Source organism: Streptosporangium sp. NPDC023963 (assembly GCF_040639135.1).
Classification (GTDB): domain Bacteria; phylum Actinomycetota; class Actinomycetes; order Streptosporangiales; family Streptosporangiaceae; genus Streptosporangium.
Genome location: NZ_JBEZZK010000031.1, coordinates 1 through 49,634, shown reverse-complemented (window position 1 = coordinate 49,634; position 49,634 = coordinate 1). Strand labels below are relative to the sequence as shown.

The window sequence follows — 49,634 nt, the reverse complement described above, 5'->3', positions numbered from 1 at the left end:
CTGGTGCTGGCGGCCGAGGGCGGCGTGCGGGTGCAGGTGCTGGTCGGTGCGCCGCAGGAGTCGGGGACGCGGTCGGTGGCGATCCACTCGCGCGCCCATGACGTCGAGGACTGGACGCTGCACGCGCAAGGCGAGCTGGCCGAGCAGACGGGCGAGCCGGGCTTCGATGTGACGGTGTGGCCGCCGGCCGACGCGGTGACGGTGGCGGTGGAGGATCTGTATGAGCGTCTGGCCGAGATCGGTCTGGAGTACGGGCCCGTCTTCCAGGGGCTGGCGCGGGCGTGGGTGCGTCCGGGTGAGGTGCTCGCCGAGATCGTTTTGCCTGAGCAGGCGCATGCCGAGGCGGCGCGGTTCGGGGTGCATCCGGCGTTGCTGGACGCGGCGTTGCACGCCAGCGCGTTGGGTGATCTGTTGCCCGCTCCGGAGCCGGGCCGGCCGTATCTGCCGTTCGCCTGGAACGGGGTGTCGGTCCACGCGGTCGGCGCCACCACCCTGCGCGTCAGAGCGACCAGGAATGCCACCGCCAACGTCGGGAGCGTCGGCATCACGCTGAACATCGCCGACGGCAGCGGCGCACCCGTGGCCGACATCGAGGCACTCACGCTTCGGGCCCTGTCCACGGCCGGCCTGGGCAACACCGCGGGCCAGAACCTGTACCGGCTCGAGTGGAGTGCGGCTCCTGCCGGTTCCGCCTCCGCTTCCGCGGAGGTGCCCGGGTGGGTGGTGGCCGATTCGCTCGACGGTTCACTCGACGGTTCGCCGGCCGGCGAGGTCGCGGAGTGCGTGCTGGTCGAGGTGCCGGCCGGGGTGCACCAGGCGCTGGGCCTGGTGCGGGAATGGCTGGCCGAGGAGCGGTTCGCCTCCTCGCGGCTGGTGCTGGTGACCCGGGGCGCGGTGGCGGTGGCCGAGGTCGAGGACGTGGACCCGGCGCAGGCCGCGGTGTGGGGCCTGGTGCGGGCGGCGCAGGCGGAACAGCCGGGCCGGTTCGTGCTGCTGGACGTGGAGGCCGGGCCGCTGGACCCGAGAACGATCGGCCGGGCGCTCGCCTCGGGCGAGGCGCAGGTCGCGATCCGGTCGGGCGCGCTGTGGTCGCCGCGCCTGGCACGCGCGGCCGTGCCGCAGTACGAGCGGCTGGAGTTCGGGCCGGAGTCCACGGTGCTGGTCACCGGAGGCACCGGCGGCCTGGGCGCGCTGGTGGCCAAACACCTGGCCACCACCTACCAGGTCAAGCACCTGCTGCTGGCCAGCCGGCGCGGTGAGCAGGCCCCGGGTGCGGCCGAGCTGGCGGCCGAGCTGACCGAGCTCGGCGCCACGGTCACGGTCGCGGCCTGCGACGTCGGCGACCGGGACGCGCTGGCCGGGCTGATCGCGGCCATTCCCGTCCAGCACCCGCTGAGCGGCGTGGTGCACACGGCCGGCGTCCTGGACGACGGTGTGATCACCGCGCTCACCCCCGAGCGGCTGGACCGGGTCATGCGGCCCAAGGCCGACGCGGCCTGGCACCTGCACGAGCTCACCCGGCATCTCGACCTGTCCGCGTTCGTCCTCTTCTCCTCCCTCTCCGGGGTGCTCGGCGGCGCCGGCCAGAGCAACTACGCCGCGGCCAACGCCTTCCTCGACGCCCTGGCCGAGCACCGCAGATCACAGGGCATGGCGGGCACCTCGCTGGCCTGGGGCCTGTGGGAGAGCGGGGGCATGGCGGAGGAACTGACCGAGGCCGACCTGCGCCGCATGGAGCGCATGGGCCTGAAGCCGCTGTCGGCCGCCGACGGGCTGGCCCTGTTCGACGCCGGCCTGAACCACGACCTTCCGGCGCTGGTCGCCGCCCGGTTCGTGCAGGCCAGAACCACGGCCCGTACGGCGATGCCCCGGGCGGGCGCCCTGCACGGGCTCACCGAACGGCTGGCCGCGATGGAGCCCGCGGAGCGCCAGGCGGCACTGTCGGACCTGGTCCGCGGCCAGGCGGCCATGGTTCTCGGCTTCGCCGACCCCTCGGCGATCGAGCCCCAGCGCCAGTTCCAGGACCTGGGCTTCGACTCCCTCACCGCGGTCGAGTTCAGGAACAGGCTCAGCGCCGTCACCGGGCTCCGGCTGCCGGCCACGCTGGTCTTCGACTACCCCACCTCGATCGAGCTGATCGAGTATCTGGTGGACCACTTCGACGGGGCGGAGGACGAGGAGGCGCAGACCCTGCGGCTCTTCGCCGAGATCGACAAGATCGAGAGCACCGTGACCGGGCTGGCGGAGGAGAGCGTCGCCCGCAACCGGCTGGTCTCCCGCCTCAAGGACCTCCTGACGGGCCTCAACGGCCTCGGCGCGGCCGACCACTTCGAGACGGCCACCGACGACGAGATGTTCGCCTTCATCGACAACGAGCTTGAAGTCTCCTGACCTGTGCGCTTCTGCTGAGAAGGAATACCCGAGATGGCAAACGAAGACAAGCTCAGGGACTACCTGAAGCGGGTTACAGCCGACCTCCAGCAAACTCGTCGGCAGCTGCACGAGATCGAGGGCCGCGACCGCGAGCCCATCGCGATCGTCGGCATGAGCTGCCGCTACCCGGGCGGGGCCACCTCGCCGGAGGAGTTGTGGCGGCTGGTCGCCGAGGGCGGTGACGGGATCTCCGAGTTCCCCGCCGACCGCGGCTGGCGAGAGGACCTTTACCACCCCGACCCGGACAACCCTGGCACGACCACCGCCAGGCACGGCGGCTTCCTCTACGACGCCGCCGAGTTCGACGCGGGATTCTTCGCCATCTCCCCGCGCGAGGCCCTGGGGACCGATCCGCAGCAGCGGCTGTTCCTGGAGACGTGCTGGGAGACCTTCGAGCACGCCGGCATCGACCCGGTGTCGGTGCGCGGCAGCCGCACCGGGGTCTACGCCGGGGTCATGTATCACGACTACTTCCGAGCGGAGGCGCTCGGCAGCGTCACCTCGGGCCGGGTCGCCTACGCCCTGGACCTGGAGGGCCCGGCCGTCTCCGTCGACACGGCGTGCTCCTCGTCGCTGGTGGCGCTGCACCTGGCGGTGCACGCCCTGCGCAGGGGCGAGTGCTCGCTGGCACTGGCCGGCGGCGTCACGGTGATGGCGACCCCGAACACGTTCATCGAGTTCTCCCAGCAGCGGGGCCTGTCCGGCGACGGCAGGTGCAAGTCGTTCGCCGACGCGGCCAACGGCACCGGCTGGAGCGAGGGCGTGGGCGTGCTGCTGCTCGAACGCCTCTCGGACGCCACGGCGAACGGGCACAACGTGCTCGCGGTCATCCGCGGCAGCGCGGTCAACCAGGACGGCGCCAGCAACGGGCTGTCGGCGCCGAACGGCCCCTCCCAGGTCCGGGTGATCAGGGAGGCGCTGGCCGACGCCGGCCTGTCGCCCTCGCAGGTCGACGCGGTGGAGGGGCACGGGACCGGCACCGTGCTGGGCGACCCGATCGAGGCGCAGGCGCTCATCACCGCCTACGGCCAGGACCGGAAGGCCGGCGATCCGCTCTGGCTGGGCTCCCTGAAGTCGAACATCGGCCACACCCAGGCCGCCGCCGGCGTCGGCGGCGTCATCAAGATGGTGATGGCCCTGCGGAACGGCGTGCTGCCTCAGACGCTGCACGTGGACGAGCCGACCGAGCACGTGGACTGGTCGGCCGGCGCCGTGGAACTGCTGACCGAGGCCCGCGCCTGGGAGCGTCGCGACGCGCCGCGCCGGGCGGCCGTCTCGGCCTTCGGGTTCAGCGGCACCAACGCCCACGTGATCATCGAGGAGACTCCCGTCCGGCCCGACGAGGCCGAGCCGGAGAGGCTGCCGCTCCCGCTGGTGCCCTGGGTGGTCTCCGCCAAGGACGCGCAGGCGCTCGCGGCGCAGGCCGGCCGGCTCCACACGTGGGCGGCCTCGCACGAGGATCTGCCGGTGGCGGACGTGGGCTGGTCCCTGGCGACCGGCCGGGCCGTACTGGACCGGCGCGCGGTGATCGTCGGAGCGGACCGGGCCGAGCTCCTGGCGGGCCTCCAGGCCCTCGCGGAGAAAGCGACCCTGCCGGGAACCGTCACGGGAACCGGGACGGGCGGGCAGCTCGCCTTCCTGTTCGCCGGCCAGGGCAGCCAGCGGGTGGGCATGGGGGCGTCCCTCGCGGCGGCGTTCCCGGTGTTCGCCGACGCGCTGGAGGAGGTCTGCAAGGTCCTGGACCCGATGCTTCCGCACCCCGTACGCGAGGCGATGTTCTCCGGTCCCGAAGAGGTGCTGGCCGAGACCGGGATGACCCAGCCGGCGCTGTTCGCCTTCGAGGTCGCCCTCTACCGGCTGCTCACCTCGCTCGGCATCACCCCGGACGTGCTGGTCGGCCACTCGGTCGGAGAGATCGCCGCCGCCCACGTGGCCGGGGTGCTCTCCCTGCCCGACGCCTGCACGCTGGTCTCCGAGCGGGCCCGGCTGATGCAGGCCCTGCCGCAGGGAGGGGCGATGCTGGCCGTCGCCGCCTCCGAGGCCGAGGTGCTTCCGCTGCTGGAGGGGCGTGACGTCGGCATCGCCGCGGTCAACGGCCCTCAGGCCGTGGTGATCTCCGGTGGCGAGGCCGCGGTGGAGGAGATCGCCGCCCTGGTGAGCGCCCGCACCCGCAGGCTGCGCGTCTCGCACGCCTTCCACTCGCCGCTGATCGAGCCGATGCTCGCCGAGTTCCGCCAGGTCGCCCGGTCGCTGACCTACCACGAGCCGACGGTGCCGATCGTCTCCGACGTCACCGGCAGGCGAGCCCCGGCGGGACAGCTGACCGACCCCGGCTACTGGGTGGACCACGTACGGCAGGCGGTCCGCTTCTCCGACGCCGTCACCACCGCCCGCACCGGCGGCGCCACGGTGTTCGTCGAGATCGGCCCCGACGCCGTCCTGACCAGCCTGGCCAGGCAGATCCTCGACGGCGACGACGCCGTCGCCTTCGTGCCGACCGCCCGCAAGGACCGCGACGAGGCGCGAGCCTTCGTCGAGGCCCTCGGCCACCTGCACGGCAGGGGCGTCGTCGTCGACTGGGACGCCTACTTCGCCGACGCCTGCCCCCGGCGCGTCGACCTGCCCACCTACGCCTTCCAGCGCAAGCGCTTCTGGTTCATGCCGGGAAGCGCCGCCCCCGAGCAGGTCGCCGACGCCGTCGACCCCGAGTTCTGGTCGGCGGTGGAGCGCGAGGACGTGGCCGCGCTCGCCGCGACGCTGAACATCGAGGACGGCTCCCCGCTGGCCGCCGTGCTGCCCGCGCTGTCGTCGTGGCGGCGCAGCAGGCGCGAGCAGGGCGTGCTGGACTCCTGGCGCTACCACGTGACGTGGGAACCCGTCACCCTGCCGGACGCCAGGCCGTCCGCGCTGTCCGGCACTTGGCTGATCGCGGTCCCGGCGGCGCGCGCCGCCGACGAATCGGTGATCTCCGTTGCCGAGGCCCTCGAGCGGCACGGAGCCAGGACCGAGGTGGTCGGGCTGGGCGACGACTTCGGCGGCGAGGCGCTGCCGTACGGCGACACCCCGCCCGCGGGCGTGCTCTCCCTGCACTGCGACCTGGCACAGACCCTCTCGCTGATCCAGGCCACGGACGGCGTGAACGCGCCGCTGTGGATCGGCACCGACGGCGGCGAGAGCGTGAGCCGCGTCGACTTCGTCCGTGACCCCGAGCAGGGCGCGGTGGCCGGGCTGGGCCGCGTCCTCACCCTGGAACACCCCGACCGCCCGGGCGGGACCGTCGACCTGCCGGAGACCCTCGACACACGCGTCCTCAACCGCCTGGTGAGCGTGCTCGCCGGAGCGGGGGAGGAGGACCAGCTGGCCGTCCGCGCCTCCGGGATCTTCGCCAGGAGGCTGACCAGGGCACCCCGGCGGCGGACGGGCCCGGCCGGACACTGGCAGGCGCGCGGCACCGCCCTGATCACCGGCGGCACCGGCGGCCTGGGCGCGCACGTGGCGCGCCGGCTCGCCCGCGGCGGCGTCGAGCACCTGCTCCTCACCAGCAGGCGAGGCGCGGACGCCCCCGGCGTCACGGAACTCGTGGCCGAGCTCGAGGAGATGGGCGCGCGGGTCACGGTCGCCGGGTGCGACGTGTCCGACCGCGCCGCGCTCGCCGCGCTGATCGGCGAGGTCGAGGCGGGCGGCGACACCATCAGGTCGGTCTTCCACACGGCGGGCGTCCCGCACATCCAGCCGCTGCTCGACCTCGGCCGCGACGAGCTGGCCGAGGCCACCCGGGCCAAGACCACCGGCGCCGCCCACCTGGACGAGCTCTTCACCGGCCCGCTCGACGCCTTCGTGCTGTTCTCCTCCGGCGCCGGCGTCTGGGGCGGCTCCCACAACGGCGCCTACGCCGCGGGCAACGCGTACCTCGACGCGCTCGCCGCCCACCGCCGCGCCCGCGGCCTTCCCGGTACGGCGATCGCCTGGGGCTTCTGGGACGCCGCGGGCGGCGGGATGACCACGCTGCTCGGCGAGGACGACGCCCGCAGGAGCGGCATCCGCTACATGGATCCGCTCACGGCCGTCGAGGGACTCTGGCAGGCGCTGGACGACGACGAGACCAACCTGGTGATCGCGGACATCGACTGGCCGCGTTTCGCCCCGCTCCTCGCCGTCGCCCGCCGGCGCCCCCTGCTGGAGGGCGTGCCCGAGGCCGTCGCGGTGCTCGAAACCGGCGGCGGAACCGGCGGAGCGGCCGGCGCGGAGGTGTCCGAGCTGGGCGCCCAGCTGGCCCGGCTCGACCCGCAGGACCAGACCCGCCTCCTGGTGACGCAGGTCCGCAAGGAGGTGGCCGACGTGCTCGGATACGCGGACCCGGCCGAGGTCGGCGTCGACCGGGCCTTCCGCGACCTCGGCTTCGACTCCGTCACGGCCGTCGAGCTGCGCGGCAAGCTCAACCTCGCCTTCGGCATCCGCCTGCCGGCCACCGTGGTCTTCGACTACCCGAACGTGAAGGCGCTCGCGGAGCTGGCCAGGACCGAGATCCTGGGCGTGCGGGAGGAGACCGCGATCGTCGGGGCGGTCCGCGGCGACGTGGCCGACGACCCGATCGTGATCGTCGGGATGAGCTGCCGCACCCCGGGCGGGGTGAACGGCCCCGACGACCTCTGGCGGCTGGTCGCCGAGGGCGGGGACGCCATCTCCCGGCTGCCCGACAACCGGGGGTGGGACGTCGAGGGGATCTACGACCCGAGCCCGGAGGCGGTCTTCGCCTCGTACACGCAAGACGGCGGTTTCGTGCTCGGCGCGGGCGAGTTCGACCCCGAGTTCTTCGGGATCAGCCCGCGCGAGGCCCTCGCGATGGACCCGCAGCAGCGGCTGCTGCTCGAGGCCTCCTGGGAGGCGATCGAGCACGGCCGCATCGACCCCGGCTCGCTGCGCGGCAGCCGTACCGGCGTGTTCGTGGGCGCGGCCTACGAGGAGTACGGCCGCAACTCCGACCAGGTGCCGCTGGAGTCCATCGGGCACCTGGTCACCGGCACGCTGAGCAGCGTCGCCTCCGGCCGCGTCGCGTACGCGATGGGGTTCGAGGGGCCCGCGGTCACGGTCGACACGGCGTGCTCGTCGTCGCTGGTGGCGCTGCACCTGGCGGTGCAGGCGCTGCGCAACGGCGACTGCGACCTGGCCCTGGCGGGCGGTGTCACGGTGATGTGCACCCCGCTCGGCTTCATCGGCTTCAGCCTGCAGGGCGCGCTCGCCAGGGACGGCAGGTGCAAGGCCTTCGCCGGCGCGGCGGACGGCTTCGGCCTGTCGGAGGGCGTCGGCATGCTCCTGGTCGAGCGGCTGTCGGACGCGCGCCGCAACGGTCACCCGGTCCTGGCGGTGGTACGCGGGTCGGCGGTCAACCAGGACGGCGCGAGCAACGGGCTGACCGCGCCGAACGGTCCCTCGCAGCAGCGGGTGATCCGCCAGGCGCTGGCCAACGCGGGCCTGTCGCCCGCGGACGTGGACGCGGTCGAGGCCCACGGCACCGGCACCACCCTCGGCGACCCGATCGAGGCGCAGGCACTGCTGGCCACCTACGGCCAGGACCGGCCCGAGGACCGGCCGCTGTGGCTCGGCTCGGTGAAGTCGAACATCGGCCACACCCAGTCGGCGGCCGGCGTGGCCGGGGTCATCAAGATGGTGATGGCGATGCGGCACGGCGTGCTGCCGCAGACGCTGCACGTGGACGAGCCGAGCCCGCACGTGGACTGGTCGGCGGGCGCCGTGGAACTGCTGACCGAGGCCATCGCCTGGCCGGACAGCGGACGCGAGCGCCGCGCCGCCGTCTCGTCGTTCGGCATCAGCGGCACGAACGCGCACGTGGTGCTGGAGGAGGCCCCCGCCCAGGACACCCAGGACGACGAGGTGGCGCCTTCCGAGCTTCCGGCGCTGCCCGCGGTGCCGTGGGTGCTGTCCGGGCGGAACGCCCAGGCCCTGCGCGACCAGGCCGGACGGCTGGCGCGGGCGGTCGCCGCGTCCGAGGCACGCCCGGAGGACGTGGCCCACTCGCTGGCCGTCTCCAGGTCCGCGTTCGACCACCGCGCGGTGGTCGTGGGCGCGGATCGCGACGGGCTGCTGGCCGGGCTGCACGGCCTGGCGGACGGCGCCGCCGTCACCGGAGTGATCGAGGGCGCGCCCGGCTCGGGCGGTAAGACGGTGTTCGTCTTCCCCGGCCAGGGGTCGCAGTGGCTGGGCATGGGTGTCGAGCTGCTGGAGTCGTCCGCGGTGTTCGCGGCGCGGATGGCCGAATGCGAGGCGGCGCTGGCGGAGTTCGTGGACTGGTCGCTGACCGGGGTGCTGCGGGCCGAGGAAGGCCAGCCGGGCTTCGACCGGGTGGACGTGGTCCAGCCGGTGCTGTGGGCGATGATGGTCTCGCTCGCCCAGCTGTGGCAGTCACTCGGGGTCGCACCGGCGGCGGTGGTGGGCCACTCCCAGGGAGAGATCGCGGCCGCGGTGGTGGCCGGTGCGCTGTCCCTGGAGGACGGTGCGCGGGTGGTGGCGTTGCGCAGCCGGGCGATCGTGGCACTGGCCGGCCGGGGCGGGATGGCCTCCGTCGCGCTGCCGTCGGCCGAGGTGGCCGAGCGGCTGGACCGCTGGGACGGGCGGGTGTCGATCGCCGCGATCAACGGCCCGGCCTCCACGGTCGTCTCCGGTGACGTGGACGCGCTGGAGGAACTGCTCGCCGGCTGCGAGGCGGCCGGGGTGCGGGCCAAGCGGATCGAGGTCGACTACGCCTCGCACTCCGCGCATGTCACCGCGATCGAGGACGAGCTCGCCACGCTGCTGGCGCCGGTCGCGCCGCGTACCGGCCACACCCCGTTCTTCTCCACCGTGACCGCCGGCTGGTTCGAAGGCGCCGAGCTCGACGCCGGGTACTGGTACACCAACCTGCGCCGGCCGGTCCAGCTGGAGCCGTCGGTGCGCGCGCTGATGGAGCAGGGGCACGGCGTGTTCGTGGAGTGCAGCGCCCACCCCGTGCTGACCATGGCCGTCCAGGAGACGGCCGACGCGGCCGACCACGACGTCACGGCCATCGGCACCCTGCGGCGCAACGAGGGCGGCCAGCGCCGGATGTGGTCCAGCGCGGCAGAGCTGTGGGTGCGCGGCGGCGACGTCGACTGGGAGCGGGCCATCGCCCCCGCCCGGCCGAGCGTCGTCGACCTGCCCACCTACGCCTTCCAGCACCAGCACTTCTGGCTCGAGGAGCGCACCGCCACCGCCGGTGACGTCGGCGCCGCCGGCCTGGGCGCGGCCGGGCACCCCCTGCTCGGCGCGGCCGTGTCGCTGGCCGGCGCGGAGGGCGTCCTGCTGACCGGCAGGCTGTCGCTGAGGACGCACCCGTGGCTGGCCGACCACGCGGTCAACGGGCAGGCGATCCTGCCGGGAACCTCCTTCGTCGAGCTCGCGCTGCGCGCCGGCGACGAGGTCGGCTGCGACCTCGTCGACGAGCTCACCATCCAGGCGCCGCTCACCCTGCCGGAGCGGGGAGGGGTCCAGCTCCAGCTGGCCGTCGGCGCGCCCGACGACGAGGGGCGGTGCTCGCTCGCCGTCCACGCGCGGCCCGACGGCGGGCTGTCCGACGACCCGTGGACCTGCCACGCCGTCGGCGTCCTCGCGACCGGCGCCGCGCAGCGGCCGGTGCGGGACACGGCCGCCTGGCCGCCCGAGGGCGCCCAGGCCGTGGACGTGTCCGGCATGTACGGCTGGCTGGCCGAAGCCGGTCTCGGCTACGGCCCGACCTTCCAGGGACTGCAGGCCGTCTGGCAGCGCGGCGAGGAGGTCTTCGCCGAGGTCGCCCTGCCGGAGGGCACGGACACCGGCGGGTTCGGCCTCCACCCCGCGCTCCTCGACGCGGCGCTGCACTCCGTCGCGCTGCACGCGACCGGCGCGCAGGCCGGGCCGCAGATGCCGTTCGCCTGGACCGGCGTGCGGCTGCACGCCACCGGAGCCACCTCGATCCGGGCGCGGCTGTCGATCCCGGAGGCCGGCCGCGTGGCGCTCACCGTCACCGACCAGGCGGGCGCCCCGGTCGCCGACGTGGCGGCCCTGCTGCTGCGCCCGCTGCCCGCCCCGAGCGCCGCCCCGGCCGCCGGTACGGCCCGCGACTCGCTCTACGCCCTCGACTGGGCGCCCGTCCCGGCCGGAGAGGTGCCGGCCGGGCAGCGGTGGGCCGCCGTCGGCGACGCGACCGGCCTGTCCCGCGCCGGGATCGACGCCGTACGGCACGACAGCCTGGCCGCGCTCCTCGCGACGGAGCAGGTGCCCGACCTGGTGTGCGTGTCGCTGGACGGCGGACCGGCGGGCCCGCTCGCCGAGGCCGTCGCCGACCGGACCTGCGAGGTCCTCGACCTGCTGCGGACCTGGCTGGCCGAGGAGCGCTTCCCGTCCTCGCGGCTCGTCCTCATCACCCACGGCGCCGTCGCCGCGACCGGCCACGACGAGGTCGCGGACCTGCGCAACGCCGCCGTCTGGGGGCTGGCCAGGTCGGCGCAGTCGGAGAACCCGGACCGGCTGATCCTGCTCGACCTGGACGGCCACCCGGACTCCTACCGGGCGCTGCCGGCCGTGCTGGCCGGCGGGGAGACCCAGCTCGCGCTCCGCGAGGGGACGGCGTACGTGCCCAGGCTGGCCCGCGCCGGATCCGGGCGCGGCACCGCGCTGGTCCCGCCCTCCGGGACCGGGAACTGGCGGCTGGACGTGACCGGCCGCGGCACGGTCGACAACCTGGCGCTGCTGCCCGCGGACAACCCGCCGCTCGCCCCCGGCCAGGTCAGGATCGCCACCAGGGCGATGGGGCTGAACTTCCGCGACGTGCTGATCGCCCTGGACATGTACCCCGGCGACGCCCCCATGGGCGGGGAGGGCGCGGGCGTCGTCACCGAGGTCGCCGACGACGTCACCACGCTCGCGGTCGGCGACCGGGTGATGGGCATCGTCGACGGCTTCGCCCGGCTCGCCGTCGCCGACCACCGGCTGCTCGCCCGGATCCCCGACGAGTGGACGTTCACCGAGGCGGCGTCCGTGCCGATCGCCTTCGTCACCGCCTACCACGCGCTCGTGGACCTGGCCGGCCTCCGCGCCGGCGAGTCGCTGCTGGTGCACGCCGCCGCCGGTGGCGTCGGGACGGCCGCCGTGCAGCTCGCCCACCACCTGGGGGCCGAGGTCTACGGCACCGCGAGCGAGGGCAAGTGGGACGCGGTGCACGCGCTGGGCGTCCCCCGCGAGCGGATCGCCTCCTCTCGGACGCTGGAGTTCGCGCGGACCTTCGGCGCCGGGGTGGACGTGGTGCTCAACTCCCTCGCCGGCGAGTTCGTCGACGCCTCGCTCGGGCTGCTGCGTCCCGGTGGGCGGTTCATCGAGATGGGCAAGACCGACGTGCGGGATCCGGCCGCGGTGCTCCCCGCGCGCTACCAGGACTTCGACCTCACCCGGCTCGACCCGGCGCGCACCGGCGAGATCCTCGCCACGGTCGTCGCGCTGTTCGCGGAGGGCGCGCTCCGGCTGCCGCCGATCCGCGACTGGGACGTCCGCCGGGCCGGCGACGCGTTCCGGCATGTCGCCCAGGCCCGCCACATCGGCAAGGTCGTGCTGACCATGCCGGCCGAGCTCGACGGCGAGGGCACCGTGCTCGTCGTCGGCGGCACCGGCGCGCTCGGCGCGCTGGCGGCCAGGCGGCTGGTCACCGAGCACGGGGTGCGGCACCTGGTCCTGGCCGGCCGCCGCGGCCCCGAGGCCGCCGGTGCCGCAGAGCTGGAGGAGGAGCTGACCGGGCTGGGGGCCACCGTACGGATCGTCGCGTGCGACGCGGCCGACCGGGACGCCCTGGCGGCGCTGCTCGCGACGATCCCCGCCGAGCACCCGCTGACCGGCGTCCTCAGCACGGCGGGCGTGCTGGACGACGGCATGATCTCCTCGCTCACCCCCGAACGCGTCGAGGCCGTGCTGCGGCCGAAGGTAACCGCGGCCGTCAACCTGCACGAGCTCACCGCCGGGCTCGACCTGGCCCGGTTCGTGCTGTACTCGGGCGCGGCCGGCGTGTTCGGCAGCCCGGGGCAGGGCAACTACGCGGCGGCCAACGCCTTCCTGGACGCGCTCGCCCAGCACCGCCGGGCACGCGGGCAGGCGGCGACGTCGCTGGCCTGGGGCCTGTGGTCGCCGCGGAGCGGCAGCGGGATGACCGGCCACCTGGACGAGGCCGACATCGGCAGGCTGAACAGGTCCGGGATGGGCGCGCTCGACCTGGACCAGGGACTCGACCTGTTCGACCTGGCACTGGGCGCGGACCAGGCGGCCCTCGTGCCCATGCGGCTCGACCTCGCCACGCTGCGCGCGGGCGCCGCGGCCGGCTTCGGGCATCCGCTGCTGCGCGGCCTGGTGCGGACCACCGCCCGTCGCGTCGTGGCGGCGGAGTCGCAGGAGGCCGAGTCCCTCACCGACCGGCTGGCGGACCTTCCCGAAGCCGACCGGACGCCGATGCTGCTGGACCTGGTGCGGAGCCACGTGGCCGCGGTGCTCGGCTTCGCCGGGTCCGAGGTGGTGGAACCCGGCCGGGCGTTCAAGGAGATCGGCTTCGACTCGCTGACCGCGGTGGAGCTGCGCAACCGCCTCAAGGCCGCCACCGGGCTGCGGCTGCCCGCCTCCCTGGTCTTCGACTACCCCAACCCCGCCGCGCTGGCCGGGCACCTGCTGGAGGAGATCGCGCCACCGGCGCACAGCGCGGAACAGCAGGTCCTGGCCGAGCTCGACCGGATCGAGGCCAGGCTGGCCGTCGTCGCGGCCGAGAGCGCGACCTCCGAGGACATCACGGCCCGGCTGGAGCAGCTGCTCTTCTCCTGGAAGGAGAGGCGGCCGGACTCCGGACCGGCGGAGGAGGACGTGGCCGGCCGGCTGGCCGCCGCGACGGCGGACGAGATTCTCAACTTCATCGACAACGAGCTCGGCATTTCCTGAGCAGGCGTAGTAGAGCGGGAGAGGAAGGCAGATGGCAACAGAAGCACAGCTCGTCGAGTACCTGAAGCGAGTGACGACCGAGCTTCACGACAGCAAGAAGCGCCTGCACGCGGCCGAGGAGAAGGACCACGAGCCCATCGCCATCGTCGGCATCGGATGCCGCTACCCGGGAGAGGTCGAGAGCCCGGAGGACCTGTGGCGGGTCGTGGCCGACAGGACCGACGCCATCTCGAACTTCCCCGAGGGACGCGGCTGGGACCTGGAGGCGCTCTACAACCCCGACCCCGACGCGTTCGGCACCTCGTACGTCGCCGAGGGCGGGTTCGTACACGACATCACCGAGTTCGATCCCGGCTTCTTCGGGATCAGCCCGCGCGAGGCCGTCGCGATGGACCCGCAGCAGCGGCTGCTGCTGGAGACCTCGTGGGAGGCGATCGAGCGGGCCGGCATCGACCCGGCCACCCTGCACGGCAGCAGGACCGGCGTGTTCGTGGGCGCCAACAGCCCCGAGTTCCTCACGATGATGACGCATGCGCCGGCGGAGCTGCAGGGCTACATGATGACCGGTGTCGCCACCAGCGTGGTGTCCGGCCGCATCTCCTACACCCTGGGACTGGAGGGGCCGGCCGTCACCATCGACACCGCCTGCTCGTCGTCCCTGGTCGCGCTCCACCTCGCGGTGCGCGCGCTGCGCAACGGCGACTGCACGATGGCGCTGGCCGGAGCGGTGACCGTGCTGGCGACCCCCGGTACCTTCCTCGGCTTCAGCCGGGTGCGCGCGCTGGCCAAGGACGGGCGTTCCAAGGCGTTCTCCAACGCCGCCGACGGCATGGCGCTCGCCGAGGGCGCCGGCGTGCTCCTGGTCGAGCGGCTGTCGGACGCGCGCCGCAACGGCCACCCGGTTCTCGCGGTGATCCGCGGGTCGGCGATCAACCAGGACGGCGCGAGCAACGGCCTCACCGCCCCGAACGGCCCCTCGCAGCAGCGGGTGATCCGCCAGGCGCTGGCCGACGCCAGGCTCGCCCCCGTCCAGGTTGACGTCGTCGAGGCGCACGGCACGGGCACCGCGCTCGGCGACCCGATCGAGGCCCAGGCCATCCTGGCCACGTACGGCCAGGACCGCCCCGAGGACCGGCCGCTGTGGCTCGGCTCGGTGAAGTCGAACATCGGCCACGCCCAGGCCGCCGCGGGCGCCGCCGGGGTCATCAAGATGGTGATGGCCCTGCGCAACGGCGTCATGCCCGCCACCCTGCACGCCGAGGAGCCCTCCGAGCAGATCGACTGGACGGCGGGCGACGTGGAACTCCTGACGGAGGCCCGTCCCTGGCCGGCCGGCGCGGAACCGCGCCGGGCCGGCGTGTCCTCGTTCGGCATGAGCGGCACCAACGCGCACGTGATCATCGAGGAGGCTCCCGCCCAGGAGACGGCCGAGGCCGAGGCGCCCGTCGAGCCGCCGGTGGTGCCGTGGGTGCTGTCGGCGAAGACGGGCGACGCGCTCCGGGCGCAGGCCGGGCGGCTGGCGTCGTGGACGGCCGAGCGCGCCGAGCTGGGCCTGGCCGACGTGGCGCACTCGCTGGCGGTGTCGCGGTCGGCCTTCGACCGCCGGGCCGTGGTGGTGGGGAACCGGGCCGAGCTGACGGCGACCCTGGAACGGCTCGCCTCCGGCACGGTGTCGGGCGCCGTGGAAGGAGCGGTGGGGACCGCGGGCAAGACGGTGTTCGTCTTCCCCGGTCAGGGGTCGCAGTGGCTGGGGATGGGTGTCGAGCTGCTGGAGACCTCGGAGGTGTTCGCGGCGCGGATGGCGGAGTGTGAGGCGGCGCTGGCGGGGTTCGTGGACTGGTCGTTGACCGGGGTGTTGCGGGCCGAGGAGGGCCAGCCGGGCTTCGACCGGGTGGATGTGGTGCAGCCGGTGTTGTGGGCGATGATGGTCTCGCTCGCGCAGGTGTGGCGTTCGCTCGGGGTGGAGCCCGCGGCGGTGATCGGTCACTCGCAGGGTGAGATCGCGGCCGCGGTGGTGGCCGGTGCGCTGTCCCTGGAGGACGGTGCGCGGGTGGTGGCGTTGCGCAGCCGGGCGATCGTGGCGCTGGCGGGTCAGGGCGGGATGGTGTCGGTTCCGCTGCCCTCGGCCGAGGTGGCCGGGCGGTTGGAGGGGTTGGACGGCCGGGTGTCGATCGCCGCGATCAACGGTCCTGCCTCGACGGTGATCTCCGGTGATGTGGACGCGCTGGACGGGCTGCTCGCGGAGTACGAGCTCGCGGGGGTGCGAGCCAAGCGCATCGAGGTGGACTACGCCTCGCACTCGGCGTACGTCACCGCGATCCAGGACGAACTGACGAGGCTGTTGGCTCCGGTGACCCCCAGAAGCGGCGAGGTCCCGTGGTATTCGACGGTGCGGGGGTGCTGGCTGGAGGGTGTGGAGGCCGGTGGCGCGTACTGGTATGAGAATCTGCGCGAGACGGTGGGGTTCGGTCCGGCGGTGGAGGCGCTGGCGGGTGAGGGGTTCCGGTTCTTCGTGGAGTGCAGCGCGCATCCGGTGTTGCGGATCGGGGTGCTGGAGAGTGTGGAGGCGGCCGGACTCGCGGACGCCTGCGTGGTGGTGGGCACGCTGCGGCGTGATGACGGCGGGCCGCGCCGGTTGTGGACGAGCGCGGCCGAGCTGTGGGTACGCGGCGGGGATGTCGACTGGGAGAGAGCCATCGCCCCGGCCGGTCCTCGCCGGGTGGATCTGCCCACCTACGCCTTCCAGCACCAGCACTACTGGCCGGGCAGCATCCAGACCAGCGGCGATCTCGCGCAGCTCGGCCTGGGGACCACCGGGCACCCGCTGCTCGCCGCCGCCGTGTCGCTCGCCGACGCGGAGGGCGTCCTGCTGACCGGCAGGCTGTCGCTGAAGACACACCCGTGGCTCGCCGACCACGAGGTCAACGGGCAGGTGCTGCTGCCCGGCACCGCCTTCGTGGAGCTGGCCGTACGGGCGGGCGACGAGGTCGGCTGCGACCTGCTGGAGGAGCTGACGCTGCAGGCGCCGCTGATCCTGCCCTCCACCGGCGGCGTGCACGTGCAGATCGCCGTCGGCGCGCCCGACCAGGACGGCAGGCGCCCGCTGACCATCCACTCCCGCGCCGAGGAGGAACCGTGGACCAGGCACGCGAGCGGCTTCCTCACCGAGGACACCGCCGCGGCCACCTTCGCCGAGCAGTCCTGGCCGCCGCCGGGCGCGACGGCCCTGCAGGCGGGCGACGTGTACGAGCTGATGGCCGGGATCGGCGTCGACTACGGCCCGGCCTTCCGCGGGCTGACCGCGCTGTGGCGCAGGGACCGGGAGATCTTCGCCGAGGTCGCGCTGCCGGAGGGCACCGCCGCCGGCGAGTTCTGCCTGCACCCCGCCCTCCTCGACGCGGCGATCCAGCCGCTCGCCGTGGGCGGCTTCTTCGACACCGGGACCTCCGGGGCCTCCGGTGGCCCGATGCTGCCGTTCGCCTGGACCAACGTGCGGCTGGCGGCCACCGGCGCCGCCGCCCTGCGCGTACGGCTCTCGCCCGCCGGGACGAACAGCGTGCGCATCGAGGTCGCCGACACCGCGGGCGCGCCCGTCGCCTGCGTGGACTCGCTGGTCGTACGGGCGCTGGCCGCCGAGGACCTCAAGGCGGGCACCGACCCGCTGCGCGACGCGCTCTTCGCGCTCGACTGGGTCGCGGCGCAGCCCCTGGCGGCTGTCGAGCCCGGCGAGCCCGGCGAGGCGCACTACGTCATCGCCGGCGGCGACGGCTCCCGGCTCGGAGCCGTCCTGGAGGCGGCCGGAGCCCGGGTCGGCGCGCCGGACCCCGACGGGCCGATGCCGAGGCTCGCGTTCCTGCCGTGCAGCCCGGTCGCCGACGCCGACGCGGCGGACGGGGCGCGGGCGGCGACCACCGAGGTGCTCGCGGTCGCGCAGTCCTGGCTCGACCAGGACAGGTACGCCGACGTCCCCCTGGTCGTCGTCACCCAGGGGGTGGTGGCGGGCGACAACCTGCCCGGCGCCGCCGTGTGGGGGCTGATCCGCTCCGCGCAGTCGGAGAACCCCGGCCGCTTCGTCCTGCTGGACGTCGACGGCACGGACGCGTCGTGGCGGGCCGTCCCGGCCGCCGCGACCTCCGGAGAGCCCCAGGCCGCCCTGGTCGAGGGCGAGGTCCTCGTCCCGAGGCTCGCCCGCCACCCGGTCGCCGAGACCGGTACCGAACCTGACGCTGTCGAGACCACCACCGGCTGGGAGGCCGGCGGGACCGTACTGATCACCGGAGGCACCGGCACCCTGGGCGGCCTCGTCGGGCGCCACCTGGTGACCGGGCACGGCGTGCGGCGGCTGCTGCTGACCAGCCGGCGCGGCCCCGACGCGGAGGGCGCCGCCGGGCTCGTGGCCGAGCTCGCCGAACTCGGCGCCGACGTGACCGTCGCCGCCTGCGACGCCGCCGACCGCCAGGCCCTCGCCGCCGTCCTGGCCACCGTCCCGGCGGAGCACCCGCTCACCGGGGTGGTCCACGCGGCGGGCACGCTCGACGACGGCGTGCTGGCCACCCTGACGCCCGAGCGGATCGACGCCGTGCTGCGTCCCAAGGCCGACGCCGTGCTGAACCTGCACGAGCTCACCAAGGACCTGCCGATCTCGGCGTTCGTGCTGTTCTCCTCGGCCGCGGGCGTCTTCGGCGGCCCCGGCCAGGGCAACTACGCGGCGGCCAACGCGTTCGTCGACGCCCTGGCCGTGCGGCGGCGCAGGCTGGGCCTGCCCGCCCTCTCCCTGGCCTGGGGCCTGTGGGAGCAGGACAGCGGACTGACCGGCACCCTCAGCGACGCCGACCGGGCCAGGCTGGCCCGCACCGGAGTCGTCCCGCTGACCACCGAGGACGGCCTCGCCCTGCTCGACGCGGCCTGCGCCGCCGACCGGGCGACGCTGGTCCCCATCCGGCTGGAGCTGCGCAACCTGCGGATGGCGGCGCAGTTCGGCGCGCTGCCCGCGATCCTGCAGGGTCTGGTCCCCGTCTCCAAGCGGCGCGTGGTCGGCTCCGACCCGGCCGCCGCGTCGCAGCTGCGCGAGCGCCTGGCCCGCCTGCCGGAGAGCGAGCACCACAAGGTCGTGATGGACCTGGTGCTCGACCAGGTGGCGACCGTGCTCGGCTACCCCGACCCGAGCGCCGTGGAGCAGGACCGGCCCCTCAACGAGGCCGGCTTCGACTCGCTGACGGCGGTGGAGTTCCGCAACCGGATGAACGCGGCCACCGGGCTGCGGCTGCCCGCCACGCTGATCTTCGACTATCCGACGCCCGCCGCCCTCGTCCAGTACCTGTGCGGCAGGCTCCTCGACGGCCCCAGGGCGGCCGTGTCCACCCACAGCGCGATCGACGCGGAGGAGCCGATCGCCATCGTCGGCATGAGCTGCCGGCTGCCCGGCGGCGTCACCGGCCCGGACGACCTGTGGAACCTGGTGGCCGGGGGAGGCGACGCGATGTCGATGTTCCCCCCCGACCGCAACTGGAACCTGGACGAGCTCTACCACCCCGACCCGGAGCACCCCGGCACGACCTACGCGCGGGAGGCCGGGTTCGTCTACGACGCCACCGCGTTCGACCCGTCGTTCTTCAGCATCTCCCCGAGGGAGGCCGTCGCCATGGATCCCCAGCAGCGGCTGCTGCTGGAGGGTTCGTGGGAGGCGCTGGAGCACGCGGGCATCGACCCGGCCGCCGTGCGCGGCAGCAGCACGGGCGTGTTCGTCGGGCTGATGTACCACGACTACGGGGTGCACCTGCAGAACGTGCCGAGCGACCTGGACGGCTTCGTCGGCACCGGAGTCTCGGCCGGTGTCGCCTCCGGCCGGGTGTCCTACGCCTTCGGCTTCGAGGGGCCTTCGGTCACCCTGGACACGGCGTGCTCCTCCTCGCTGGTCGCGCTGCACATGGCGATGCAGGCGCTGCGCAGGGGCGAGTGCTCGCTCGCGCTCGCCGGCGGCGTCACCGTGCTGTCCACCCCCGCGGTCTTCGTCGACTTCAGCCGCCAGCGCGGCCTGGCCGCCGACGGCCGCTGCAAGTCCTTCGCCGACGCGGCGGACGGCACCGGCTGGGGCGAGGGCGTGGGCATGCTCCTGGTGGAGCGGCTCTCCGACGCCCGCCGCAACGGCCACAAGGTCCTCGCGGTGGTGCGCGGCAGCGCGATCAACCAGGACGGCGCCAGCTACGGGCTCACCGCCCCCAACGGCCCCTCCCAGCAGCGCCTGATCGAGCAGGCCCTGGCCGACGCCCGGCTGACCAACGCCGACGTCGACGCCGTCGAGGGACACGGCACCGGCACCACCCTCGGCGACCCGATCGAGGCGCAGGCCATCGTGGCCACCTACGGCCAGGACCGGCCGGAGGACCGGCCGCTGTGGCTGGGGTCCGTCAAGTCGAACATCGGCCACACCCAGGCCGCCGCCGGCGTCGCGGGCATCATCAAGATGGTGATGGCGATGCGGCACGGCGTGCTGCCGCGGACACTGCACGTGGACGAGCCGACCACGCACGTGGACTGGTCGGCGGGCGCGGTCCGCCTGCTCACCGAGGCCACGCCGTGGCCCGAGACCGCGCGGCCGCGCCGCGCGGGCGTCTCGTCCTTCGGGATCAGCGGTACCAACGCCCACGTCATCCTGGAGCAGGCGCCGGAGGAGCCCGCGGAGACGCGGGACGCGCCCGAGCGCCCGCTGATCCCGTGGGTGCTGTCGGCCAAGACGCAGGACGCGCTGAAGGCCCAGGCGCGCAGGCTGCGCGGCCACCTGGAGTCGTGGACGGAGCACTCGGCGGCCGACGTCGCCCGGTCCCTGGCCACGACGCGCTCCTCGTTCAAACGCCGGATGGTCGTGCTCGGCGCCACCCGCGAGGAGCTCACCGCCGGGCTGGACGCCGCGCTGGCGCAGCGGCAGGCGGACAACGTGATCACCGGTTCGGCCGCCCGAGGCAGGGTCGCCTACCTGTTCACCGGCCAGGGCAGCCAGCGGCGGGGGATGGGGGAGGAGCTGTACGCGGCCTACCCGGAGTACGCGGCGGCGTTCGACGCGGTGTGCGCCCGGTTCGACCGCCACCTCGACCGTCCGCTGCGCGAGGTCATCACCGGTGACCCCGAGCTCCTCCAGCAGACCCGCTACACCCAGGCCGCCCTGTTCGCCGTCGAGGTCGCGCTGTTCCGCTGCCTGGAGGCATGGGGGGTGCGCCCGGACTTCCTCGCCGGCCACTCCGTCGGCGAAATCGTCGCCGCGCACGTCGCGGGCGTGCTGTCACTGGACGACGCGGTCACGCTCGTGGCCGCGCGCGGCGGCCTGATGCAGGCGCTGCCGCCCGGCGGGGCGATGATCTCGGTGCGCGCCGCGGAGGCCGACGTGCTGCCGCTGCTGGCCGGGTACGAGGACCGCGCCGGCATCGCCTCGGTCAACGGCCCGGCCTCCGTGGTCCTGTCCGGCACCGAGGAGAGCGTGCTCGAGCTGGCGGAACTGCTGGCCGGGCGCGGGCACAAGACCAAGCGGCTGGCCGTCAGCCACGCCTTCCACTCGCCCCTGATGGAGCCGGTGCTGGAGGACTTCCTGAACGTCGCGAGGCAGCTGACCTTCCACCCGCCCGCGATCCCCGTCATCTCCAACGTCACCGGGGAGCCGGCCACCACAGAGGAGCTGACCTCGCCGGAGTACTGGGCCCGGCACCTGCGGCAGGCCGTGCGCTTCTGCGACGGGATCAGGACGCTGCGGAGCCGCGGCGTCACCACCTTCCTGGAGCTCGGCCCCGACGCCGTGCTGTCGGCCATGGTCGGCGACTGCGCGGAGGGCTGGACCGGGGTGGCCGTCCCGGCGCTGCGCCGCGACCGGCCGGAGGCGTCCGCGCTGCTCGACGCGCTGGCGCGGGTCTCCGCGCACGGGACCGACGTCGACTGGGGCGCCGTCGTCGGCACGGGCGCGACCGTGCAACTGCCCACCTACCCCTTCCAGCGGCAGCGCTACTGGCCCGACCCGCCCCCGGCGGAGACGGCTGTGGCGGCCGTACAGCCCGACCACGAGCTGTGGGACGCCGTCGCGCGCCAGGACCTGGACGGGCTGCTCGCCACGCTCGGCCTCGGAGCGGGGGCCACGCTGGACGACCTCCTGCCCGCGCTGGCCAGGGTGCACGGCGGCGGGAGCGGCGGCGCCGAGCACGGGCACCCGCGCTACCAGCTCGGCTGGCGGCCGCTCACCGACCTGCCCGCGCCGGTCCTGTCGGGAACCTGGCCGGTGGTCGCGCCGGACGGCTCCGCCGGAGTGGACCGGGCGCTGGCGGCCGGGCTGGCCGCGCACGGCGCCGACACCGTCGTGCTCCCGGAGATGCCCGCCTCCGACGCGGGAGTGGCGGGCATCGTCTACCTGCTGCCGGAGGGCGCGCCCCTTCCCGAGGTCGCGCCCGGTTCGGCACCGGTCTGGGTGCTCACGCGGGGCGCGGTCCGGGTGTCGCCGTCCGACGGGGACGCCGTGCCGGTGACCGTACGGGCATGGGGAGCGCTCAGGACCGCGGCCCGCGACGGGCTGCTGCGGAACGGCGGGCTGGTCGACCTCCCGGCCAGGCTGGACGAGCACGTGCTGCGGCAGCTGTGCGTGGTGCTCTCCGGCGTGACCGGAGAGGAGGAGCTGGCCGTACGGCTCGGCGGGGTGTTCGCGCGCAGGCTGCGACCGGCACCGTGCCGGGGGGCGGCGCTGGGGGCGGAATGGCGGCCCAGCGGCACGGTCATGCTGGCCGGGCCGCTCGACGAGACCGCCGCCGAGCTGGGCAGGTGGGCCGCGCGCAACGGCGCGGAGCAGGTCGTCCTCACCGAGCCGGACGCCAGGCTCGCGGGCGAGCCCGGCGTGGTCGTGCGGGCGATCGGCGACGATCTCTCGTCTCTCCCGGCTCTGTCGGCCCTCCTGGATCTCCCGGTGACCGCCGTCGTCTGCACGACGCCGGAGGCGGCCCGGTTGTTCGACGAGCGGACCCGCCCGGCGGACCTGTCCGCCTTCGTCATGCTGGCGCCGGCGGGGGCGGCCTGGGGCGAGGACGGCGCGTCGGACCACGAGTACTTCAACGCGCTGGCCGCCGCGCGGCGCGAGGCGGGGCTGCCGGCGCTGTCCGGCGCGGTCGGCCTGAAGGAACCGGCCGACGCGGTCGCGGCCGTCCGCCACGCGCTGCGCCAGGGGGACACGACGCTCGTCGTCGCCGACCCCGACTGGATCGCGCTGGCCGCCGCGACGCGCTCCCGGCTCCTGGACGACATCCCCGAGGCGGTGCTCGTCCAGGACGAGCCGGAGGATCTGGTCGACGGCGTCGCCGCCTTCCGCCGCCTGCTGGACGACAGCCCGGCGGAGGAGCACCACGGCATCCTGCTCGACGTGGTGCGCCGCCAGGCCGCCGCGATCCTGCAGTTCCCGCTGCATGACGCGGTCGAGCCCGACGCGGAGTTCTTCGAGCTCGGCTTCTCCTCGATGGCCGCGGTGGAACTGCGCAACCGGCTCAGCGAGCTGACCGGCATCGAGCTGGCCGCCGACGCGGTCTACGACTACCCGACACCGGCCGAGCTGGCGGAACACCTGCTCGCCGAGGCCACGGCCCCGGCCGCGGGCTGAGAAAGGACGACCCCGTGCTCGATGGATTCACCCCCTGGCCCGAGGAGTTCGCGGAACGCTACCGGGCGGCGGGCCACTGGACCGATGAGAACCTCGGCGAGTTCCTGCGCCGACTGGCCCGCTCCCACCCGGGCAGGACCGCCCTCGTGGCGGGCCCGCACCGGTGGACCTACGCCGAGCTGGACTCGCGCGCCGACCGGATGGCGGCCGGGCTGCACGAGCTCGGCATCGGCGCCGGCGACCGCGTCGTCGTGCAGCTGCCGAACGTGCCGGAGCTGGTGACGCTGTTCTTCGCGCTGTTCAGGATCGGCGCCCAGCCGGTCCTGGCGCTGCCCGCGCACCGCAGCAGCGAGATCACCTACTTCTGCGAGTTCACCGAGGCGGTCGCCTACGTCGTCGCGGACACGCATCTCGGGTTCGACTACCGGGAGCTGGCCGCCGAGGTCGTCGCCCGCGTGCCCACCGTCAAGCACGTCCTCGTCGCGGGAGATCCGGGTGGCGCGGGTGCCCCGGGTGACTCGACCGGCTTCGTGGCGCTGGGCGACGTCCGGGGCGAGTCCCTGCCCGACCTGCCCCGCCCCGACCCGGCGGGGGTGGCGCTCTTCCTGCTGTCCGGCGGTACGACCGGGGTGCCCAAGCTCGTGCCGCGCGCCCACCAGGAATGGAGCTACAGCGGGCGCGCGGTCGGCGAGGCCTGCGGCTACGACGCGAACACCGTCCACCTGGTGAACCTGCCGCTGAGCCACAACTGGCCGCTGACCCACGGGCTGCTGGCCACCTTCCACGCGGGCGGGACGCTCGTGCTGGCACCGGGCCCGAGCCCTGACCAGTCCTTCCCCCTCATCGAGCGCGAGCGGGTGACCGAGACCGGCCTCATCCCCGGCGCTGCCCTGCTCTGGATGGAGGCCGCCGAGTGGGGCGAGCACGACATCTCCAGCCTGCGCCGGGTGACCATCGGCGGCACGAAGCTGCAGCCCGAGCTGGCCCGCCGGGTGGAGCCCGCCCTCGGCTGCCGGCTCCAGCAGGCCTTCGGCATGGCGGAGGGCCTGTGCGGCTTCCACCGGCCGGACGATCCGGCGGACGTGGTCCTCGTCAGCCAGGGGTTGCCCGTCTCCCCCGACGACGAGGTGCGGGTGGTGGACGAGGACGACAACGACGTCGCCCCCGGAGAGGTGGGCCAGCTGCTGGCCCGCGGGCCGTACACCACCCGCGGCTACTACCGGGCGCCGGAGCACAACGCCCGGTCGTTCACCGCGGACGGGTTCTACCGGAGCGGCGACCTGGTGCGGCTGCTGCCCACCGGGCACGTGATCTTCGAGGGCAGGGTGAAGGACCAGATCAACCGGGGCGGCGACAAGATCGCGGCAGAGGAGATGGAGAACCACCTCCTCGCCCATCCGAACGTCCGCGAGGTCGCCTTCGTGGGCCTGCCCGACGAGGTTCTCGGCGAGCGGAGCTGCGCCTGCGTCGTCCCCCGGGGTACGCCTCCGACGCTGGTGGAGCTCACCGCGTTCCTGCGCGGGCGCGGCGTCGCGGCCTTCAAGTTCCCCGACCGCCTGGAGATCGTCGAGGCCCTCCCCGTCACGCCACTGGGCAAGGTCAGCAAGAAGCAGCTCGCGGGCATGTTCGGTTAACAGAGGACGATTCCCCATGCACCTGCCAAACATCGACCCGCACCTGCCGAACATCGACCCCCACCTTCCGGACACCGACTCACGCCCGCCGGGCATCGACTCACGCCCGCCGGGCACCGCCCCGCGCCTGCCGGGCGTCGACCCGTACCCGCTGGACATCGACCTGCCCGGATTCCTGGAAGTGCACGCGAAGGCCACCGCCGAGTCGCGCAACAGCGCGAGCCGGACCCTGGCGACCTGGCGCCAGGAGATCGACCCCGTCGACCCGGCCTGGCTTCTCGCGCCGGTGTTCGCGCGGACGAGGCGGGCGTTCGTCTGGGTGTCGCCCGAGTCGAGCGTGATCGCCATGGGCAGCGCGGCCGACTTCGTCGAACGCGGCTCCGGCCGCTTCGCCGGCATCCGGGCGAGCTGGGAGAGAGCCGCCCAGAACGCGGTGGCCGGCGGGCCGGGCCGGCGCGGTACGCCGTCGCTGGTCGGCGGCTTCGCCTTCGCCCCGCGGCCCGGGCCGCTCCCGGAGGCGCTGATGTGGGTGCCCCGGGTCCTGGTCGCCCGGGATCGGGACGGGCGGACCACGCTCGCGCTCAGCGTGAGCGTCGACCCCGGCAACCCCGTGCAGGACGACGTGGCGGGGGTGATCGCCCAGGCCTGCGGCCTGCTCTCCGCCGCGGGCGGGCGCCCGTGCCCCAGCCCCTACCTCGCCGGGACGACCGTCACCGAATTCCCCTCCGCCGCCGAGTGGAAGGCGCTGGTCGCGCGGGCGGCGGACCAGATCGGCCGCGGCAGGTTCGACAAGGCGGTCCTGGCCCGCCAGTTGCGCGTGACCTCGCCCTGTCCCTACGACGTGCCGTCCGTGCTGGGGTCCCTGCTCGCCGCGCAGTCCGGGACCACCGTCTTCGCCGTCGCGGCCGGCGGGCACGCCTTCGTCGGCGCCACCCCGGAAAGGCTGGTCAGCCTGCACGCCGGACGGGCCCGGTCGATGAGCCTTGCCGCGTCCATGCCGCGCGGCGCCACACCGGCCGAGGACGCCCGGCTGCGCGCGGCCCTGCTGGAGGACGACAAGAGCCGGCGCGAACAGCAGGTCGTCACCGCGATGCTCCGCCGCGCCTTCGACCAGGTGTGCCGCGAGGTCTCCGTGCCCGCCGAGCCGCAGGTGCTCGACCTGCCGAACCTGCGCCACCTGCACAGCCGCATCGACGGCGAGATCGCCGACCCGGAGAACACCGGCGTGCTCGACCTCGTCGAGCGGCTGCACCCCACACCGGCCGTCGGCGGCCACCCCCGGGAGGGGACACTCGACTGGATCTCCGCCGCCGAGCCCTTCGACCGCGGCTGGTACGCCGGTCCGGTCGGCTGGATGAACACCGACCAGGAGGGGGACTTCGCCGTCGCCCTACGCTCCGCCCACCTGCACGAGGGGACCGCCACCCTCTACGCGGGGTGCGGGATCGTGGCGGGCTCCGACCCGGATGTGGAGCTCCAGGAGACCAGGCTCAAGTTCCGTCCTATGCTCAATGCTCTTGCCGTGCCCGCGTACGGGCCGGACGGGGCGGGAACCTCTTGATCGGGAAACACGCACGAGAGGCACGTGAACGTGATCCAGATAGACGGACTGACGAAACGCTTCGGCGACAGGACGGCCGTGGACGACCTGACGTTCACCGTCGAGCCCGGCCGGGTCACCGGCTTCCTCGGCCCGAACGGGGCGGGCAAGTCGACGACCATGCGAATGATCCTCGGCCTCGACGCGCCGAACGCCGGGAGCGTGACGGTCAACGGCCACGGCTACGTGGGCGTGGCCAGGCCCATGCGTGAGGTGGGCGCCCTGCTGGACGCCCGCGCGCTGCACAAGGGCCGTACGGCGCGCAACCACCTGCTCTGCCTCGCCCAGACCAACGGCATCCCGGGTGACCGGGTGGACGAGGTGCTGGAGCTGGTCGGGCTGGAATCGGTGGCGCGCAAACGGGCCGGATCCTTCTCCCTGGGCATGGGCCAGCGGCTCGGGATCGCGGCGGCGCTCCTCGGCGACCCGAAGGTGCTGCTGTTCGACGAACCGGTCAACGGCCTGGACCCCGAGGGCATCAAGTGGATCCGCGAGCTGATGCGCGGGCTGGCCGGCGAGGGGCGCACCGTCCTGGTCTCCAGCCATCTGATGAGCGAGATGGCGCAGACCGCCGACCATCTCCTCGTCATCGGCAGGGGAAGGCTGATCGCGGACATCGGGATCGGTGAGTTCGTCCGGCAGGGCTCCAACGTCCTGGTGCGGACGGACGACAAGGACCGGCTCGTCCCTCACCTGGTCGAGGCGGGCGGGTCCGTCCAGGAAGGGACCGACGGCTCCTTCATCGTCACCGGGCTGGAGGCGAGGCGCATCGGCGAGGCCGCGCTGGCCGCCGGGGTCGTGCTGACGGAGCTGACACCACAACGTTCATTGGAGCAGGCCTACATGGATCTGACCCGCGACAGCGTCGAGTTCCAGGCGAGCGCGGCATGAGCGCCATCGCGGACACGATGCGGTCGGAATGGACCAAGTTCCGGACGATCCCGTCCAACGTCCCGATCCTGCTGACGACCGTCGCCGTCATGGTGGGCGCGGGCGCGCTCACCGCCAACGGCGCGGCCAAGGGCTACCAGGCGGCGGGGGCGGCGTTCGACCCCACCTACATCAGCATGTACGGCGGGTTCCTGTTCGTCCAGATCGCCGTGGGCGCGCTCGGCGTGCTGGTGGTGTCCTCCGAGTACGCCACCGGGATGATCCGCACGAGCCTGACCGTGGTCCCGCGGCGAGGACGGCTGCTCGCCGCCAAGATCTGGACGTTCGGTCTCATCACCCTGGTGATGGGGGAGATCGCCGCCTTCGGCGCGTTCCTCGTCGGCCAGACCGTGATCGGCGCCGCCGGCGCCCCGGCCGCGACGCTCGGCCAGCCCGGCGTGCTGCGCGCCGTCGTCGGCATGGGGCTGATCTGGGTCCTGGTGGGTCTCACCGGCGTGGCGCTCGGCTGCCTGCTGCGCGACACGATGGCCGCCACGACCGTGGTGGTGGCCGTCAACTTCATCATCCCGATCATCGGGCCCAGGCTCATGCCCGACGCCGTCGGAAACTGGGTGAGCACGTACTGGCCGATCGCGGCCGGTCTCCGGGTCACCACCACCGTCCCCACCGCGGAACGGCTGGCGCCCTGGACGGGGCTCGGCCTGATGGCCGCCTTCACCGCCGTCCTGCTGATCGTGGCCTTCGCGGTGTTCCGCTCGCGGGACGCCTGACGGCGGTCGTACCGACGCCGGCACCCGGCATCCGACGCCGACGCCCGGCACCCGACGCCTGACATGACGCCCGGCACCCGACGCCTGACATGACGCCCGGCGCCGACGCCCGGTGCCCGGCGCCGGCGCCCGGCATGACGCCCGGCGGCCGCCCAGGCCCGCCGGGCGTCGCCGTGTTCCCGCCCCCTATTGACGGCTCTACCAGCACTTTTAGTGGCCCTTAGGGGTTACCCGCTTTCTCCCGCCTCGCGAATACTGAAGTTCGGTAAACCCGGCGGGAGGAGCTACAAGAATGGCACCGAATTTCGCAAACGGTCAGTGCCGGTCCTTCCGCGGTGACGGGCGGCCGGACCTGCTCGTGCGGAACACCGAAACAGGCGAGCTATTCGTCTGCCCGCACAGCGGTGAATTCAACGGTACCGAGACTTTCGGCGACCCGGTGAAGATCGGTGACGGGTTCGGCTGGTGGCGATTCTTCTTCGTCCGCGCGGTCGACGCCACCGGAAACGGGCAGGCGGACATCTGCGCGTTCAGCGCCCACGAATTCGACATCAATCCGGGCGAGAACGGGGAGCACGGCTTCTTCCTGCTGCGGAACCTGGGCGCGCCGGGCGAGATCGGCCCGTTCGCCGAGCCGATCCGGGTGTCCGGCAGGCGCGACGACGGCCGGCAGTGGGAGACGATCGGGTTCGCCGACGTGACGGGCACCGGCACGGACGACACGTTCGGCCGGGGCAAGGACGCCGGCAACGTGGACGTCTTCCCCCACCGCGACCTGGGCGTCCTTCGCAACGATACCTACGACAAGGATCCGGTGAGGCTCACCGAGATCGACGTCGACGACCTCCCCGTCGCGATGGCCGACTTCACCGGCAACGGGAACCTCGACCTGCTGGTCCGCCGGGCCAACGGCGACCTGGCCCTGTACGAGTTCGACGGCAGGCCGGGCACGGCGACCGGGGGCACCTGGTACACCGTCGCCGGCGGCTGGCAGGACATGCGCCTCATGGCGCTCACCGACATCGACATGGACGGGCACCCCGACCTGCTCGGGCTGCACCAGGACGGCACGCTCGCCGCCTACCGGCACTGCGGGAAGTTCAATCCCGACTCTCCGCTCGAGCTTTTTCAGGAGCCGGTAACCGTCGCCACCGGATTCGGGATGTACGACGTCATCAGCTGATCACTCCGTCGGAATCTGGATAGGTTCAATGCAATTCGAACTCTCCTCCCGTATTTTCTCCGACGACGCGGTGGCGATCGTCGGCATATCCTGTCGCCTTCCCCACGCACCCGATCCCGCATCATTCTGGCGGCTGCTTCGCGATGGCCGTGACGCCATCACCGAGGTGCCGAGCGGCCGGTGGAACTCGCCGGAGACCAGTTCGATGCGCGGCGGTTTCATCGACGGAATCGCCGAGTTCGACGCCGAGTTCTTCGGCATCGCGCCGAACGAGGCCGCGATGATGGACCCCCAGCAGCGGCTGGTCCTGGAGCTGAGCTGGGAGGCGCTCGAGGACGCGGGCATCGTCCCGGAGAGCCTGCGCGACACCGGCACGAGCGTCTACATCGGCGCCATGGCCGGCGACTACGCCCAGCTGCTCCAGGGCAACGTGTCCCGCCACAGCCTGACCGGCCTCAGCCGCGCCCTGCTCGCGAACCGGATCTCCTACACCCTCGGGCTGCAGGGCCCCAGCCTGACCGTCGACTCGGCGCAGTCGGCCTCGCTGACCGCCGTGCACCTGGCGTGCGAGAGCCTGCGGAACGGCGAGTCCGGGCTCGCCATCGTCGGCGGCGTCAACCTCAACATCACCCCCGACAGCACGCTGGCCGCCGCCAGGTTCGGCGCCCTGTCCCCTGACGGCAGATGCTTCACCTTCGACGCGCGCGCCAACGGCTACGTGCGCGGCGAGGGCGGCGGGATCGTCGTGCTCAAGCCGCTGGCCCGCGCGCTCGCCGACGGCGACCGGGTGTACTGCGTGATCGCGGGCAGCGCGGTCAACAACGACGGCGGCGGCGAGGGCCTCACCGTTCCCGACCAGCACGCCCAGGAGGAGGTCATCCGCCTGGCCTGCGAGCGTGCCGGGGTGAGCGCCGCCGACGTCCAGTTCGTGGAACTGCACGGCACGGGCACCCGGGTCGGCGACCCCGTCGAGGCACGCGCGCTCGGCACCGCCATCGGCGCCGCGAGGGAGCCGGGCGCGCCGCTGCTCGTCGGCTCGGCCAAGACCAACGTCGGCCACCTCGAAGGGGCCGCGGGGATCGTCGGCCTCCTGAAGACCGCGCTGGCCATCAGGCACCGCGAGCTGCCCGCGTCGCTGAACTTCGAGACGCCCAACCCGCGGATCCCCCTCGACGAGCTCAACCTCCGGGTCAACACGGAGCTGAGCCCCTGGCCGCGCGCCGACGTGCCGCTGGTGGCCGGGGTCAGCTCGTTCGGCATGGGCGGCGCCAACTGCCACATGGTGCTCGCGGAGTGCCCGCGGGAGCTGCCCGCGCCGCCCGAGTCATCCGAGCCGTCCGTACCGTCGGCGTCTCCCGCCGGGCCGCTGATCGTGCCGCTGTCCGGGCAGAGCGAGGCCGCGCTGCGCGGCCAGGCCGTACGGCTGCGCGAGCACCTGCTCGCCACCCCCGACGCCGATCCCGTGGACGTCGCCTACTCGCTGGCCGCGACGCGCACGGCGTTCCCGTTCCGGGCGAGCGTCGTCGTGGACGAGCCGGAGCGTCTGGCCGACGTCCTCGGGCAGCTGTCCCGCGGCGAGCTCGCCGCCGAGATCGTGACGGGCCGGCCGCGCACCGGCGAGATCGCCTTCCTCTACGCGGGGCAGGGCAGCCAGCGTCGCGGCATGGGACGGGAGCTGTACGACACCTACCCCGTCTTCGCGCGGGCCCTCGACGAGGTCGCCGCCCGCTTCGAGGGCGACCTGCTCGAAGCGATGTTCACCGACCCCGGCGGGCGGCTCGACGAGACGGGGACGACCCAGCCCGCGCTCTTCGCCTTCGAGGTCGCCCTCACCCGGCTGTACGAGCACTGGGGCATCCGCCCCGACCGGCTCATCGGCCACTCCATCGGCGAGATCGCCGCCGCGCACGTCGCCGGAGTGCTGTCGCTGCAGGACGCCTGCGCCCTGGTCGCGGCGCGCGGCAGGTTGATGCAGGACCTGCCGGCCGGCGGCATGATGGTGGCCGTCCAGGCCACGGAGGAGGAGATCCTTCCCCTCCTCGACGCCTCGGCGAGCATCGCCGCGATCAACGGGCCGGAGTCCGTGGTCGTCTCCGGCGCGGAGAGCCGCGTCGCCGAGATCGCCGAGGAGATGCGCGGGCGCGGGCGCAAGGTCCGCCGCCTGCGCGTCAGCCACGCCTTCCACTCGCCGCTGATGGACCCGATGCTGGCGGAGTTCCGGCGGGTGGCCGAGTCGCTCACCTACCACGAGCCCGTCATCCCGATCGTGTCCAACCTCACCGGCGCCACCGCGTCCGCCCGGGAACTGTGCTCGCCCGACCACTGGGTCAGGCACGTGCGCGAGGCCGTGCGGTTCGGCGACGGTATCCGGGCACTGGCGGCCGCGGGCACGAGCACGTTCGTGGAGATCGGCCCGGGCGCCGTCCTGACCGCGATGGGACAGCAGTGCCTGCCGCCGGACGCCGGCGCGCGGTTCGTCACCACGCTGCGGGACGGACGGCCGGAACCTCTCACCGCCGGCCTCGCGCTCGCCGCGCTGCAGGCCGGTGGCGCCGAGGTGAACGCGGAGGCGATGTTCCCCGGCGCCCGCCGCGTCCAGCTGCCCACCTACGCCTTCCAGCGCACGCGCCACTGGCTCACCGACACCGCCCCGCCGGCGCCCGCCGCCGGCGCCGACGACACCCGGCCGCTCACCGGCCGCCTGGCCGGGCTGTCCGGGCCGGAGCGGGAGCAGGTTCTCCTCGACCTCGTACGGACCTGCGTCGCGCTCGTGCTCGGCCACGCCACCACCGCGACCGTGGACGCCGGCACCGCCTTCAAGGCGCTCGGATTCGACTCCTACAGCGCGGTCGAGCTCAGGAACAGGCTCAACACCGCCACCGGCCTGCCGCTGCCGACCTCGCTGCTGTTCGACCACCCCACGCCGGCAGCGCTCGCCGCGTTCCTGCGCGCGGAGCTGACGGGTGACTCCGCGCCGGCGCCGGCCGTGGAACGGGCCGTGGGCCACGACGAGCCGATCGCGATCGTCGGCATGGCATGCCGGTTCCCCGGCGGCGTGGTCTCTCCCGACGACCTGTGGAAGCTGGTGATCTCGGAAGGGGACGCGATCGGGGAGTTCCCCGTCGACCGCGGCTGGGACCTGGGCGGGCTGTACGACCCGGACCCCGGCAGCAGCGGCACGTCCTACGCCCGGCACGGCGGGTTCCTGTACGGGGCGGCGGAGTTCGACCCCGGTTTCTTCGGCATCTCGCCGCGCGAGGCGCTGGCCATGGACCCGCAGCAGCGGCTGCTGCTGGAGACCTCGTGGGAGGCGATCGAGCGGGCCGGGATCGACCCCGGCCGGTTGCGCGGGAGCCGCACCGGGGTGTTCGCCGGCGCGACGGCCCAGGACTACGGCCCGAGGCTGCACGAGGCCACCGGGAACGCCGAGGGCTACGTCCTGACCGGGACCACCAGCAGCGTGATCTCCGGACGCGTGGCGTTCTCGTTCGGATTCGAGGGCCCGGCCGTCACGGTGGACACGGCGTGCTCGTCGTCGCTGGTGGCGCTCCACCTGGCCGCGCAGTCGCTGCGGTCGGGCGACTGCGACCTCGCACTCGCCGGCGGCGCGACCGTGATGGCCTCGCCCGGCATGTTCGTGGAGTTCTCCCGCCAGCGCGGCCTGTCGCCGGACGGCAGGTGCAAGGCGTTCTCCGCGGAGGCCGACGGCACCGGCTGGGCCGAGGGCATCGGCATGCTGCTCGTCGAGCGGCTCTCGGACGCCGAGCGCAACGGCCACCGGGTCCTCGCCGTCATGCGCGGCAGCGCGATCAACCAGGACGGCGCGAGCAACGGCCTGACCGCCCCCAACGGCCCCTCCCAGCAGCGCCTGATCCGCCAGGCCCTGGCGAACGCGAATCTGTCGGCGGCCGACGTCGACGCGGTCGAGGCCCACGGCACCGGGACCATGCTCGGCGACCCGATCGAGGCCCAGGCCATCCTTGCCACGTACGGCCAGGAACGGCCCGAGGACCGGCCGCTGTGGCTGGGGTCGCTGAAGTCCAACATCGGTCACGCCCAGGCCGCCGCCGGTGTCGGCGGTGTGATCAAGATGGTGATGGCGATGCGGCACGGGACGCTGCCGCGCACGCTGCACGTCGAGGAGCCGTCGCCGCACGTGGACTGGACGGCCGGCGCCGTCGAGCTGCTGACCGAGGCCCGCTCGTGGGACGCCGAGGACCGCCCGCGCCGGGCGGCGATCTCCTCCTTCGGCATCAGCGGCACCAACGCACACGTGATCATCGAGCAGGGGCCCCAGGAGCCGGACACGGACACCGACGGTGTCGAGCTGCCCGTCACGCCCTGGTTGATCTCCGCGAAGAGCCCGGAGGCGCTGCGGGCGCAGGCCGGGCAGCTCGCCTCATGGATGACGCCGGACACGCCGATCGCCGCGACCGGCGCCGCCCTGGCCGGTGACCGCGCGCTGCTGGAACAGCGCGCGGTGGTCGTCGGCGCCGACCGCGAGGAGCTGCTGGCGGGCCTTCGGGCACTGGCCGGGCGTACGGCGACGCCTGACGTGGTGACCGGCAGCGGCCACGGCGGCAGGCTGGCCCTGCTGTTCACCGGGCAGGGCAGCCAGCGGCTGGGCATGGGCCGCGACCTGGCCGCCGCCTTCCCGGTGTTCGCCGAGGCGCTGGAGGAGATCTGCGCCCTGCTGGACACGCTGCTGCCGTACCCGCTCCGCGAGACGATGTTCGCCGACCCCGGCGGCGTGCTCGACGAGACGCTGATGACCCAGCCCGCCCTCTTCGCCTTCGAGGTCGCGCTCTCCCGCCTGCTGGACTCCCTGGGCGTCAGGCCGGACGTCGTGACCGGCCACTCCGTCGGCGAGATCGCCGCCGCCCACGTGGCGGGAGTCTTCTCCCTGGCCGACGCCTGCACGCTGGTCGCGGCACGGGCCAGGTTGATGCAGGCGCTTCCCCCGGGCGGGGCGATGCTCGCGATCGCCGCGTCGGAAGCCGACGTGCTGCCGTTCGTCGAGGGGCGCGAGGACCAGGTCGCCATCGCGGCCGTCAACGCGCCCACCTCGGTGGTGATCTCCGGCGTCGAGTCCGTGGTCGAGGAGATCGCCCAGCGGGTCACCGTGCGCACGCGCCGGCTGCGGGTCTCGCACGCCTCCCACTCGCCGCTGATGGAGCCGATGCTCGACGAGTTCGGGCGGATCGCGGCCACCGTCACCTACCACGAGCCCCGCATCCCGGTCGTCTCCGCCGTCACCGGCGGCCTCACCACCCCCGGGCAGCTCACCGACGCCCGGTACTGGGTCGAGCACGTGCGGCGGCCGGTCCGCTTCGCCGACGCGATCGGCGCCACCGAGGCGAGCGTCTTCCTCGAGGTCGGGCCCGAGGGCATCCTGACCGGCCTGGCCCAGCAGACGCTCGCCGACGGCGTGTTCGTCGCGGCCGCGCGTAAGGAACGCGAGGAGACCCGCACCTTCGTGCAGGCCCTCGGCCGGCTCCACGCCTGCGGCACCGCCGTCGACTGGGACACCTACTTCGCCTCGGTGCCCGCAGGTCACATCGAGCTGCCCACCTACGCCTTCCAGCGCGAGCGGTACTGGCTGGAGACCGGCGGCCCCGGCGGCGTGCCCACGGAACACGTCGGGCTGTTCGCGGTCGACTGGGTCCCGGTGCCGGCCACCGGCGGCGCCCCGGCCTCCGACGACGTGTTCCTGGACTGGGCGGAGGACTGGGCGGACGAGGACGAGACGGGCGGGCGGGACGAGACGGCGCGGGCACGCGCGGCCGTGCTGCGCGTGCTCTCCGCCGTCCAGGACCGGCTCGCCGGCGACCACCCCTCGTCCTCGCGGCTGGTGATCCTCACCAGGGGCGCGACCGGCGAGGAGACCGACCCGGCCGCGACGGCCGTCTGGGGCCTGGTGCGGTCCGCGCAGACCGAGTACCCCGGCCGGTTCGTGCTGCTCGACCACGACGGCGCCTCGCAGGACGCCGTCGCCGCAGCCCTCGCCTACGACGAGCCGCAGCTGTCGGTGCGAAACGGAAGGATCTTCGTTCCCCGGCTGGCCGGGCGCGACCTGCCGCCGGGGGAGGCGCCGTGGACACCCGGCGGCACCGTCCTGGTCACCGGCGGCACGGGCGGGCTGGGACGAGTGGTCACCCGCCACCTCGTCACCGCGCACGGCGTGCGCGACCTCGTGCTGCCCACCCGCGACCCGAGGGCGGCCGGGGCCGTCGAGCTGGCGGCCGAGCTGACCGCGCTCGGCGCGCGGGTCGAGCTGACCGCGTGCGACCTGTCCGACCGCGACGCGCTGGCCTCGCTCGTCGACTCCTGCCGGGAGCTGACCGGGGTCGTGCACATCGCCGGCGTCCTGGACGACGGCGTCGTCTCGGCCCTGAGCCCGGAACGGCTCGACGCCGTGTGGCGGACCAAGGCCGAGGCCGCCTGGCTCCTGCACGAGCTGACCCGCGACCGCGACCTGTCGGCGTTCGTGCTGTTCTCGTCGTGCGCGGGCACGCTGGGCAGCGCGGGCCAGGCCAACTACGCCGCGGCCAACGGGTTCCTGGACGGCCTGGCCCGGCACCGCCGCACGCTCGGCCTGCCCGCGACGGCGCTCGCGTGGGGCCTGTGGGACAACTCCTCGGAGTTCGGCGGCATGGGGGCGACGCTCGCCACGGCCGACCTGGCGCGGTGGGCGCGGCTGGGCGTCGCCCCCATGCCGCCGGACCAGGCGCTCGCGCTCTTCGACGCGGCGCTCGCCGCGTCGGCGGAGACGGCGCTTCCCGCGCGGCTGAGCCTCGCGAAGGTCGCCGACCCGGCGCCCGCGATGCTGCGCGGCCTGCTGCGCAAGCCGATCGAGCGCCGCGCGGCCGGTGCGTCCGGCGACGTGGCCCTCGGGCAGCTCCTGCGCGAGATGAGCCCGGAGGAGCAGGAACGCACGCTCCTCGACCTGGTCCGCGGCCAGGCGGCCCTGGTGCTCGGGCACGTGACGCCGCACGTGATCAGCGCGACGGGCGCGTTCAAGGACGCGGGCTTCGACTCGCTGACCGCGGTCGAGCTCAGGAACAGGCTCAACGCGGCCACCGGCCTGCGGCTGCCGAGCTCGCTGCTGTTCGACTACCCGTCGCCGGCGGTGCTGACGGAGTACCTGCGGGCGGAACTGCTGGGCGACACCACGGCGGCGCCCTCGGCGTCCTCGGCGGTCCGGACGGCCGGATACGACGAGCCGATCGCGATCGTGGGGATGGCCTGCCGGTTCCCGGGCGGGGTGTACTCCCCCGAGGACCTGTGGGACCTGGTGGCCGCCGGTGCCGACGTGGTCGGCGAGTTCCCCACCGACCGGGGCTGGGACCTGGACCGGCTGTTCTCCGGCGACCCGGACGACCGGGGCACCTCCTCCACCCGGTACGGCGGGTTCCTCTACGACGCGGCCGAGTTCGACGCGGGCTTCTTCGGGATCTCGCCGCGTGAGGCGTTGGCGATGGATCCGCAGCAGCGCCTGCTGCTGGAGGCGTCATGGGAGGCGATCGAGCACGCCGACATCGACGCGGCGGAGCTGCGGGGAAGCCAGACCGGAGTGTTCACCGGCATCGCCCCGATGGAGTACGGGCCGCGGCGCTTCGAGGGCGCGGAGTCCGTGGAGGGATACCTTCTCACCGGCGGCCTGGCCAGCGTCGCCTCCGGCCGGGTGTCCTACAGCCTGGGCCTGGAGGGTCCCGCGGTCACGGTCGACACGGCCTGCTCGTCGTCGCTCGTCGCGCTGCACCTGGCCACGCAGGCACTGCGTACGGGCGAGTGCGACCTGGCGCTCGCGGGCGGCGTGATGGTGATGGCCTCGCCCGGCACGTTCGTGGAGTTCTCGCGGCAGCGTGGCCTGTCGGCGGACGGGCGGTGCAAGGCGTTCTCCGCGTCGGCCGACGGCACCGGCTGGGCCGAGGGCGTCGGTGTGCTGCTGGTCGAGCGGCTCTCGGACGCCCGGCGCAACGGTCACCGGGTGCTGGCCGTGGTCCGCGGCAGCGCGATCAACCAGGACGGCGCGAGCAACGGCCTGACCGCCCCCAACGGTCCCGCGCAGCAGCGGGTGATCCGCCAGGCGCTCGCGAACGCCGGTCTTTCGACCGGGGACGTGGACGTGGTCGAGGCGCACGGCACCGGAACGGTGCTGGGCGACCCGATCGAGGCGCAGGCGCTGATCGCCACCTACGGTCAGGACCGGCCCGAGGACCGGCCGCTGTGGCTGGGGTCGTTGAAGTCGAACATCGGTCACGCGCAGGCGGCCGCCGGTGTCGGTGGCGTGATCAAGATGGTGATGGCGCTGCGCAACGGCGTCATGCCGCGGACGTTGCACGCCGAGGAGCCGTCGCCGCACGTGGACTGGTCGGCGGGTGCCGTCGAGCTGCTGACCGAGGCTCGTTCGTGGGACGCCGGCGACCGCCCGCGCCGGGCGGCGGTGTCGTCCTTCGGGGTGAGCGGCACGAATGCGCACGTGATCATCGAGCAGGGTCCGGCGGCGGAGCCGGAGCCTTCCGGCGCTGAGCTGCCGGTGACGCCGTGGCTCGTCTCGGCCAGGACCCCGGAGGCGCTGCGGGCGCAGGCTTCCCGTCTCGCGTCGTGGGTGGAGGAGCGGCCGGAGCTGGAGCCGGTCGATGTCGCCTGGACGCTGGCGAGCGGTCGCGCGGTGCTGGAGCAGCGTGCGGCGGTGGTGGGCGCCGACCGGGCCGAGCTGGTGGCCGGTCTGCGTGCCCTGGTCGACGGTACGGGGACGTTGGAAGCGGCCGGTGGTGGCAGGTTGGCGATGTTGTTCGCCGGTCAGGGCAGCCAGCGGGTGGGGATGGGTCGTGAGCTGGCCTCCGCGTTCCCGGTGTTCGCCGAGGCGCTGGAGGAGGTCTGCGCGCTGCTGCCGGGGTCGGTGCGTGAGGCGATGTTCTCCGATCCTGACGGCGTGCTGGCCGAGACGGGGACGACCCAGCCGGCGCTGTTCGCCTTCGAGGTGGCTCTGTACCGTCTGCTCACCTCGCTGGGTGTGACTCCGGATGTGCTGGTGGGCCACTCGGTCGGGGAGATCGCGGCCGCTCACGTGGCCGGGGTGCTGTCGCTGGCCGACGCCTGCACGTTGGTCTCTGCTCGGGCTCGGTTGATGCAGGCGCTGCCGGAGGGTGGGGCGATGCTGGCCATCGCCGCTCCCGAGGCGGAGATCCTTCCGCTGCTGGAAGGGCGCCAGGATGTGAGCATCGCCGCGGTCAACGGTCCTCAGGCCGTGGTGATCTCCGGTAGCGAGGCCGCGGTGGAGGAGATCGCGGGCTTGGTGAGTGCGCGGACGCGCAGGTTGCGGGTCTCGCACGCGTTCCACTCGCCGTTGATGGAGCCGATGCTCGCCGAATTCGAGCAGATCGTCTCCGGGTTGACCTTCGCCGAGCCGAGCATCCCGGTCGTGTCCAACGTGACCGGTCGTCCCGCCGAGCCGGGTCTGCTGACCGACCCGGCGTACTGGGTGCGGCATGTGCGGGAGGCGGTGCGTTTCGCCGACGGGGTGGCTGCCTGCCAGGCGAACGTGTTCGTGGAGATCGGCCCGGACGGGGTGCTGACCGGTCTGGCCCAGCAGAGCGTCGAGGACGGCGTCTTCGTCGCGACCGCGCGCAAGGACCGCGACGAGGTCCGAGCACTGGTCGAGGCACTGGGCCGGTTGCACACCCACGGTGTGACCGTGGACTGGACGGCGATCCTCACCCCGGCACGGCAGATCGACCTGCCGACCTATGCCTTCCAGCACCAGCGCTACTGGCTGGAATCAGGCAGATCCGGCAGCGACGTGGCAGCGGCCGGGCTCAGCGCCGTCGACCACCCGATCCTCAGCGCCACCATCCCGGCCCCCGACGGCGACAGCCTCACGCTCACCGGGCGGCTCTCCCTGACCACGCTGCCCTGGCTCGCCGACCACGCGGTCAACGGCACGGCCATCCTTCCCGGCACGGGCTTCCTCGAGATAGCGCTGCGTGCCGCGGCCGAGATCGAGGACTGCGAGACGGTCTCCGAGCTGGCCCTGCAGGCCCCCCTCGTCCTCACGCACGACCACCCCGTCCAGCTTCAGGTCGTCATCGACGCCCCCGACGACGGCGGCCGGCGCGGCCTGGCCCTGTACTCCAGGCCCGAAGGCACGACCACCTGGCAGCGGCACGCCCAGGGGACGCTCGGCCCCGCCGCCGCCGCACCCGGCTTCGACCTGGCGCAGTGGCCGCCGCCCGGCGCGCGGTCCGTCGACATCGACGACCTCTACGACAACCTGGCCGTCACAGGCCTGGAGTACGGCAGCGCCTTCCAGGGCCTGGTGAGCGCCTGGCAGCGGGACGGCGCCGTCTACGCCGAGATCGTCCTGCCCGACCACGTACAGGCGGGCGCGGAGCGGTTCGGGTTCCACCCCGCCCTCCTCGACGCGGTACTGCACTCCATCACGCTCGGCGATCTCCTGCCGTCCAGCGAGCCCGGCCACCCGTTCCTGCCCTTCGCCTGGTCCGGCGTCTCGGCGCACGGAGCGGGCGGGACCACGGCGCGGGTACGGACCACCGCCAAGGGGCCGGGCGAGCTCTCGCTGAGCGTCGCCGACCACACCGGCGCGCCGATCCTCACGGTGGACTCCCTGGTGGTCAGGCCCGTGGCGACGGAACTGTCTCCGGAGCGCACGCCGTACGTGCTGGACTGGGTGAGCGTACGAGCCGGTGGGGCGGAACCCGGACGAGTGGTGGAACTCCGCGATCTCTCCTCCCTGGAGGAGGGAATCGGCGCGGAGCAGGTCCTCGTGCGCGTCCCGGCCGGTGTGGGCCGCGAGCGGACGTACGAGGTGCTGGCGCTCGTCCAGGAATGGCTCGCGGACGAGCGGCTCGCGCGGTCGCAGCTGGTGGTGGTGACCAGCGGCGCGGTCGGCGCGGCCGAGGGGGAGGTACCCGACCTGTCCACCGCCCCGGTCTGGGGGCTGATCCGATCCGTCCAGTCCGAGCACGCCGGGCGGTTCGTCCTCCTGGACACCGACGGCCACCCCGACTCGGAAGCCGCGCTGCTGCGCGCCTGCGCTTGCGGCGAGCCACAGCTCGCCCTGCGGTCCGGCACGGTCCTCGTGCCGCGGATCGTACCGGCGGCGAACGCGCCGGCGATCGAACGCTCCTCCGAGCCTCCGGCGGGCACGGTACTGCTGACCGGCGGCACCGGCGAGCTCGCCACCCTGGCCGCGCGCAGGCTCGTCACCGAGCACGGGGTCCGGCACCTGCTGCTGGCCGGTCGCCGCGGCCCGGCGGCACCCGGAGCCGACGAACTGCTGGCCGAGCTCACGTCGCTCGGCGCGCAGGTCACGATCGCCGCCTGCGACGTGTCCGACCGGGCCGAGCTCGCCGCCCTGCTGGCGGCCGTTCCCGACGACCGGCCGCTGACCGGTGTGATCCATCTGGCCGGAGTCGTCGACGACGGTGCCGTGATGTCGCTGACCCCGGAGCGGATCGACCGGGTCTTCGCGCCGAAGGCGGACGCGGCCTGGTACCTGCACGAGCTCACCGGCGACCTCGACCTGTCGTTCTTCGTGATGTACTCCTCCATCGCCGGCATCGTCGGCAGCGCCGGCCAGGCGAACTACGCCGCGGCCAACGCCTACCTGGACGCGCTGGCCTCGCACCGCCGTGCGCAGGGGCTGCCCGCCCTCTCCCTGGCCTGGGGGCTGTGGGAGACCGACAACGGCATGGCGGGCGCGCTCAGCCAGGCCGACGTGGCCCGGCTCGGCAGGATCGGGCTCGCGCCGCTCCCGGCGGCGCAGGGCATGGCCCTGCTGGACACGGCCCTCACGCTCGACAGGGAAGTGCAGATTCCCGCCCGCCTCGACACCGCGGCACTGCGCCGCCAGGACGAGATCCCCGCGGTCTTCCGGGCGCTGGTCAAGCCCCAGGCGCGGCGCGCCGCGACGGCCAGGCCCGTGCGGTCGGGAGCCGACAAGGCGGCACTGCTCTCGCTCATCAGGACGAACATCGCGCTCGTGCTCGGGCACACCGACGCCGACGCCGTGGACGCCGAGGCGGCCTTCAAGGATCTCGGCTTCGACTCGCTGAGCTCCGTCGAGTTGCGCAACAGGCTCAATGCCGCCACCGGGCTGCGGCTGCCCGCCACCCTGCTGTTCAACTTCCCCACCACGGACGCGCTCGCCGAGCACCTGCACGAGCAGCTCACCGGAGCCTCGCGCGCCGACCAGGTGAGCGCCCACACCGGTCCCGCGGACGAGCCCATCGCGATCGTGGGCATGGCCTGCCGCTACCCCGGCGGCGTGGTCTCTCCCGACGACCTGTGGCGACTCCTCGTCCGGGCCGACGACGCGATCAGCACCTTCCCCGACAACCGTGGCTGGGACCTGGAGCGGCTCTACGATCCCGATCCCGCCCACGCCGGTACGAGCTACGCGCGCGAAGGCGGCTTCCTCCACGACGCCGACCGGTTCGACGCCGCCCTGTTCGGCATCTCGCCGCGCGAGGCCACCGCGATGGACCCGCAGCAGCGGTTGCTGCTGGAGACCTCGTGGGAGGCGATCGAGCGGGCGGGGATCAGCCCGAAGGCGATACGCGGCAGCCGGACGGGCGTCTTCGCCGGGGTGATGTACCACGACTACGGCGGCCGCCTGCCGCACGCGCCCGAGGGCTTCGAGGGTTTCGTCCTCAACGGCAGCGCGGGCAGCATCGCCTCCGGCCGGGTCGCCTACACCTTCGGGCTGGAGGGCCCGGCGGTCACGGTGGACACGGCGTGCTCGTCGTCGCTGGTGGCGCTCCACCTGGCCGCGCAGTCCCTGCGTTCGGGCGAGTGCGACCTGGCGCTGGCCGGCGGTGTGACCGTCATGGCCACGCCCAGCGTCTTCATCGAGTTCTCCCGGCAGCGCGGGCTCGCGGCGGACGGCAGGTGCAAGGCGTTCTCCGCGGAGGCCGACGGCACCGGCTGGGGCGAGGGTGTCGGCATGCTGCTGGTCGAGCGGCTGTCGGACGCTCGCCGCAACGGCCACCAGGTCCTCGCCGTCATGCGGGGCAGCGCGATCAACCAGGACGGCGCGAGCAACGGCCTGACCGCCCCGAACGGCCCGGCACAGGAGCGGGTGATCCGCCAGGCGCTGGCCAACGCGGGACTGTCGACGGCGGACGTGGACGCCGTCGAGGCGCACGGCACCGGAACGGTGCTGGGTGACCCGATCGAGGCGCAGGCCATCCTGGCCACCTACGGTCAGGACCGTCCCGAGGACCGGCCGCTGTGGCTGGGGTCGTTGAAGTCCAACATCGGTCACACCCAGGCCGCCGCGGGTGTCGGCGGCGTCATCAAGATGGTGATGGCGATGCGGCACGGGACGCTGCCCCGGACGCTGCACGTTGACGCGCCGTCGCCGCACGTGGACTGGTCGGCGGGCGCGGTGGAGCTGCTGACCGAGCCTCGTTCGTGGGATGTGGAGGACCGTCCGCGCCGGGCCGGTGTCTCGTCCTTCGGCGTGAGCGGCACGAACGCACACGTGATCATCGAGCAGAACCCGGCCGCCACCGTACCCGCCGACGACGCCGAACTGCCCGTCGTCCCGTGGCTGATCTCCGCCAACGACGGCGAGGCCCTCCGGGCGCAGGCCGCCCGGCTCGCGGACTGGGCGTCACAGGACGACGTCCCGCCGACCACCGTCGGCAAGGCGCTGGTCTCGGCCCGTTCGGTGCTGGAGCAGCGCGCGGTGGTGGTCGGCGCGGATCGGGCCGAGCTGGTGGCGGGTCTGCGTGCTCTGGCCGACGGTACCGCGACGTTGGAAGCGGCCGGTGGTGGCCGGTTGGCGATGTTGTTCGCCGGTCAGGGCAGCCAGCGGGTGGGGATGGGCCGTGAGCTGGCCTCCGCGTTCCCGGTGTTCGCGGACGCGCTGGAGGAGATTTGCGCGCTGCTTCCGGGGTCGGTGCGCGAGGCGATGTTCTCCGGTCCGGACGAGGTGCTGGCCGAGACGGGGATGACCCAGCCGGCGCTGTTCGCCTTCGAGGTGGCTTTGTATCGGCTGCTGGCCTCATTCGGGGTGACCCCGGATGTGCTGGTGGGCCACTCGGTGGGGGAGATCGCCGCCGCTCACGTGGCCGGGGTGCTGTCGCTGCCCGACGCGTGTGCCCTGGTCACGGCTCGCGCCCGGTTGATGCAGGCGCTGCCGGAGGGCGGGGCGATGCTGGCCATCGCCGCCCCCGAGGCGGAGATCCTTCCGCTGCTGGAGGGCCGCCAGGACGTGAGCATCGCGGCGGTCAACGGCCCTCAGGCCGTGGTGATCTCCGGTAGCGAGGCCGCGGTGGAGGAGATCGCGGGCTTGGTGAGCGCGCGGACGCGCAGGTTGCGGGTCTCGCACGCGTTCCATTCGCCGTTGATGGAGCCGATGCTCGCCGAATTCGAGCAGATCGTCTCCGGGCTGACTTTCAGCGAGCCGAGCATTCCGGTCGTGTCCAACGTGACCGGTCGTCCCGCCGAGCCCGGTCTGCTGACCGACCCGGCGTACTGGGTGCGGCACGTGCGGGAGGCGGTGCGCTTCGCCGACGGGGTGGCCGCGTGCCAGGCGGGTGTGTTCGTGGAGATCGGTCCCGACGGGGTGCTGACCGGTCTGGCCCAGCAGAGCGTCGAGGACGGCGCCTTCGTCGCGACCGCGCGCAAGGACCGAGACGAGGTCCGGGCACTGGTCGAGGCACTGGGCCGGCTGCACACCCACGGCGTCATGGTCGACTGGGACACCTACTTCGCCTCGGTGCCCACCAGGCACATCGAGCTTCCCACCTACGCCTTCCAGCGCCGTCGCTACTGGCTCGACGCCACCGCTGAGGTCGCCTCCGGCGGCGGCCTGGTGGCGGTGGACCATCCGCTGCTGACCGCCGTCGTCCCCGCCCCCGGTTCCGGCACGCTCACGCTCATCGGCCGTCTGTCCCTGTCCGCGCAGCCGTGGCTGGCCGACCACCTCGTGGACGGTCAGGTGGTCGTACCGGGCGCGGCGCAGGTCGAGCTCGCGATACGCGCCGGGGACGAGACCGGTTGCCCGGTGCTCGACGAGCTCACCCTCCAATCGCCCATGGTGCTGGCGGCGGGTGGCGGCCTCCAGCTCCAGGTCGTGGTCGCGGGCGCCGACGATTCCGGCCGCCGCCAGGTGACGATCCACTCGCGCGCCGGGGACGCCGCGGACTGGCGGCAGAACGCCCAGGGCGTCCTCGCCCCGGCAGCCGCCGTCGCGCCCGCCTTCGATCTCGCGCAGTGGCCGCCGCCCGGCGCCGAGGTCCTCGACGTCGACAACGTCTACGCCGACCTCACCGCGATCGGCATGGAGTACGGCGAGACGTTCCAGTGCCTCCAGGCCGCCTGGCGGCAGGACGGCATCGTCTACGCCGAGATCGCCCTGCCGGAGCAGTCCGGCGCCGACGCCCGGCGGTTCGGGCTGCACCCGGCACTGCTCGACGCCTCCCTGCACGCCATCCCGATGGCCGGGCTCCTGCCCGACGCGGAACCCGGCCGGCCGTACATCCCCTTCGCCTGGAACGACGTGACGCTGCACGCCGAGGGGGCGACCGCTCTGCGGGTCCGCATCACCCCGGCGGGCGGCACCGGCGTGTTCGGCGTGGCGGTGGCGGACACCGCGGGGACGGCCGTCGCGGAAGTCGGATCGCTCATCCTCCGTCCTCGATCCGCCGACCGGTCGGCGGCGCGTCACAACTCCCTGTTCCAGCTGGACTGGGTGCAGGCCGGCCGTACCGGACAGACGGATCTCTCGTACGCGCTCCTCGACGTGCCTTCGGACGACGCGCCCGTTCCCGAGGCGATCAGGCGCGCCACGAACGCGGTCCTCGCCGCCCTGCAGGCGGAACCGGGCGCGTCGCCGCTCGTCGTCGTCACGCATGGCGCGGTGGTGGCGGTGGCCGGTGAGGTGCCGGATCTGGCGCAGGCGGCGGTGTGGGGCCTGGTACGGGCGGCGCAGGCCGAGCAGCCGGGCCGGTTCGTACTGCTGGACCTGGACACCGAACCCTTCGACGAGGGCACGGTCGGCCGGGCGCTGGCCACGGGCGAGCCGCAGGTGGCGGTGCGGGCCGGGCGGTTCCTGGTGCCGAGGTTGAGCCGGGTGGCCGAGCGCGCGGTCGCGGAACCGGTGCTTTCCGGCGACGCCGGTCCGGTGTTCGGTCCGGAGGGCACGGTGCTGGTCACCGGTGGCACCGGTGGTCTGGGCGCGGTCGTGGCCAGGCACCTGGTGACGGCCCATGATGTGCGGCACCTGCTGCTGGCCAGCCGGCGTGGCACCGAGGCGCCCGGAGCCGCCGAGCTGGTGGCGGAGCTGACCGAGCTGGGCGCCTCCGTGGAGGTGGCGGCCTGTGACGTCGGCGATCGAGAGGATCTGGCGCGGCTGGTCGCGTCGGTCCCGCTGGCCGGTGTCGTGCACACGGCGGGCGTGCTGGACGACGGGATCGTCGGCTCTCTCACCCCGGAGCGCTTCGACGCCGTCCTGCGGCCGAAGGCCGACGCGGCCTGGTATCTCCACGAGCTGACCCGGGAACTGGACCTGTCGGCGTTCGTGCTGTTCTCCTCGCTCTCCGGTGTGCTGGGCAGCGCGGGCCAGGGCAACTACGCCGCGGCCAACACCTTCCTGGACGCCCTCGCCGAGCAGCGCCGGGCGCAGGGACTGCCGGCCACGTCGCTGGCCTGGGGTCTGTGGGCCTCGGGTGGCATGGCGGGCGACCTGACCGAATCCGACCTGAACCGCCTTGAGCGTGGCGGCATCACGCCGCTGCCCGTCGACGACGGTCTGGCCCTGTTCGACGTCGCGATCGACCACGAGCACGCCGTACTGGTCCCGGCCTCGCTGAACCTCCCCGCGCTGCAGGCCCAGGCCCACGCCGGCACCCTCCCCGCGGCCCTTCGCGGGCTGGTCCGCGTGCCCATTCGACGTACCAGTACGGCCGCGACGGATCCGACCGATCTTCTCCGGCTGGTGCGTACCCAGGCGGCGACGGTCCTCGGCTTCTCCGACACGGAGGCGGTCGAGTCGGCCAAGCGCTTCCAGGAGCTCGGTTTCGACTCCCTCACCGCGGTCGAGTTCCGCAACCAGCTCAGCACGGCGACCGGGCTGAGGCTCCCGGCCACCCTTATCTTCGACTACCCGACCGCTGAGGCGGTGGCGGACTACCTGGCAGGGGAGCTGGCCGGTGGTCAGGTCTCGCAGGCGGTCGTGGCCGATGTCTCGGTGGCCGACGAGCCGATCGCGATCGTGGGCATGGCCTGCCGGTTCCCCGGCGGCGTCTCCTCGCCCGAGGCTCTGTGGGATCTGGTGTCGTCCGGCACCGACGCCATCGGCGACTTCCCGACCGATCGGGGCTGGGACCTGGCGAAGTTGTACGATCCGGACCCGGACAGCCGGGGCACCTCGTACTCCAGGCACGGCGGGTTCCTGTACGAGGCCGCCGAGTTCGACCCCGGGTTCTTCGGGATCTCGCCGCGTGAGGCGTTGGCGACGGATCCGCAGCAGCGGTTGCTGCTGGAGGCGTCGTGGGAGGCGATCGAGCGGGCGGGGATGAATCCCGATCGGCTGCGCGGCAGCCGGACGGGTGTCTTCGCCGGGGTGATGTACCACGACTACGCGCCCCAGCTCTCTGACGCGCCGGGCGAGCTGGAAGGCCTGATCGGCACCGGCAGCTCAGGCAGTGTCGCCTCGGGCCGGGTGTCGTACACCCTGGGCCTGGAGGGTCCGGCGGTCACGGTGGACACGGCGTGCTCGTCGTCGCTGGTGGCACTGCACTGGGCGGCGCAGTCCCTGCGGTCGGGCGAGTGCGACCTGGCCCTGGCGGGCGGCGTCACGGTGATGGCCACGCCGAGTACCTTCGTGGAGTTCTCGCGGCAGCGCGGCCTGTCGGCGGACGGCAGGTGCAAGGCGTTCTCCGCGGAGGCCGACGGCACCGGCTGGGGCGAGGGCATCGGTGTGCTGCTGGTCGAGCGGCTGTCGGACGCTCGCCGCAACGGTCACCGGGTGCTGGCCGTGGTGCGGGGCAGCGCGATCAACCAGGACGGTGCGAGTAACGGGCTGACCGCCCCCAACGGTCCCGCGCAGCAGCGGGTGATCCGCCAGGCGCTGGCCAACGCCGGTCTTTCGACCGGGGACGTGGACGTGGTCGAGGCGCACGGCACGGGAACGGTGCTGGGTGACCCGATCGAGGCGCAGGCGTTGCTGGCCACGTACGGTCAGGACCGGCCCGAGGACCGGCCGCTGTGGCTGGGCTCCATCAAGTCGAACATCGGCCACGCGCAGGCCGCCGCCGGCGTGGCCGGTGTGATCAAGATGGTGATGGCGCTGCGCAACGGCGTCATGCCGCGGACGTTGCACGCCGATGAGCCCTCGCCGTACGTGGACTGGTCGGCGGGCGCGGTGGAGCTGCTGACCGAGGCCCGTCCCTGGGACGCCGGCGACCGCCCGCGCCGGGCGGCGGTCTCCTCCTTCGGGATCAGCGGCACGAACGCGCACGTGATCATCGAGCAGGGTCCGGTGGTGGAGCCGGAGCCTTCCGGCGCTGAGCTGCCGGTGACGCCGTGGCTGCTCTCGGCCAGGACCCCGGAGGCGCTGCGGGCGCAGGCCGGGCAGCTCGCGTCGTGGCTGGAGGCTCAGCCGGAGTTGAACCCGGCTGACGCGGCCTGGACGCTGGCGACGGGTCGCGCGGTGCTGGAGCAGCGTGCGGCGGTGGTCGGCGCTGATCGGGTCGAGCTGGTGGCGGGTCTGCGTGCTCTGGCCGAGGGCACGGGGACGTTGGAAGCGGCCGGTGGCGGCCGGTTGGCGATGTTGTTCGCCGGTCAGGGCAGCCAGCGGGTGGGGATGGGCCGTGAGCTGGCCTCCGCGTTCCCGGTGTTCGCCGAGGCGCTGGAGGAGGTCTGCGCGCTGCTTCCGGGGTCGGTGCGTGAGGCGATGTTCTCCGATCCTGACGGCGTGCTGGCCGAGACGGGGATGACCCAGCCGGCGCTGTTCGCCTTCGAGGTGGCTCTGTACCGGCTGCTCACCTCGCTCGGTGTCATTCCGGATGTGCTGGTGGGCCACTCGGTCGGGGAGATCGCGGCCGCGCATGTGGCCGGGGTGCTCTCGCTACCCGACGCGTGTGCCCTGGTCACGGCTCGCGCCCGGTTGATGCAGGCGCTGCCGGAGGGCGGGGCGATGCTGGCCATCGCCGCTCCCGAGGCGGAGATCCTTCCGCTGCTGGAGGGCCGCCAGGATGTGAGCATCGCGGCGGTCAACGGCCCTCAGGCCGTGGTGATCTCCGGTAGTGAGGCCGCGGTGGAGGAGATCGCGGGCTTGGTGAGTGCCCGTACCCGACGGCTGCGGGTCTCGCACGCGTTCCATTCACCCCTGATGGAGCCGATGCTCGCCGAATTCGAGCAGATCGTCTCCGGGTTGACCTTCGCCGAGCCGAGCATCCCGATCATCTCCAACGTGACGGGCCGGCCCGCCGAGCCCGGTCTGCTGACCGACCCGGCGTACTGGGTGCGGCATGTGAGGGAAGCGGTGCGGTTCGCCGATGGGGTGGCTGCCTGCCAGGCAGGTGTGTTCGTGGAGATCGGCCCGGACGGGGTGCTGACCGCACTGGCCCAGCAGAGCGTCGAGGACGGAACGTTCGTCGCGACCGCGCGCAAGGACCGCGACGAGGTTCGAGCGCTGGTCGAAGCACTGGGCCGGTTGCACACCCACGGCGTCACCGTGGACTGGACGGCGATCCTCGCCCCGGCGCGGCAGGTGGATCTGCCGACGTATGCGTTCCAGCGGGAGCGGTTCTGGATCGCGGTGCGTGGTGGGGTCGGGGAGATGAGTGCCGCCGGACTGGGTGCGCTTGATCATCCGTTGCTGAGTGCGGTGACGGAGGTCGCCGGTGGTGAGTCGGTGGTCTTCAGTGGCCGTCTGTCGGTGGCCGCGCAGCCGTGGCTGGCCGATCACGCGGTGAACGGGACGGTGTTGTTGCCCGGTACCGGTTTGCTGGAGCTGGTGTTGCGGGCCGGGGTCGAGGTGGGCCGGCCGCTGGTGCGGGAGCTGACGCTGCAGGCCCCGCTGGTGCTGGCCGTCGAGGGCGGGGTGCAGGTCCAGGTCGTCGTCGGCGCGGAGGAATCCGGCGGCAGGGCGGTCTCGGTCCACTCGCGCCCGGAAAACGACCCCACGGCCCCATGGACGAGCCACGCCGAGGGACTGCTGAGCGCGGAACCACTACCGGTGGCGGCGTTCGAGCTGGCGCAGTGGCCGCCGGTGGACGCGCGGCCGGTGGCGGTCGATGGTCTGTACGACGATCTCGCGGCGGTCGGCCTGGAGTACGGGCCGATCTTCCAGGGAGTGACACGGGCCTGGGCGAAGCCGGGTGAGGTGTTCGCCGAGATCGCGCTGCCCGAGCAGGCCCATGCCGACGCGGCGCGCTTCGGGCTGCACCCGGCGTTGCTGGACGCGGTGTTGCACGCCAGCGCGCTGGGTGACCTGTTGCCGGAGCCCGAGCCGGGACGGCCCTTCCTGCCCTTCTCCTGGTCGGGTGTC

At 73.7% G+C, this 49,634-nt stretch carries 9 protein-coding genes; all 9 read left to right on the top strand.

Annotation, left to right across the window (positions count from 1 at the left end; all coding sequences use genetic code 11):
* On the top strand, positions 1 to 2,391 hold a 2,391-nt coding region (locus AB0F88_RS43670; protein ID WP_362698367.1), incomplete at its 5' end, for a type I polyketide synthase.
* 33 nt (positions 2,392 to 2,424) lie between these two features.
* Positions 2,425 to 13,410 carry a type I polyketide synthase gene (locus AB0F88_RS43665; RefSeq protein ID WP_362698364.1) on the top strand — a complete coding sequence of 3,662 codons (10,986 nt, stop codon included), beginning with the start codon at positions 2,425 to 2,427 and terminating at the stop codon, positions 13,408 to 13,410.
* Between the two features lie 31 nt (positions 13,411 to 13,441).
* Complete coding sequence (locus AB0F88_RS43660) at positions 13,442 to 23,026, top strand: SDR family NAD(P)-dependent oxidoreductase (RefSeq protein ID WP_362698361.1); 9,585 nt, start codon at positions 13,442 to 13,444, stop codon at positions 23,024 to 23,026.
* Positions 23,027 to 23,040: 14 nt separating this feature from the next.
* Positions 23,041 to 24,660: an AMP-binding protein gene (locus tag AB0F88_RS43655; RefSeq protein ID WP_362698358.1), complete on the top strand. Its 1,620-nt coding sequence runs from the start codon at positions 23,041 to 23,043 to the stop codon at positions 24,658 to 24,660.
* Positions 24,661 to 24,676: 16 nt separating this feature from the next.
* Entirely contained in the window at positions 24,677 to 26,221 is a 1,545-nt protein-coding gene (locus tag AB0F88_RS43650) for an isochorismate synthase (RefSeq protein ID WP_362698355.1), read from the top strand.
* A 30-nt stretch (positions 26,222 to 26,251) separates the two neighbouring features.
* A complete protein-coding gene (locus AB0F88_RS43645; RefSeq protein ID WP_362698370.1) occupies positions 26,252 to 27,151 on the top strand; it encodes an ATP-binding cassette domain-containing protein in 900 nt (299 codons plus the stop codon).
* The gene (locus AB0F88_RS43640) at positions 27,148 to 27,921 is read left to right on the top strand and encodes an ABC transporter permease subunit (protein WP_362698352.1); all 774 of its coding nucleotides are present in this window, start codon (positions 27,148 to 27,150) and stop codon (positions 27,919 to 27,921) included. The genes AB0F88_RS43645 and AB0F88_RS43640 overlap by 4 nt, the downstream gene beginning before the upstream one ends.
* Before the next feature lie 292 nt (positions 27,922 to 28,213).
* On the top strand, positions 28,214 to 29,104 hold the full coding sequence (locus AB0F88_RS43635; protein WP_362698349.1) for a VCBS repeat-containing protein: 891 nt from the start codon (positions 28,214 to 28,216) through the stop codon (positions 29,102 to 29,104).
* A 28-nt stretch (positions 29,105 to 29,132) separates the two neighbouring features.
* Positions 29,133 to 49,634 (top strand): SDR family NAD(P)-dependent oxidoreductase (locus AB0F88_RS43630; protein WP_362698346.1); only part of this gene is annotated, 20,502 nt, incomplete at its 3' end.

Coding starts and splice junctions, on each gene's coding strand:
- AB0F88_RS43635 (WP_362698349.1), top strand. CDS start 28,214: ATGGCACCGAATTTCGCAAACGGTCAGTGCCGGTCCTTCCGCGGTGAC.
- AB0F88_RS43650 (WP_362698355.1), top strand. CDS start 24,677: ATGCACCTGCCAAACATCGACCCGCACCTGCCGAACATCGACCCCCAC.
- AB0F88_RS43640 (WP_362698352.1), top strand. CDS start 27,148: ATGAGCGCCATCGCGGACACGATGCGGTCGGAATGGACCAAGTTCCGG.
- AB0F88_RS43665 (WP_362698364.1), top strand. CDS start 2,425: ATGGCAAACGAAGACAAGCTCAGGGACTACCTGAAGCGGGTTACAGCC.
- AB0F88_RS43660 (WP_362698361.1), top strand. CDS start 13,442: ATGGCAACAGAAGCACAGCTCGTCGAGTACCTGAAGCGAGTGACGACC.